Source organism: Mesorhizobium jarvisii, assembly GCF_003601985.1.
Lineage (GTDB): Bacteria > Pseudomonadota > Alphaproteobacteria > Rhizobiales > Rhizobiaceae > Mesorhizobium > Mesorhizobium jarvisii.
Window position 1 is genome coordinate 567,662 of sequence record NZ_QZXA01000001.1, and the last position, 56,438, is coordinate 624,099.

Genomic DNA, 56,438 nt, shown 5'->3' on the forward strand with positions numbered 1-56,438 from the left:
CAGGCCAAGGCGCCTGGCACGGTCGGAGCTCGGCGCCGCGCCGGAAAATCCACGCCTTCCCGTGAAGCAGTAGAGAAGATGAAGCCCAGACCAGGGCTGCGGCGGTCGGCCCACTATCGTCGTTGGTTCAAAGTGAGGGGCTTGGACCGGGGCGCAATGGCTGTTGATGTCAATGTCTGCTTTTTGAAGGGACAAAAATCGTCGCCTAAGGGGGCGAAAGTTCATGGAGATGCAGCAGGTCCGCTACTTTCTGGCCCTGTCCAGCACGTTAAGTTTCACGAGAGCGGCCGAGGAATGCAACGTCACGCAGCCTGCATTGACGCGTGCGATCAAGACGCTCGAAGAGGGGTTGGGGGCGAACGCCTCCGACGCCAGCGCCAGCATTCGCACCTGACCGAACTCGGCCGGCGCATGCTGCCCCTGATACAGCAATGTTATGATGCCGCGACTTCCGCCAAGTCGCTCGCCAAGGCTGTGCAAAGCAGCGACGTGGCGCCTCTGAACGTCGGCGAATGGAACGACATGGACAGCCTCGCGGCGGCGCGACCGCAAATGATCGGCCTCCTGGATACGATGCGTGACATGCTGGAGGATCTCGGCGGCGACCTCGGCGTGACCGATCCCGTTTCGGGGACGGTCGTTGCCGAGATCGGGACCTGAACGGCCGAGCTGCGGGTTTTGCGTGCACACTGCTCGACCGGGGCGGCGAGTCAAAAAAGGTTGGCGGTCAAGTCGGCCGGAATGACAAGCAGTGCCAAGCAGACCCGCCTTTTGTGCACGCGTTCTACGCTGTAGCCCTCTCCCTTTTTGAAAGATCTTTACATAGGGGGCGTGGCGCAGATCAGACTTTCAGCGGAAGTGAGATACGGGCACGAGAACACTTTTGATAGCGACAGTCGTCACCGAAACTACGCTAACGCCGCCGTTTCCATCCGTTACTCCCCACTCGATTGTTCCAACTCAGCTAGGTTATTGATCTAGCTGGGTTTTCTCTTTCTTGCCGCACCGAAAGTCGACGCATGGTCCGCCAAAAAGTTACGCTTTTTGATTTTAAAGGGCAAATCGCCATGAACGATATTCTGAGATTTCAGCATCAGTCGCAGTCAATCGCGCTTTTCGGTCGACTTCAGGTGCCGATATGTCCTCGCCGCCAGAAACTGAAAAGTACCGTTACGTGTCTTTCCTGGAGTATCCATCCACTGCCCCGCTTGCCGCCGCCGATCTCCGACTGACCTACCTTTGGCCGCTCGGCCGCTTTGCGCCAGTCCTGTCGCCACGACTGCAATGTCCACACAGTGAATTGCAGCACCAGTCAGAACCCTGAAGGCGATGCACCATCAATGCGATCAGTTAGATGATTGCTTTATCATTGCCTGATGAACATCCCCGTGTAGGTCTGGCCGGCAAGCGTATAGGTTCCGGCCAGGGTGTCATCCGACAGCATCACAAGACTGACGTCCGCGCCGTTCGGTAGGCGCCCAAGTTTCAATGTCCTGCCTATGATTTTTCCGACGCCGGCGGCCTCTCCTGGATTGTTGTCGCCCAGATTCCCCCATGCAAAGGTGACCGTCACTTCGCCATTTGGAGAAATCGTCTGCACCGCGACTTTGGCTTCATACGTCCCCTCCAATCGTCCAGCCCACATACCCGAAAATGCGGCGTACTTTGTCGGAATGCCCTTTGCAGGGGGAGTGATTGTCACGGATTGATCCATGATTGCCGAGCGAGGAGGAACCACGCCGGGATCCAAGACGGGTTGAGGAGGGACGGTAGCAGGCTCTGACGCAGGCTCGAGAGCGGTGTGGTGGGGCACTGGAGGAGGCGATTGGCACGCAGCCAGGGCAACTGCCACGAAACCCAGCATGGTGTTTCGCATAGAATTCTCCCCGTCATCAAGCGTCGTTGGGCAGTGGACGCGCCTAATTCCACGTCATTCTAGACCGCGGCCCGATGTCATGTTTATCGCGCTTTACATCCGCGCACGACTGCGTTTCAGATCAATCAGCCTGTGTAGTATGCCCGAAGCCGAGAGTCACCTAGTGGCAGCGCCGTGCGCTGCCTGGAAAGACTTTTCGTGCTTGGAGATGCAGCTCGACCCACGACGACCAAACGGGTGGTGGCGTCGGCCAACCGCCGGCTTGGCCAAGAGAGGAGCGGCCAGCCGCTGCTCGACGCTCATGTTGAGGCCGCCGCCGGTGGTGACGTTGATGACCGCTCGGTCGCCTGCTTGATGCGCGGCAGGAACTGCATGAACACCGCCGGGTCCGGCGTTGGACGGCCGTCCTTCGGATCGCGTGCGTGCAGATGCAGGATCGAGGCACCTGCCTCGGCCGCTTCGATCGACTGGCGGGCAATGTCGTCCGGCGTGAAAGGCAGCGCATCCGACATGGTCGGCGTGTGGATGCCGCCGGTGACGGCACAGGTGATGATGACTTTCTTCGACAGGTCGGCCCCGGGCTGGTCCTTTCCTTGCACGGGAAGCGACGATTGTTCTACTGGTCCTGAAAGGCCACGCGCCGGCGTGTGGGCACCAGCGAGAGGCCGGTATTCGACGCGGTGTTTCATCACCTTTGTTCCCGCTTTGGAGAGACACTTCGAGCGAGGAGGTCGCCAGCAGGCTTGGTGACAGCTTGTCTAACAAGGGCCAGAATTTCGAAGCCATTGCACGGATAGTTTTTGCTTGTGCATGCGCAGGCGGATTATAGCTTGCCCTTGTGTCGTTCGGCAGGGGTAGCTCGCGAGGTGACCGCCAGCATGTTTCCCAAGGACCAATCATGCATCTGAAAGCAGCGGCCCACATCGAGGCCATGTCTGCGTTCGCACTGGCGAATTTCGGCGGCTACGATCGGACGACCCTTGCACAGAACGAAAGCGCCTTTCCGCCCAGCCCCAGAGCGATTGCTGCCGGCAGAGACGCGATGACCCGCAGCCATCTCTATCCTGATCCGGACTGGACGGAATTACGCAAGGCGATTGCGCAGGCCTATGGTGCCGAGCCGGATTTGACCTTGTGCGGTGCCGGTTCGATGGATCTGATAAGCTGCACCATCGCAGCCTTTTCGGGACCGGGCAGCCAGGTTCTGGGCACCTCTTACGCTTATAATTTCGTGGCCTCCGCCGTTGCGCGCGTCGATGCGATCTATCTTAAGGCCCCTGAACGGGATTTCGCCGTTTCGGTTGACAACATTCTCACGACCCTCACGCCGGCAACGCGGATCGTCTTCGTCTGCAATCCCGGAAATCCGACCGGCACTGTAATCCCGAACGCCGAACTGCTGCGCTTGCGCGCCGGCTTGCCAAGGGATGTACTGCTGGTTGTCGACCAAGCCTATGGCGAGTTCGACGATCAGGATCCAAAACCTGTCTTTGCACTTGTCGCGCGTGGCGATACCGTCGTGTTGCGCACGCTTTCCAAGGCCTATGGCCTGGCTGGCGCGCGCGTCGGATGGGGATTGTTTCCGCCTGCGGTCGCGGCGCAAGTGCGCAAAATGCAGAATTCGAACCAGGTCACGACGTCAAGCCTCGCCATGGCCGTGGCGGCCATGGCGGATCAGGCCTATATGCGCGAAACGGTGGCCCGGACGGCCGGAATTCGCGATCAGTTTGCGCACGATCTGCGGTCCGCCGGCTACCATGTTCCCGAAAGCCGAACGAACTTCGTGCTGATTGGCTTCTCCAGCGCAGCCGTCGCGGAGGCAGCAGAGAAGGCATTGCGCGGCGCCGGGATCATCGTCCGCAGCTTGGGCGGTTACGGCCTCAGGGACTGTCTGCGCGCGACGGTCGGTCCGCAAGAGATGATGGACCGGGCCCTGCACATACTCATCGACATGCGCGGTGAATAGATCCAGCGACTGCATGTCTTGCGACTGCATCCTGAGGAGATTTGAGAATGCCGTATTTGCCCGTCCGTGATTTCATCGGCTATGGCGACAAGCCTCCGGCCGCTGAGTGGCCGGGCGGCGCCAAGCTGGCACTCAACATCGTCGTCAACTATGAGGAAGGCGCCGAATACAGCATCGGCGAAGGCGACGGTGTCTCCGAGGCGATCCTGTCGGACCTTGCCGTGTCTCCGGCGGTGCCGGGCCTGCGCAACCGCAACATGGAATCGCTATACGAATACGGCTCACGCGTCGGCGTCTGGCGATTGGCCTCGCTGTTTCGGGAAAAGAACATCATTCCGACCTTCTACGTTGTCGGACGAGCGCTGCAACTCAATCCGGCGGCCGGCAAGGCAATCGCGACCCTTGGCAGCGACATCGTCTGCCATGGCTGGCGCTGGATCGATTACGCGCCGCTGAGCGAAGCCGAGGAGCGCAATCACATCGCGCTGACGGTGGACACCGTCCAGCGCCTGACCGGCATTCGCCCGCTCGGCTGGTACACCGGCCGGCCCAGTCTCAACACGCGGCGGCTGGTGGTGGAGCACGGCGGTTTCCTGTTCGACTGCGACGACTACAATGACGACCTGCCCTATTTTGTCGACGTCGATGCCAAGCGGCATCTGGTCGTGCCGCACAGCTTCGACAACAATGACAGCCGGTTCTCGCGCGGCTCCGGCCTGGAGACAGGCAGCCAGTTCTTCGAATATGTCAGCGATGGGGTGGACTGGCTGCTGGCCGAAGCCGGGCGCACGCCACGCATGATGACCGTCTCGCTGCACTGCAGGCTGGCGGCCCGGCCCGGCCGGATGATCGGGCTCGCCCGCTTCCTCGACAAAGTCAGGGCCAATCCAGACATCTGGATCTGCCGCCGCTCCGACCTTGCCCAACATTGGCTGGATCGATTCGGTGGCTGACACGATGTCCGGCTGCATTGTTTTGACGCACTTCCGGACGGAAAACCGCTTCACAATTTTCCTGGAATTGCTCTGGCCGCCGGCAACACGCTACTTGTTCGGAACCTCGTAGACCTTGCCGTGCCAGGGCGCTGCATCGATCTGGTCGAGCGCCATCACGTAGAGCACCTTCTCATCCGGTCCGAAGGCGAAGTTCGGCATGGATGGTGACGGCACCGAAAGCATGCGAAGCAGCTTCGCGTCCTTGTCGACAACGATGATCTTGCCTGGCGCGTCGAGCGAGCGCGGGCTCTGACCGATATACATCTCGCCGGCCTTGTCCATCTTGATACCGTCAGGCCAGATATGTGGCTGGTTCGGGAACAGATCGTCGAGGCGCAGGAAGACACGGCGGTGCAACAGGCTGTGGTCGGGCTGGACGTCGAACTCGATGATCCTGTTGTCCTCGGTCTCGACCAGGTACAGGGTTTTCCCGTCGCTCGACATGACCAGACCATTGGCATTGTGCAGGTCGCCGGCGACCTTCCTCACGCTGCCGTCCTTGCCGATATAGTAGGCCGAGGCGTCGATCAGCGGTCCGCCCTTGCCGGACCCAGTGAAGTAGATGCCGCCATCCTTGTCGGGCGCAAAGTCATTCGGTCCGCTGAACGGATTGCCGTCCGTGTCCTTGTCGTAGGCCGGCAGCGTCTTGCCGTCGGCGGAGATGCGGCCGATCGAGTTGCTGTCGTAGCAGGTGACAAGAAACTCGCCGGTGCTCGTCGGCAGTACCGCCGAAGGGCCACAACCGTCCATCTTCCAGAATATTTCGTTCTTCTTGCCGTCCCACACGGTCACAGTGCCGCGGCCATATTCGACGTAGAAGAGCTTGTCCTGATACCAGATCGGACCTTCGGCGAACCATGCGTCTTCATTGATGACCTTGACGTCTCCCGCATGCGCGGAGGATGTGAGGGCCAGGGCAAACATGGTGCCCAGCAGATGCCGTTTGATCATGCGATTCCCCTTTGTTGGCAGGCGGTCGAAATCTTCCTCGTTCAGCTTCGCCGGCGTTTCCGGCCGGCTAACGGTTTCCGCTGTTGGTTCACCGGGCGAACGGATAGCCGAGGCTCTACGAGCGCAGCCGCTTGCCTTCGGGGTCGAATGGCGGATGCGGCAGCAGGATCGCCTCATGCGGCCTTCCCAGTATAGCGACCGAGACCTTGTCGCCGGCCCTGGCGGAGCCTGCCTTGACATAGCCGAGCGCCAGCGACTGCTCGACGAAATAACCGTAGGCGCCTGAGGAGACCTGGCCAATCGGCGTGCCGTCGGCGAGGAAGATCGGCTCGCCTCCGGTCGCGTCGGCATCTCGGGCGTCGATCGACAGCATGATCAGTTCGTCGCGTGCCGGCTTTCCGGCAATGGCGGCATAGGCATCGCGATTGAGGAACGCGCCCTTGTCCATTTTGACAAGGCGATCGAACTTGACCTCCTGCGGCCAATATTCGGGCGAGTATTCGCGGCTCCAGCTGCCATAACCTTTTTCGACGCGCAGCGACATCAGCGCGCGCGATCCGACCGGTCCGGCCCCGACTTCGTTGCCGGCCTTGAGCAGCGCGTCGTAAAGCTCGACCTGGTCGGCGGCCTTGCAATGCAGTTCCCAGCCAAGGTCGCCGGTGAAGGACACCCTGAGCGCCACCACATCGATGCCGGCGACGGTGATCCGGCGCGACTCCATGAAGGGGAATGCCTCGTTCGACAGATCCTCATTGGTCAAGCGCTGCAGCAGGTCACGCGAACTCGGTCCCGCCACGTTGAAGCCGCAAAGGTCCTCGGTGCGCGAGCGGAAGGTCGTGCCCTGCGGCAACGGGACGGCCTTGAAGAACCTTTGATGGAAGCGCTCGGCCATGCCGGAACCGATGACCATGAATTCGTCTTCCGCGAGCCTGGTCACGGTGAAGTCGCCGGCAATGCCGCCGCGCTTGCCGATCAGCGGTGTGAGGCAGGAACGGCCTAGCCTTGTCGGCATGCGGTTGGCGAACAGCGCATTGAGCCAGGACTCGGAGCCGGGACCCTTGACCTCGTATTTGGCGAAGTTGGAGATGTCGATGATGCCAGCGCGTTCGCGCAGCATGCGCGCCTCGCGACCCACCGGTCCCCACCAGTTCTGCCGGGTGAAGCCAATCGTCTCCTCGCGCGGCTCGCCCTCGGCGGCGAACCACAGCGGGTGCTCCCAGCCGAAATTGAGGCCGAAAACAGCGTTCATCGTTTTTTGCCTGTCGTAGGCAGGCCGGGTTCGCACGGGCCGTCCGGCGGTGCGTTCCTCGTTGGGGAAATGGATCTTGAAGCGATGGCTATACTGATCCTCGACGCGGGCCTTGGTGAAGGACTTCCCGGCCCACTGACCGAAGCGCGCCATGTCCCAGGCGAACATGTCGAGCGAAGGCTCACCCTCGATCATCCACTCGGCTGCCAGCTTGCCCATGCCGCCCGACTGCGAGAAGCCGGGAATGATGCCGTTGCAGCAGAAATAATTGTTGAGTTCGGGCACCGGTCCGAACAGGACAGCGCTGTCCGGCGACCAAATCATGGGTCCGTTGATCACCTTTTTGACGCCGGCAGTGCCGACCGCCGGGACGCGCGCGATCGCGCGCAGCATGTTCTCTTCGATACGGTCGAGATCGTCGGGAAACAGTTCGTGGCCGAAATCCAGTGGCGTTCCGTCCTCGGCCCAGAACTTCATCTTGCGCTCGTAGGCGCCGATGAGCAGTCCCAGCCCTTCCTGGCGCAGATAGTACTCGCCGTCGCGATCGGCGACCGAAGGCAAGCGGCGGCCCATGGCGGCGATTTCCGGGATGGTCTCGGTGACGAAATACTGGTGCTCTGTCGGGATCAGCGGCAGCTGCAGGCCAGCCATCGCGGCGACCTCCCTGCCCCACAGGCCGGCGGCATTGACCACCCATTGCGTGTGGATGTCGCCCTTCGGCGTGCGCACGATCCAGCTGCCGTCGGATTGCGCCTCAGTGGCGGTGACCGGCGTGAAGCGATGGATCTCGGCGCCGCGCTGGCGCGCGCCGGCGGCGTATGCAGCGGTGACGCCGGACGGATCGACATTGCCGCCTTCCGGCTCGTACATGATGCAGCGTATGCCGTCGAAATCCACCAGCGGGTGCAGGCGCTCCGCCTCGTCACGCGCGACTTCGTAGAAATTCATCTTGTAGCGCCGCGCCTTGGCTTCCTGCAGCCTTAGCTGGTGCTCGCGCGCTTCGGTCTGGGCGAGGTAGAGCGAGCCCGGCTGGAAGATGCCGCAGCCCTGGCCGGTCTCGGCTTCCAGTTCCTTGTAGAGCGCCATGGTGTAGTGCTGGAGGCGGCTGATGTTGGTGGAATCATGCAGGCCGTGAATGTTGGCCGCCGCGTGCCAGGTCGAGCCGGAGGTCAGTTCGCTGCGCTCCAGAAGGACGACATCCGTCCAGCCGAACTTGGCAAGGTGATAGAGGATCGAGCAGCCGATCAGACCACCGCCGATGACGACGGCTTGTGCATGAGTACGCATGTTTCTTCCCTTTGTTCGGCGACTTTATCTTGGCGTTTGATTTAGCTGATGGGTCAATCGCAGTCGCCCGGCGAGGTCAGGGGCGCAACATGCGCCCCTGAGATATTTGCTGTGACGGCCCGGCCTAGGCCTTGTCGAGCCAGACCTTATCCAGCTGCAGTTCGAATGTCTGATGCATGCCGAGATTTTTCACATAGGTCGCATGGTGCCGGTAGAGCGAACGCCAGAACGCCTGGATGAGGATGCCGGAATCCTGCAGAATTAACTCGACGTCCTTCATCAGTTCCTTGCGCTTGTCGACGTCCGCCACGGCGAGCGCCGCATTGAGCTTCTTGTCGAATTCCGGATTGGCGTAGCCCGACTCGTTCCAGGCCTCACCGCTGCGGTAGGCGATCGCCAGCACCTGGACGCCGAGCGGCCGCATGCCCCAGTCGGTGGTCGACCACGGGTATTTCGTCCAGTCGTTCCAGAAGGAGGCTCCCGGAATGACGGTGCGCTTGACCTTGAAACCGGCCTCGCGCATCTGCGCGGCGACGACGTCGGCAGGGTCTTTGACATAGTCCGAATCGTAGGAGATGAGCTCGAATTCATGATCCATCTGACCGGCCTCGGTCATCAGCGCCTTGGCCTTGGCAATGTCGCGCGGCACTTTGGGCAATTCATAATATTCCGGATGGATCGGGCAGACATGGTGGTTTTCCGCGACCTGTCCGAGGCCGCTGTAGCCGAGCTTCAGCACGGTTTCGTTGTCGACCGCGAGCTGGATGGCGTTGCGCACGCGTTTGTCGTCATAGGGCTTGTTGGTCACGTTGGTGCGCAGCACGATGGTGCCGGCGGTGACGACCGCCTCCTTGACCAGGCCCATGCTGTCGTAGAGATCGACGGTGCCGCCGACGGTCTGGTAGTTGCAGTCGATCTCGCCGGCCTCGAAGGCGCTAGCGATGGCGGGGTTGGAGGCGTCCGATCCGTAATCGGTCCAATCGACGCCGTCGAGATAAGGTTCGCCGCCGAACCAGGTGAAGTCCTTGCGCCGCCGCACCGAGGCCGACTCGCCGACCTTGTACGAGATCAGCTCATAGGGACCGGTGCCGGGCGTCTTGAGCATGTCCGCGCCGTTCTTGTCGAAGTCGCGATGGACGATGACAGCCGGATAGTCGGAAAAGCCTGGAATGATGGTGACGTCGGACTGATGGCATTTCAGTTTCACCGTGTGGTCGTCGACCTTGGTGATGGCGCCCGCGGCGGCTTTCTTGGTGGCGGGATCGATCAGGGAGCCCATGCGGCCGGCCATCGAATTGCCTTCGGCCGCCTTGTCGCACCAGCGCTCGATGTTGTGGACGATGTCGTCGGCGTTGAAGTCGTCGCCGTTCGACCACTTCACGCCCTTGCGCAGATGCAGCGTGTATTCCGTGGCGTCGTCGCTCACCTCCCAGCTCTCGACCAGATGGCCCTCGAAGGTGAAGTCGGTGGTGTAGCGGATCATGTAGTCGTTGCACTGGCGCATGACGTTGGCGATCTCTGACCAGTCCCAGGAGCGCGGATCCTTCATGTCCTTGATGATCATCTGCATCTTGAGGATGCCGCCCTTCTTGCCGGGCACGATCGCCGCGGCCTTGGCCGGGGCGATGCCGGCCATCGAATAGGCGAATGCCGTGGAGGCGCCCATCGCGCTTGCCATGGCCAGGAATTCGCGGCGATCCATCCTGCCGCTTTTGACTTCGGCTGCGTAGCTTTCGATGACCGCCGGGACGCGATCACCGTTGCTCTTGAACATTGTCATCGTTGTTCTCCGGTTCAGGGCTTTCCGCCCGTTACATTCCCCTTGCGACAGACATGTTAGGGGCGATGCAAAAATCCCGGAAGGGCTCAAGCCCCGAAGAACCGCCAAAACCCGGTTCTAAAGGCCTAAAAAAACGATGCCATTGGCGTGTCAATTTTTTGAGCGCGAGCTTGCCGGCCGCTCGCGGATGGCTTTCAGGCGCCGTCTTCGCGGGCTCGCGAGAGGATCCATTCGCGCACGATGCGCGCGATGTTGCCTTTCGAGAGCTGGCTCTCGGTGAGGTAGTAATTCCAGGGGCTCGGCGGCCGAACCGGAAAGGGTTCGACGAGCAGCCCGCGACGCAGATAGGCGTGGGCAAGCGACCGCTGGGTGGCCACCAGTCCGGCTCCCATGGCGGCGAGTTCGAGCGCGATGTTGGAGGCGTTCGTCGACAGGCCCTTGTCGTGGTCGTCCATGTCGAGGCCAAGCGCCGTGGTGACCACCTGCCAGTATTCCTGGCGGCCGTGCACGAAAATCCAGTCCACCTTGAGAATGTCGCGCGGCGTCTTCAGCGCGTCTTCGCCATCCAGCAGCGCCGGGGCGCACAGCAGCAACAACTCGTCGTTCCAAAGCGGTATGCCCGCGGGCGGGCGGTCGTCGAAACGCCGCGTTGAAATGGTGATGTCGGCGATCTGTTCGCTCATATCCTCCCAGATCGTACCGTGCAGCACGATCTCGATCTCGGGATGCTTCTTGCGAAACGCGGCCATGCAACCCGCCAGCCAGTTCTCCGCCAGGCTCATCGGGCAGGAGACGACCACGGTGCGGTTGCGCGAAGAGGTCACGATCGCCTCCGTCGCCTGATCGATCTGATCGAGGGCCTGGCGCAAGGTCGGCAGGAACGCCTCGCCCATTTCGGTGAGCTTGAGGCTGCGCGGATAGCGGATGAACAATTGCCGTCCGATGTAATGTTCGAGCGCGCGGACATGCGTGCTGACAGCGGCTTGCGTGTATCCGAGTTCGTTGGCGGCGGCGGTGAAGGAGAGATGCCGGGCCGAACTCTCAAAGGACCTGATATAGTTCAACGGGGGTGGCGGCTTCATCGCTAACTCCTGCAAGACGCAAGGGGATAGCTATCCCACAGACGGGCCGGCGTTCAATCGCGCCTGGTCGCAAGACGTGAATTTTTTTGGCCAATGCCGCCGAACTAATTGCGTGAAAGCACGATGAACCCAAATTAATGATGTCGTGACGCAGAGGGGAGTAATGCCAGTGGCTGTGCCGTCGCATCGGCGTGAAGGGCCTGACGCGTGTACCAGCGTTGCCGTTCGCCTGGCCGACTTCGTGTTGCGGCGGCCGGCAGATGTGTTCCCTGTCCTGGAACGGGCGCGATATCTTCTGCTCGACACGCTCGGAATCGCCATTGCGGCTGGTCCTATGGAAGCCGGGCGGATCGCCCGCGACACCGCCACCCTTCTCTACGGCTCGGCCGATCCGCTGCATTCGGCGCGCATGCTTTTCGACGGCCGCCGCGCCAGCATCGCCGGAGCCGCTTATGCGGCCGCAACGCAGATCGACAATCTCGACGGCCACGACGGCTACAGCCCGACCAAGGGGCATATCGGCGTCGCCGTCGTGCCGGCGCTGGCAGCGCTTGCCGAGGCGCTCCCCGACCTCAGCGGCCCGGAAGCGCTGGCCTCCCTGGTCGTCGGCTACGAAGTCGCCGGCCGGGCAGGTATCTCGCTGCATGCAACCGTGTCCGACTACCACACGTCGGGCGCCTGGAACGCGCTGGGCGTGGTTGCGATGGCGGCCAGGTTGCGGCGGCTCGGCGACGATCAGCTGCGCCAGGCGCTTGGCATCGCCGAATATCACGGCCCACGTAGCCAGATGATGCGCGAGATCGCGAACCCGACGATGCTGCATGACGGCTCGGGTATCGGCACTTTGATCGGCCTGTCCGCGGCCGTGCTCGCCGAACGCGGCTTTACCGGCGCCCCGGCGATCACGATCGAGGAGCCCGAAGTCGCGACGCATTGGCAGGATCTCGGCGCCTTTTGGCAGGTGCTGCACCAGTATGTGAAGCCGTACCCGATCTGCCGTTGGGCGCATGCCGCAATCGACGCGACGCGCGGGCTCTGCCATGCGCATCATCTCGGGCCCTCCGACATCAGCCACGTCGAGGTGAACAGCTTCCACTACGCCGCAACACTGTTCGACGGCATGCCGGACACGACCTCCAAGGCGCAGTACAGCCTGCGCTTCGCCGTCGCGACCTTTATTGTCCATGGCCGCATCGGACTGGAACATATTTCAGGCAGCGGGCTTGGGGATGCCGCCGTCGCCGACATGCTGGATCGTATCAGCGTATCGGAATCTGCGCGCCACAGCGCCCGCTTCCCGGCAGGCCGCTGGGCCGATGTGACGATCACGACCCGCGATGCGCGCGTGCTCGCTTCCGGCGACGTTCACGCGCGCGGTGGACCAGAGGCGCCTCTGACAGAGGCTGAAATCGAGGCCAAGTACATGGACTACGCGACGCCGGTGCTGGGACAGGGCCGCGCCAGCGCGATCCGGGACGCAGTCCTGTCTCTTGCGGATCATGAAAGCCGTTTTTCCGATCTTTCGGTATTGATCTACGATCCGCCATTGATCAGTACGCTTCTCCAGCGGCCAGCGTGGTAGGCTAGATGCCGCTCAGACTTTTGAAATACGGTCTCAGCAGGACCTATCCGGTCAGCGGCGACATCCCCGCGACGCCGGACCTCAAGCCATCCTACGATGTCGTCATCGTCGGCGGCGGCGGCCACGGATTGTCGTGCGCGCATCACCTGTCGAAATATCACGGCATAAGCAGCGTCGCCGTAATCGAGAAGGGTTACCTCGCGGGCGGCAACACCGCGCGCAACACGACCACCATCCGCTCGAACTACATCACGCCCGAGGGCATCGCCTTCTACAAGGAAGCCGTCGAACTTTTCGAGAATCTCTCGCAGGAACTCGACTTCAACGTCATGTTCTCGCAGCGCGGCCAGCTAACCCTTGCGCACACGGAAGCAACTCTTCGCAGCTTCCACGCACGCGCCGAGATGGGCAAGCATCTGGGCACACGGACCGAAGTGATCGACCAGAAGGCGGTTGAGGAACTCGTGCCGTCTCTCAACATGGACTATGGCGGCGCGCTCGAGATCCTTGGCGGACTCTGGCATGCCGACGGCGGCACCGCGCGGCACGACGCGGTGGCATGGGGCTATGCCGCCCAAGCGTCGCGACGCGGTGTCGAGATCCACCAGCGTACCGAAGTGGAAGGCTTCGAGGTTGTCGGCGATCAAGTCCGGGCCGTCAGGACCAACCGCGGCCGCATCGCCTGCGGTCAGGTGCTGATCGCGACCGGGGGGATGAATTACGACGTGGCGATGATGGCCGGCGTGGAGCTTCCGATCCGCTGCTATCCACTGCAGGCGATGGTGACGCAGCCGCTGAAGCCTTGGCTGCACACGCTGGTTTCCTCCGTATCCCTGCACACCTATCTGGTGCAGTCCTCGCGCGGCGAGGTCGTCATCGGGGGCGGCTCCGATCCCTACCAGCTCTATTCCACGCGATCGACGCTCGACATGAAGGAGCACCTCTCCGAAGGCGCCGTCCACCTCTTTCCGTTCCTGCAAGGTGTGCGGCTGCTCCGGCAATGGGCAGGGGTCACCGACATGACGCCTGACTACAGCCCGATCATGGGTGCCAGCCCACTCGAAAATCTATGGCTCGATTGCGGCTGGGGCACATGGGGCTTCAAGGCAACGCCGGTCGCCGGCAAGCGGATGGCGCAGGCCATCGCCACGGGCCGTGTGCCAGACATCCTGAAGCCATTCGCGCTTGAGCGCTTCGAGACATTCCGGCTGCTCAACGAAATGGGCGCTACGGCGGCCAGTCACTGACCATGAAACGCCACTGACCATGAAGATCCTGACCTGCCCGATGAACGGCCCGCGCAACATAGACGAGTTCCAATCTTTCGGACCCGTCCGCGCGGAGCCGGATCCGGATATGACCGCCGATGCCGACTGGTCGCGACACCTGTTCCGCGCCGAGAACCGCAGGGGTATGGTGGTTGAGTGGTGGCGGCATGTGCCGAGCAATTATTTTTTCCTGGCCGAGCGCGACCTCGTCACCAACGAGATCATCCGCACTTTCGACGCTTCCGAACGTCGGGCCCAATCATGAATCGGCTAGCTGAGCCCTGGGGGAGCAGAATCGACCGCAGCCGTCCGATCCCCTTTACTTTCGAGGGCAAGCATTTTGAAGGCTATGCCGGCGATAGCATCGCCAGCGCGCTCGCGGCCTCCGGACAATGGGTGCTGTCGCGTTCCTTCAAATACCACCGGCCGCGCGGCATCCTCTCAATGACCGGCGCGGACGCCAATACGCTGGTGCAACTGCCGTCCGAGCCGAACGTCGCCGCCGACCGCACGCCGATCAGCACGGGGCTGCGGGTCAGCGCCCAAAACGTCAACGGCTCGCTCGAACGCGACCGCGACGCGATCATTGACAGGTTGGGGCGCTTTCTGCCTGTTGGTTTCTACTACCGCACCTTCATGGGACCACGCCGTGACAGCTGGCTCAAATTCTGGGAGCCGATGATCCGCCGCAAGGCCGGGCTGGGCGTGGTCGACACCACGGCCCCGCACCGGCATTTCGACAAGACGCATCTGCATTGCGACATCCTCGTGGTCGGCGCGGGTCCGGCCGGACTGAACGCCGCGATCATCGCCGCCGAGGGTGGCGCGGATGTCGTGCTCTGCGACGAGAACCCGGAGATCGGCGGATCGCTGACCTATGGTCGGTATGATCCGGCCATGCTTGTTGACCTGTCCTCCAGACTTCGGGCGCTGCCAAATCTGCGTCTACTGATCGGGACGGTCTGCAACGGATGGTATGAGGACAACTGGCTGCCGCTGATTCAAGGTGACCGGCTCCATCGCACACGGGCGCGCGCGGTTATCCTGGCCACAGGCTCCATCGAGCAGCCCGCCATCTTTCGTAACAACGACCTGCCGGGAATTATGCTGGGCAGTGCCGCGCAGCGGCTGATCCGGCACTATGGCGTGCGCCCGGGACAAAAGGCTGTGGTGCTGGCCACCAGCGACGAAGGCTACTGCGTCGCGCTCGATCTGGTCGAGGCCGGCGTCTCGGTCATGCTAGTCGCTGATCCGAGATCCAGCAGCGAGACAGGTCCCTTCGAAGCCGAGTTGCACGGCAAGGGCGTGACGATCCAGAAGGCCGCGACGATCGACGCCGCCGAGGGGACGGCGGGAAATCGCCATCTTTCCCGGGTTCGTGTCGGTGGAAGCTGGATCGAATGCGATCTGCTCGCCGTCTCGGCCGGCCAGGTGCCTGCCTGGCAACTGCCTTGCCAGGCCGGAGCAAGGGTCGGCTATGACGCCGATAGCGGATCGATGACACTCACTCTCCCAAAAGCGCCGATCCACCTTGCCGGTGCCGTTTCCAGAGGCAGCGATCTGCAGGGCGCGATTGCCAGCGGTCGTCAGGCGGCGGCCGCCGCGCTTTCGCGGCTCGGCCAAGCGGTCGTAGAAGACAGAATCCCCAACAAGCCGACCATCACCAGCCGGCTCCATGTGGAGCCGATCGTCGCCAATCCAAAGGGGCGCGATTTCGTCGATTTCGACGAGGACTTGCAGGTCAAGGATCTGCTGAACGCGGTCAAGGAGGGCTATCGCGAGATCGAGCTCGTCAAGCGCTTCACCACCGTCGGCATGGGTCCGAGCCAGGGGCGCCATTCCGCGCTGGCAACTGCGAGGATCGTTGCCGAAGCGACCAACCGCACGGTCGCCGAAGTCGGCATCACCACTGCCCGCCCGCCGGTCGGACCGGAGACGCTGGGTGTGCTCGCCGGCCACCACGAGCCGCTCGAACGGCGCACTGCGCTGCATGCAAGACACCTCGCGCTCAACGCCGTGATGAAGCCGGTCGGCGCCTGGTGGCGGCCGTATTTCTATGGTGAGGCAAGCGAGGCGGAAAAGGCGATCCGCGGTGAGATCACGGCGGTGCGCGAAGGCGTGGGCCTGCTCGACGTCTCGACGCTCGGGAAGCTCGAACTGCGTGGGCCGGATGCCGGCGCCTTCCTCGACCGCCTCTACACCATGGCGCATGCCAACCAGCCAGTCGGGCGCGTCCGCTATTGCCTGATGCTCAACGAGATGGGCTCGGTGGTCGATGACGGCGTCGCCTACCGCATGGCGGAGGACCGGTTCTATGTGACGGCCACCACGGGTGCGGTCGCGCGTGTTTACGCCGACATGCTGTTCTGGAATGCGCAATGGCGTTTGCGGGTCGATGTCCTTAACCTCACCGGCGTGTTCTCCGGCTTGAATGTCACCGGACCCAAGGCCAGGTCCGTGCTTGAGGCGCTGGACAGCGACATCGATTTTGGACGCGAAGCATTCCCCTATCTGAGCGGCCGCGAAGGCGTTGTCGCCGGTGTGCCGGTGCGTGTCATGCGGATCGGCTTCACCGGCGAGCTGAGCTACGAACTGCACTGTCCGTCAAGCCTCGCACCCGCCCTTTGGGACGCGGTGATGACTGCCGGCAAACCGTACGGTTTGAAGCCTTACGGTCTCGAAGCCTCGCGCATCCTTCGCCTGGAGAAGGGGCACATCCTGATCGGCCAGGACACCGATGCCATCACCACGCCGGACGAGCTCGGCTTTGGCTGGGCAGTCTCGAAGAAGAAACCGTTCTTCGTCGGCAAGCGGTCGATCGAAATGCGCGCAAGGCTGGGCCAGGCGCGCAAGCTCGTCAGCCTGCGATTTCCGGCCGATGCCAGGGATACTCCCGGCGAAAGCTGCCTCGTGCTTCGCGGCAATGCTCCCGTCGGACAGATCACCTCGGTCGGCTTCTCCCCGACGCTCGGCTGTACCATAGCGCTCGCCTACGTCCATGTTACCGACGCCACGGAAGGGAGCCGAGTGACCGTAAAGTGCCGGAACGGGCAATTGGTCGAAGCACCGGTGGTCGGTCATGCTTTCTTCGATCCCGCGAATGCACGGCAGGAGATGTAAATGCCAGCATCCCCTGTGTTTCCGTTCATGCCGGGTGGCGCCGCGGACGGCGCGAGTCTGCCTTCGGGAGCGGTGATGCTGACCGATCTTACGGGCAGTCTCCGCTTCGGCCTTAAGGGCGGCGGCAGCGCCGGCTGGCTCGCGTCGCGAGGCGTGCCCTTGCCTGCTGTCAATCGCATCGAGAGCTGGCGCGGTGCACGTGTGCTGCGCCTTGGCAACGACGATATCCTGTTGCTGGCCGAAGACGCCGACAACGCGCTCGCCGAGCTTGCAGGCAACTGGCATGGCGCAATCGAGCCAAAGGGCTATTCGTCATGGCGCGAGGAAGGCTGGGCATGGCTACGCCTCTCGGGTCCGCGGGCGCCGAGCGCCATGGAGCGGCTATGCGCGCTTGATCTCAGAGCGGACAGATTCGGCACCGAGGACATTGCGCAGACGCGCGTTGGCCACATCGAGGCCGTCACGTTCCGTTCCCAGGCGGGCTTCGACGTATTGTTCGACATCACCGCGTCGGCGTACTTCGCCAGGATGGTAACGGCGGCAGCCAGGCACTGCACAGATTTGCCGATCGATACGGAAGGACGCACATGACCCGCCCGCAAGGAACCATCGCACCGATCCTGACGCCGTTCGAAGACGGTGGCCGCATCGCGCGCGACCTCTGGATAGGCCACGCCAAATGGGTGCTGGGCCAGGGGGCACATTTCCTGTCTCCCTTCGGCACCACCGGTGAGGCGCTGTCGCTCTCGCTCGATGAACGCACCCAGGCGCTGGAGTGGCTGATCGAAGCCGGCATTTCACCAAGCCGGCTGATGCCCGGCACCGGCGTTACAGCGCTGCCCGAAACCGTCGAACTGTCGGCGCACGCGGTCGGGCTCGGCTGCGCCGGGGTGATGGTGCTGCCTTCGTTCTTTTACACCGCCGTCGGCGACGATGGCCAGAAACGCTACTACAGCGAACTGATCGAGCGGATCGCGAATCCTGCGATGAAGATGATCCTCTACCATATCCCGCAGAACTCCGGCGTGGCGGTGAGCCCTGGCTTGACGGCGCTTTTGAGCGAAACCTTTCCTGACACCGTTGTCGCCTACAAGGACAGCGCCGGCGACTGGAACAACACGGCGGCGGTGATTGCAGCGGCGCCCAAGGTTGCGGTGTTCCCCAGCTCTGAAGCGCAATTGACCAAGGGCCTGGCCCACGGCGCGGCAGGCTGCATCTCGGCCACCGTCAACCTCAACGCCGCGGCCATCCGCTCCCTCTATGATCGTACGCTGGCAGGCGAGGACGTCGCCGAGGCGGATGCCGCGATCAAGGCGTTCCGCAAGATCATCCAGGATGCCGGGCTGATCCCGGCGATGAAGGCCGTCCTGGCGGTGCGCTCGGGCGACAGGCGATGGCTGAACCTGCGCGCTCCACATGAGAACGCGACGCTCGAGAGCGGCGAGAAACTGCTCGCAGCGCTCGGTCCTTCGGCCGATCACATTGGCCGGAGCTGAGACCGGCATCATGTCCCCTCGCCCAACCGTCATTTTGCACACCGACAAGCCGGCCGGCGCGTTGGCCGTGCTCGTGGAGACGCACCCGGACCTGCCGGTGCATCCCTGCGAGAGCTACGCGGCGCTTCCCGAGTTGATCGAGCGCGTGGCGGCGGAAGTGGTCTATTCCATCCGCTTCGATGGGACGCCACGCTATCCACGCCAGGCCCTCGTCGAAAGCCCGACCGTAAAATGGGTGTCCATCGGCGGCTCCGGCACGGATCATCTGGGTCGCTGGGATCCGACGCGCGTTACGGTGACCAATTCCGCGGGCGTCGCCGCCGGCATGCTTGCGGAATATGTGTTGGGCGCCATGCTCTCCTTTTCGCTCGACTTGCGCGGCTTCGAACGCCGCCAGCAGGCTCGCCAGTGGGGAGGCGGCCGTGTCGAGCCGATCGAGGGCAAGACCGTACTCATCATTGGCCTCGGCAAGACCGGTGAGGCCGTCGCCAAGCGGGCACAGGCAATGGGCATGCACACGCTCGGCATTCGGGCACGCCCCAAGCCGATGCCTTGCGTCGAAGAGGTGCATGGTCCGGACGCGCTCCTGCCGCTGATTGGCCGCGCCGATTTCATCGTCTGCTGCGTGCCGTTGCTGTCCAGCACGCGCGGCCTGGTCGGTGAGGCGGCCTTCGCCGCGATGAAGCCGTCAGCCGTGCTCATCGACATTTCGCGCGGCGGCGTCGTCGAGGAGGCAGCACTCTCGGCCGCGCTCGACGCCAAACGGATCAAGGGCGCGGCGCTGGATGTCTTTGCGACCGAGCCACTGCCCCCAGAGCATCCGCTTTGGGGTTACGACAACGTCGCCATCACGCCGCATCGCGCGGCGGTCTATGACGGCTGGGACATCAAGTCGGTTCGCATGTTCGCCGACAATCTGAAGCGCTATCGCAACGGCGAGCCGCTGGAGAACGTGGTCAGTCCGGAACGCGGCTATTGACGGCCGGGAAGGAATAAATCCGATGTCACAGGACAGGCGCGGCGGCGGCCGCAGATCGAAGCTGGGACGCAGCGGCGGCGGTATCGCGCAACTGCCCTGGCAGCATGTGGAGAACCCCTACCCGCCGATGCAGTTGCTCGACGAAGAGCGGATGGAGCGGCTTCACGACACCTCGATGCGTATACTGTCTGAACTCGGCATCCGCGTCATGAGCGAGCGGGTGATGGACCTGTTCGCTTCCGCCGGCGCCATCGTCGACCGCGAGGAAAAGACCATCCGCATCGACGAGAGCCTGGTGAACGAGGCGCTGCGGGCGGTGCCGTCCTCCTTCACGCTGACCAGCCGCAATCCTGAGAAGCAGGTGCATCTCGGCGGCAATTCGCTGGTCTTCGGCCTGGTGGCGGGTCCGCCGAATGTGCACGACCGCATCCACGGCCGCCGTCAGGGCAATCTTGCCGACTACCAGAACTTCATCAAGCTGGCGCACCACTTCAATGCCATCCACATCATCGGCAACCAGGTGGTGGCGCCGATGGAGCTGCCGGCCAATTCCCGCCATCTCGACACCTACCATGCCAATCTGACGCTGAGCGATCTCTCCTTCCACTGCACGGCGATCGGTCGCGCGAGGGCGATGGACGGGATCAACATGATGGCGATCGCGCGCGGCATCTCCGTCGAGGAGATGCGCGCCTCGCCCGGCGTGACCACGATCATCTCGATCAACTCACCGCGCCTGTTCGACGATGCGATGGCGGAAGGGTTGATCGCAATGGCCGAACATGGCCAGCCGGTGACCGTCACGCCTTTCACCTTGATGGGGGCAATGACGCCGGTGACGCTTGCCGCAGCGCTTTGCCAGCAGAATGCCGAGGCGCTGTTCGGCGTGGTGCTGACCCAGCTCGTCAATCCCGGCACGCCGGTGATGTACGGCGCCTTCACCTCCAATGTCGACATGAAGTCGGGAGCGCCGGCCTTCGGCACACCGGAGAATGCCAAGGCCAACATCATCGCCGGCCAATTGGCGCGGCGTTATCATCTGCCCTACCGCACCTCCAATGCCAACGCCTCCAACGTGGTCGACCTGCAGGCCGCCTATGAGACGGAAATGGCGACCTGGGGCGCGGTGCTCGGCGGCGCCAATCTGATTTATCACGCCGCCGGCTGGCTGGAGGGCGGGCTCACCGCCTCCTATGAAAAGCTCGTGCTCGACGTCGAGATCCTGCAGAACATGATGGAGTTCCTGCGGCCGCTGCCGTTCCAGGAGGACGATCTCGGTTTCGAGGCCATCAAATCGGTGCCGGCCGGCGGCCATTTCTTCGGCGCCGAGCACACAATGTCGCGCTACACCACCGCCTTCTACCAGCCCATGCTCTCCAACTGGCAGAACCATGGCGCCTGGGAGGAAGCCGGCGGCAAGGATGCGCTGGAGCGGGCTACGGAGCTCTGGCAGCAGGCGCTGCACGACTACGAAGAACCGGCGATGGACCCCGCGATCCGCGAGGAGCTCGACGCCTATGTCGCGCGCCGCCGCGAGGAGATCGCCGCCAATCCTGAAGGTTAGGACCTCTGCCCGATGCCCTATGATCTCGTCATCCGCAACGCGACGCTGATCGCCGGCGACGGCTCGAAACCTTTCAAGGCCGACATCGCCATCACCGGCGACAGGATCGCCGCCATCGGTCGGCTGGACGACGCGACTGGCATCGAGGAAATCCATGCCAGGGGCAAGGTGGTGGCGCCCGGCTTCATCGACGTGCACACCCATGACGATGGCGCGCTGCTGGCTCCGCGCGGCATGGACCCGAAGATCAGCCAGGGCGTGACGACGGTGATCGCCGGCAATTGCGGCGTCAGCCTGGCGCCGCTGCTTTTCGACAAGACGCCGCCACCGCCCTTCACGCTGGTCGGCGGCCGCGAGAATTTCCGTTTCGACCGTTTTGCCGACTATGTCGCTGAGTTGAAAAAGTGTGGCATCGCCACCAACGCAGCCTTGTTGGTCGGCCACACCACGTTGCGCCAGCGCTGCATGCCGGTGACCGACCGTCCGGCCAACGAAGCCGAGACGGCGGCGATGCAGGAGGCGGTCGCCGAGGCGATGGCCGAAGGTGCGTTCGGGCTCAGCACCGGCCTCGACTATCCGCCGGCGGTCAACTCCTCGACCGAAGAGGTCAAGGCGCTCGCTGCCACGGCGGCAAGCCTCGGCGGCCCTTATGTCACCCACACGCGCAACTATTTCGAGACGATGGACGAGGCCATCGAGGAAGCCATCGACATCGCCGACCATGCCGGTGGCAAGCTCTTCATCTCGCACCATCAATGCACCGGCCGCGCCAATTTCGGCAAAAGCACCCCTTCCCTGCAACGGATCGACCAGGCGCGCAAAACGATGGACATCGGCATGGATGTCTACCCCTATGCCGCGAGCTCTACGGTGCTTCGGCTCGAGCGCTGCGACACCGGCCTGAGGATCCTCATCACCTGGTCGGATCCGCATCCGGAGATGGCCAGGCGCGAGATCGCCGACATCGGGCGGGAATGGAAATGCAGCGAGCGCGAGGCGGGCGAACTCCTGCTGCCGGCAGGTGCCGTCTATTTCCAGCTCGACGAGACGGATGTGCGCAACATCATCGCGCATCCGCGCACGATGATCGGCTCGGACGGCCTTCCGCACGACATCCATCCGCATCCGCGCCTATGGGGCACCTTTCCGCGTGTGCTCGGTCACTATGCCAGGGATGTTGGCCTGTTCAGCCTGGAGGAGGCTGTGTTCCGCATGACCGGCCTGCCCGCACGGGAATTCGGCATCGCGCAGCGCGGGCTTCTGGCGGAAGGCAATTTCGCCGACCTCGTCATCTTCGATCCGGAAACGATCATCGACACCGCTACCTTCGAGGAGCCGCGTCGGCCCGCTACCGGCATCGAGAATGTCTTCGTCAATGGCATATCCGTCTGGCGCGGCGGCAGGGCGACCGGAGCATTGCCGGGCGCGGTTCTCAAGCCCTCGGCTTCAAAAGTTGTCGGAGGCGCATGCGGTTGCGGCGTCGATCACAGCGCCTCGTAAATCCGGTCGAGCGTCTCTAACGTGTAGACGAATTCCACCGGCCGCGTGCAGCGCCAGCCGTCGAAGGGCTGGCCGGCGAGCGCCTTCTGTGCCTCGGGCAGGCGCAATATGCCGCCGCCATAGAGCCGGTTGGCCATGTCGAGCATGCCGGTGCGGTGCATGGCCTCGCTCATGCTGCCGCAGGCATCCTTGACCAGCCAGACCCTGAACCCCTGATAGACCGCGTCGAACACGCTCTCGGTCACGCAGCTGTCGGTCAGGACGCCGGTCACGATCAGGTTCTCGACCTTGAAGTCGGCGAGCCGTTTTGAAAGATCAGTGCGGCGAAAGGCGCTCGGCCAGTGCTTTTGGATAATGATATCGCCGGGCAGCGCCGCCACCTCGGGGCAGATCGCAGCACCTTCGCTGCCGGCCACGGCGGAGCGGAATTCCTCGGTCAGGATTTCTTCCTGCCGCGCATAGCCGTCGCGTTCCTCCGGCTTCACCCAGGCCTGGGCATGGATGACCGGCACGCCCGCCGCACGAGCGGCTTCGATCAGCGTGGCGGTGTTGGCGAGCACCGCGTCATAGCCGATCACCGGCCAGGCGGCACCGGGGCGGTATTCGTTCTGCAGGTCGATGACGAGCAGGGCGGTCGCGGCAAGGTTCATGGCTGTCCCAGGGGATTGTCGAAGTCGGTGACGAAACGAAGAAGCAGGCGGATCGCCTGATCGAGATCGGCGATCTCCATCGCTTCATGCGGGTTGTGGCTGCCGTTCTCATTGCGCACGAAGATCATGGCGGTCGCAATGTCGGCGCCGGCAAAGGTGGCCGCGTCATGCCCCGCCCCGCTCGGCACATGCGGCGACCGGATCTGCAGCTCTGTGGCAGCGCGGTCCAACCTCGTAATCAGCGCCCGCGACATGGTCGCCGGCTCCCAGGTGAAGCGTGGCCCGGCCTCGAAGCTGACACCACGCTTCGTGCTGACTTCGGCGAAGATCGCGTGCAGCCTCGCCGCGATCCGTTCCAGGACAGCGGCCTCGGCGCTGCGCACATCGAGCGTGAAGCGAAGCTCGCCCAGGACGCGGCTGCCGCCATGCTGGCTCGGATCGGATTCCACCCGGCCGAAGGTGATGGTGGCTTCGTGGCCTTCGCGCTCGAGCGCGTCCCATTCCGCTTCAAGGCCGGCGACCAGATCGGCAAAGCCAAGCACACTGTCATGCCGGGCAAAGCGCGGCTCGGCGCCGGAATGGCCATAGGCGCCGAAGCATTTTGCCTCGACATAGCGGAAGCCGCCGGCAATGCCGGTGACGATACCGACCGGCGCGCCGGACGCGACAAGGCGCGGTCCCTGCTCGATATGCACTTCGATGAAAGCCGCGATCCGGCCGGCATCGATGCTAGGCACGCCGCGCCGCACGGCATCGGGGTCGAAACCCTCTTCCAACATGTGCTCGGCCAGCGTGCGTCCGCTGTCCGACCGCTTTGCGTCTAGCGCGGCCGGCTGCAGCAGGCCAAGTGCGGCCTGGCTGCCGGGATAGGACAGGGGAAACCAGACAGCCTCTTCGGCGCGGGTCGCCAGCACGATCAGGTCGCGCGGCAACTGGATGCCTCGCCCAACCAGTTCGGCCATCACCGCCAGCCCCGCCACGACACCAGCGGCGCCGTCGAAATTGCCGCCATGCGGCACACTGTCGAGATGCGAGCCGATGACAATCGCCGGCAAATCCGGATTGCGGCCCTTCAGCGTTAGATAGAGATTACCGGCGGGATCGACACGCGCCGTGGCACCGAGCTTTTCCGCTTCGTCGCGCACGAGACCATGCGCAAAACGCTCGCCGGCTCCGTAGGCGACGCGCGTGATCCCTGGCGCGTCAGTGGTGGCCTGCGCCAGCCTCTCCAGCAGATGCCCGGCCAACGTGCCGCCGGCTGTGAGGGCGGCGTTGCTCATGAAGCAACCTGCCTGGTTTGAGACTCGCCGCCGCGCAGCCGGTGTGGCGTGAGGTCGTCCAACGACACACCCTGCCTTGCGACCTCGTCTGGAAAGCCCTTGCCCGCGATCAGGCTGGCGCAGACGCGCGACAGCGCCGGCGAGGTCTTGATGCCGTAACCGCCCTGCCCGACCAGCCAGACGAAATCCGGGACCTCGTCATCCGGTCCGACCACCGGCGAGCCATCGGCGACGAAGGTCCGCAAGCCCGCCCATGAGCGCGATACGCGCTGCACTTCGATCGTGGTGGCCCGTTCAAGACGCTCGGCGCCGATCGCGACGTCGATGTCCTCCGCATAGGCATCCATCGGTGGAGAAAGCGTCGCATCGGCAGGCGAGACGAACAACTGCCCGGCATCAGGCTTGAAATAGAATTCGGCGCCGACATCGTTGACCAGCGGCCACTCTGATATGTCGACACCCGCGGGTGCTGGAATGTTGAAGGCGGTGCGGCGCTTCGGTTGCAATCCGACCGGACGCACGCCCGCCATCAAAGCGATCTCGTCGCCCCAGGCACCGGCGGCATTGACGAGCGTTGGCGCAAGGAATGTTCCCGCCGGGGTTTCGACCCGCCACTGGCCGCCTCGGCGGTCGATGGCGTTAACGCCGGCATTGGTGACGATGCGCGCGCCACGCGCGCGGGCGCCGCGCAGATAGCCTTGATGCAGGCCGTTGACATCGATGTCCATCGAATGCGGCTCGATATAGGCGCCGGCGAGATAATCCGCGCGCAGCACCGGCACGCGCGCAATCGCCTCGGCCGGTGTCATGACGACGATCGAGGGCACCAGCGCCTGCGCGGCCTCTAGATCCTGCGCCAAGAGGTCGAGCTGATCGGCGCGCGCCACGGTGATCATGCCGCGCTTGCCGAGCAGCGGATAATCGCTGAAGCCGGCTGGCGGCTCGCTCAGGAAAGCCCGGCTTGCCAGCACGATGCGGCGGATGATGCCGTTGCCGTAGTTCTCGGTAAAGCTCGCCGCCGAGCGGCCGGTGGTGTGGTAGCCGCAATGGCTTTCCCGCTCGAGCACGACCACCTTGGAAGTGCGGGAAATCTCGAAGGCGGCGCCTGCGCCGGCAATGCCGCCGCCAATGATGATGACTTCGGTTTCCTCGGCGGCACTCATATCAGCCCATCCTTCAACACGATTGCACGGTCCTGCTTTTGCGCGGCGCGGCAGGAGGCTCACCCAGGCGACCGCGGTGAGCGCGGTCGCGGGCACCGCGACCCTCGGCTAGGTTCTCCGCCAGCGAATTCTGCAGGGCGCAATCTCCAAGTGCGAGGTCGGTGACAAACGGCACCGGCTTGCCGGCGATCGCCATGCCTTTCAGCCGCGCCCAGACAGCGCGCCGCTTGCGCACCTGGTGCGACTGCAATTCGCTGATCTCGGCAATGCCGGTCTCGCGCTTGATCTCCAGCGCGCCGGTTTCGACGGCCGCGTCGAACAGTTCAAGGCCGCGCCTTGTGCGCACGATGATGCCGTTGAGCGCCTCGTCCTCGACCGCCGGCCCACCATTCAGCCAAGCATCCGAAACGGCAATGTCCGCCACCTGGCCGATCGCGTCGGGACAGATCTTGCAGCGCGGCTGGATCATCCATTTGTCCTCGTCTTCCCACAGCTGCCGATAGCTAAGCTCGAAGGCGCGGCCGTCCCTGGTTTCGATCCGGTTGAGGCCGGGATTGCCGTGGCCGCGATGGCGGAACAGCGCGAGCTCGTCCTCGGCGAGGCCGAAACGCTGCAGCACCTGTTCCGATTTCGAAAGGTCCGATGCGCCGCCGCAGACGAAGGCCAAGGCATAGCGCATGTACTCGTCGACGCGCGGATCGAGCCGCGCCAGGTTGCGCACGGCGGTGATGTCGCAAGGCTTGGCAATCAGCGCGAAGGGTTCGCCGCGATCAAGGATATCGCCGAAATCCACCAGGGTCGCAGCCGGGCCATAGCGCGAGCCCGCGCCCTCGAGCATCGAAGCGGCATCGAAACTCAGCCGCGTTTCGCTGCGCATCGGCTGGGAATGTGACGCCGCGACATGCAGCACGAATTTGACACGCCCGGAGCTCAGCAGGAACTGGCCGAGCGCCGTCAGCACCCCGCCGCCGGAACCGATAAACCGCACGCTCGGATCTCCGGCGCGGCCGAGCACAAGCCTCTCGACCGGTCCCCAGACCGTGTCCATCAACGTGGTTTCGCCTGATCGGGCTGGCGGCGGACCTGCGATGCGCGTTCCCGGACAGACGGCATTGATCCGCATCAGCGTCGGCCTGTCCAGCGCCTGTCTCGCCACCGGCCGCTCGCGGCCCTCCGGCGTCATCACCATTTCGATGGCATCGGGCGTGGCTATCGAACGGCAGAGGCCGCAGCCGATACAGAGTCCATTCTCGACGATCTCGCCGAGTGACAGCGGATGGGCCGCGCGCGGCATCGTGTCCTGATTGGCTTCGAGGAGGCCCATCACGCTCGATCTCAGACCGGTTCCGAAATGCGCCGGTACTGGTCGGGGCGGCGATAGAGCGCGAAGTTGAAATTCACCTTCCGGCAGGTCTCGATCAGATCGAGATCGGCGCGATGGACGATTATCTCGTCGTCGAGCGACATCGCCTGCGCGGCGATCTCTCCGGTCGGCGCGATGATGCAGGATCCGCCGATCAGTGCCTGGCCGTCTTCGAGGCCAGCCTTGGCGGCCGCCGCCACCCACAGCGTGTTCTGGTAGGCGCCGGCCTGCATCGGCAGATGGTTGTGGAACATTCTCAGATGCGCCAGTCCCGGCGCTTCGTCGAGAAGCAGCGGCGTGTTGTAGCCGAGCAGCACGACCTCGGCGCCATTCAGGCACAGCATGCGGTAAGTCTCCGGCCAACGGCGGTCGTTGCAGATCGCCATGCCGACACGGACGCCGCGATAGTCGAAGACGGGAAAGCCGAGATTGCCGGGTTCGAAGTAGCGGCGTTCGAGATGGGTGGTGGTGCCTTGCTCCGGCTCGCTCGACCCCGGCACATGCATCTTGCGGTAGCGCCCGATGAAGCGCCCGTCCGGGCCGACAAGGTCCATCGTGTTGAAATGGCGCGTGTGGCCGTCTTCCCTGGCGATCTCGCAATAGCCGACCGCGAAGCCGACCTTGAGGCGCGCGGCGGCATCGTAGAGGCGCTGCGTTTCGGGGCCTGGCATCGACTGTTCGAAGAAGGCGTCGATCTCCGCCTGGTCGTCAATGCGCCAGCGCGGAAAAAAGGTGGTCAGCGCCATCTCGGGAAATACAGCAATCTCCGCACCTGCGACGGCGGCCTGTTCCAGCAGAAGGACAAGGCGATCGACTGTTTCGGCACGCGAGGCGCTGCGCTGTATGGGTCCGGTCTGGGCAACCGCAATAGTCAGGCATCGAGCCATGGCGTCGTCTCCTCGACTGGTTTTCGCGAAAGAGCCGGATCGGCGGCGGTGCGCGCTACGAATTGTCCGAACCCCGGCCGCACCTGGAGCTTGCCGTCCACGACCACCGGCACGCCGCGCACCAGCACGGTGGTCGGCTTGCCGGTTACGCTCCTGCCCTCGTAGGGCGTGAAGTCGACGCGCGAATGCAGCGCCTGATGCCCGAGCGTCCAGGTCGCGGTCGGATCCCACAGCGCCAGATCGGCATCGAGGCCGACCGCTATCCGCCCCTTGGCATGGGCCAGACCATAGATCGCGGCGGCATTGCGGGAGGTGAGATCGAGATAGCGGTCCAGCGTCAGCCGGCCGGTGAGCAGCCCTTCCGAGAAGAGCAACGGCAGACGAGTCTCGATGCCGGGAATGCCGCTCAGCGTGGTGGTGAAGGCGGGCGTCTGCGATCTCGCGATCTTGTCGGCGAAGAAATAGGGCGAATGGTCGGAGGACCAGAGATCGATGCCGCCATCGATCAGCGCCTGCCACAGATGCCGATGGCTGCGCGGCGAACGCGGCGGCGGCGAAAAGACAAAACGCGCCGCATCGATGGCCGGGCGGTCGAGGTCGGCTGCGCCGATGAACAGATATTGCGGGCAGGTCTCGGCGATAGCGCCGACGCCGCGCGTCCTCGCTCGCGCCACCTCCTCGGCCGACTGCCAGGACGAGACGTGGACAATGGTCATGCGCGCGCCTGTCATCTCGGCGAAGGCCAGCGCACGATGCGTGGCCTCGCGCTCCATCGTCTCGCTGTGGGCAACGGCATGGTAGCGGATATCGGTGCGGCCGAGATCGATCAGCCGCTGGCGTGTGCGCCTTATCGCGGCATCGTTCTCGGCATGGACCATGACGATCCAGCCAAGCCTGTGGGCAGTATCGAGCACCCTGAAGAACAGGTCGTCGTCGACGGCAAAACCCTGATAGGTCATGAACAGCTTGATCGAGGCGATGCCGCGACCGGCAAGTTGCGAAAGCTGTTGCTCTACATCCGGGCCGGTGCCCATGGTCACCACGGCGTGCAGCCCGTAGTCGATCACCGCGCGGCCTGTGGCGCGATCGAGCGCTCGATCAATGGCGCCGACAGTGCTCATCTCCGGCCCCGGCATTCCGAACGGGACGATGCATGTCGTGCCGCCGAAAGCCGCCGAGATGGTGCCGGACTCGAAATCGTCCGCATTGCCGGCCCCGCCCCAGACCGGCTGGTCGAGATGGCAATGGGCATCGATGCCGCCGGGCATGACCCAACGACCGCCGGCGCCGATCACGGATTTACCGGCCAGGCTGGTGCCAATAGCGGCGATGCGGCCGTCGTCGACGGCGATCTCGCATTCGGCCCACCCGTCGTCGAGCGCAACGCGTCCGCCTTTGATCACCAGCTCATGCATTCGGTTTTCCCACCCCAAACGGCGTCAGCCGACCGCGGCCGTGACCATGATCTCGACGCGATACTGGTCGCCGGCAAGCCGCGCCTCCACCGTCGCGCGCACCGGCATGGCGCTGCGATCGATCCAGGCATCCCATGCAGCATTCATCATCTCGAAGTCGGCGATGTCGCGCAGCCAGATCTGGGCGCTGAGAAGTTTCGACTTGTCGCTGCCGGCCTTGGCCAGAAGGGTATCGATCTTGCCGAGGATCTGCCTGGTCTGTGCGGTGGTGTCGCCGGAAAGGTCGTCCGCCGTCAGGCCGGCGACATAGACGGTACCGTTATAGCGCAGCACCCGGCAGAAGCGTTGGCCATTCTCAAGGCGTTCAATCGTCATCTCCTGGTCTCCTCTCGATCTTCGGCAGGCGACCTATCGTAGGGAGCGTGCAAAAGGACTGTAAAGGCTGTCGCACGGCACAACCCTGTTTTCCGCAACTGGGATGGCCAAAAAAAATGACGCCATAGCCGTGTCAATCTTCGCTTGTGGCATGCATGGCGAGGTGTAGCTTCCCTCAGGGAGAGCAGCCGCCGGCCAGCGTGACTGCCAAGGGGAGCCGTCGCAATGCGTAAAAGTCCGGCGTCGGTCAGTGATCCTGCTTGCGATCTCCGGCGCCCGTCCTAGCCGGCCGACGGCTGCATTCATGGGATCGATCGCTCAATCCGCGATGCGCTTGTGGCGGAATGCCGAGCGCTCCCGCGCCACGCTGCCGATCATGGCAAGCGTCTGCCTCGCCTGTATCGGCAGCGCCATGCTTACGACCGCTGTCTCGTTCCACCTCGGCAAACCCGGCGTCGACCCCGACATCGTGCAGATCGTGCTGACCGCCTATCCGGTCGGCTTCCTGATCGGATGCCTGATGACGCGTCCATTGGTCGCCCGCTACGGCCATGAGCGGACCTTCCTGCTGATCCTGACGACAGCGCTGCTGTCGGCTCTGGGCTTCGTCTTCACCGACTTCATGCCGGGCTGGTTCTGCTTCCGGCTGCTCGGCGGCATGTCGATGGCGTCGATGTTTGTCGTCTGCGAGAGCTGGATCAATCTCTATGCCGAACAGCACAATCGCGGCGCGATGTTCTCGATCTACATGCTGACGACGGCGATTGCCGTGCTGCTCGGCCAGATCCTGGTCGCGCTGGTCGGTCCACAATCTCCGCATCTGTTCCTGGTCGCGACCGCGACGGTCCTTCTGGCCTTCACGCCCAACTTCGCGGGGCTGCGCTGGCCGACGCTGCCTCCTGTGCCGGCCGAGCCGGCGCCCGCGCCCGGGGCGAAGACGGACAGGCGGCTCGGACCGCTGGCGCTTTTCAGGCTGGCGCCGGTGACGGTCGTCGCCATTTTCCAGGCTGGCATCACCAACATGAACATCTTCGTGCTGACGCCTCTCTACGGCACGCAGATCGGACTGTCGGCGGCGGCCACGGTTTGGCTGGTGACCACGATAAGCATCGCCGGCATGCTGGCGCAGACCCCGGTCGGCTGGCTGTCGGACCGGTTCGACCGCCGCCTGATGCTGCTGGCGCAAGGGCTGGTGTCGGTGACGGCCTGCGCCGCGATCGCATGGGTCGGCACCCTGTCGGTGCCGCTGCTTTTCGTGCTGTTCTTCCTCTATGGCGCCACGGCGCTGACGATCTATCCTGTGGCGATGGCCTTCGGCGCGTCTCAGCTTCATAGCCGGCACATGGTCGCCGCCTCCGGCACGCTGCTTCTGCTCTACTCGATCGGCAATGTGGCAACGCCGGGTGTCGCCGCGGGGTTGATGGCGCATCTTGGGCCTCCCGCCATGTTCCTGCTGCTCGGCGGCGGCGCTGCCCTGGTCACGCTCGCGGCCTGCTACAATCTTCTGCGCCGGCCGGTCACGGCACCGGTCATGCAAAGCGCCGAGGAACGGGTTTGAGGTCGCCGCGATGAACCGACTGCAAGGCAGCGTTGTCCTGATTGCGGGCGCCGCAAGCGGCATTGGCGCCGCCATTGCCCGACGCTGTGTTTCGGAAGGCGCCAGCGTCGTCTGTGCCGACCATGATCTTCTGCCGGCGACACAGCTTGCCGGTATACTTGGTCCTTCGGCTGCCGCCTGCCAATGTGACGTGACCGACATCGGTTCCGCCCGGGACGCCGTCGAATTCGCGAGACAAAAATTCGGCCGGCTCGACGGGTTGGTGCACAACGCTGCCGCGCCGTCGACGAACGCCACCGTCGTCGATCTCGACGAACAGTCCTGGCGCCGCGAGCTCGACGTCAGCCTGACCGGCGCGTTCCTGATAAGCAAGTACGCGGTGCCGTTGATGGCCGCGGGTGGCGGCGGGTCGGTGGTGTTCATCGGATCGCAGTTCGGACGGGTCGCGACGACCAGGGCCGTCGCCTATTGCGCCGCCAAGGCGGGACTGATCCATCTTGCCAAGGCGATGGCGGTCGACCATGCGCCGGATAAGGTGCGCGTCAACAGCCTGTCGCCGGGCGCGGTGGCGACGACGCGCCTGTTGCGCAGATTTCCGGACTTCGAGGCGGCCAATGCAGGTCTCGGACCCGCGCATCTGCTCGGCCGCATCGCGGAGCCGGATGAGATCGCCGCGGCGGCTGCCTTCCTTTTGTCATCGGATGCATCCTTCGTCACCGGATCCGACATGCTCGTGGACGGCGGCTATGCGACGCGCTGACCCTCATCGTTCAACCACCAAGGAGTTCGCATGACGCTACTCGTCACTGGAGGCACCGGCTTTGTCATGAGCGTGGTCGCGCGCGCCTGGCTCGACCGCGATCCGCAAGCCCGGGCCGTGATCCTCGACCGGTCCGGCCTCGACACGGCGGCCGAAAAGCATTTCGCCCCGGTACGCGACCGGCTCACGGTGATCGCTGCCGATGTGCTCGACCCGAAGGCCTGGTCCGCGACACTCGACAAGCATGGCATCACGGCAATCGTGCATGGCGCGACGATCACGCCGATCTCGCGCGGCAGCGCCTCCGAGGCAAAACGCCAGCCAGAGGCGGAAGACCCTGCCCGCATCGTCGACGTCAATCTGATGGGCACCGTGCGAGTGCTGGACTGGGCGCGCACGAGGCCGGAGGTAAAGCGCTTCGTCTATGTCAGTTCCGGCTCCGTCTACCGTCACAATGGACCCGACTGGGGCGGCGAGCCGCTGCCGGAAGACGGCTATGTCGCGCCGCTGACGCTCTACGGCATCTCGAAATTCGCCTCCGAGATGGTGACCAACCGCTATGCCGACCTGTTCGGCCTGTCGGCTGTCTCGGTGCGGCTTGCTTCGGTCTACGGCCCGATGGACCGCGCGACCGAGAGCCGCAACTTTCGCCATGTTCCCAACCGCGTCGCGCATATGGCTCTGGCCGGCGAGACGATCAGGCCGAACAGCCTGGAGCCTGTCGGCGACTATGTCGCCTCGACCGACGTTGCCGACGCGATCCTCGCGCTGATCGATGCGCCGCGCCTCAACTACCGCCACTACAACATCGGCTCCGGCTCGAGCCAGACCATCGGCGAGATCATCGGCTGGGCAAGGGAACGCGTGCCCGGACTGAAGGCCGAAGTGACATCCGGAGAAAACGCCAACATCGTCCAGGATGTGAGACTGAAAGGCGGCATGTGGGGCGCGTATGACATCGCCCGCATCCTACGCGACACCACATGGCGGCCGCGCCCCGGCAAGGAAGCCTTCCACGCCTACATGGACTGGATAGAAGCCAACGAAACGAGCTGAGAGGAACTTGCCATGACGCCGAGCGCTGCCTCGCAACCGACCCAGCCGAGGGATTTCGTTGGCTATGGTCCGCGCCCGCCCTTCATGACCTGGCCCGGCGGCGTCAAGCTCGCCATCAACCTCGTGCTCAATTACGAGGAAGGCTCGGAGTACTCCTGGCTGGAGGACGGCCGAAACGACAATTGGGGCGAATACAATCTCACCTCCAGCCCGCCGGTGCGCGATCTCGGCACCGAGACGCATTTCGAATATGGCAGCCGCGCCGGTGTCTGGCGGCTGGCACGACTCTTCGATCGCTACGACATCCCGATCACCATCTCCGCTTGCGCGGTAGCGCTGGACCGGAACCCGCCCTTCGTCGAATGGATGAAGACGCGGCGGCACGATCTGCTCGGCCACGGCCTGCGCTGGATCGACTACACGACCATGGAGCGCAGCGAGGAAAAGCGCCACCTGCATGAAGCGATCGCGCTTTACCAGAAGCTGCTGGGCAGGCGCCCCCTCGGCTGGAACTGCCGCTCGCTGCCCAGCATCAACACGCGCGATTTGCTCGTCGAGGAAGGCGGCTTCCTCTACCACTCCGATCCCTGCAACGACGACCTGCCCTATTTCCTCGATCATCGGGGGACCGAGATCCTGGTCGTGCCCTATTCCAAGACGCTCAACGACAGCCGCTATCTGGTGGCGCCCGGCTACAGCAATCCGCGCGACTTCGCCGAGGATTGCCGCTCGGCGATCGATTACATGCTCGACGAGGCGGACGAAACCGGCGGCCGCATGCTGACGATCGGCATCCACGCGCGCTGGATGGGCCAGCCCAACCGGGCGTCCGGGCTGCGCGAGGTGATCGAGCATGTGAAGCAGAACCCGACCGCTGCCTTTATGCGGCGCGAAGACATTGCCCGGTTCTGGCTGGACAATCATGCCGGCTTCGAGCGGCGCGGCTGACAAGAGCAACGAGAACGGCGACATGTTCGAAACGCTGATCCGGGGAGCCACCATCGTCAACGCCGAAGGGTTCGAGCGGCGCGACGTGGGCATCACCGACGGCCGCATCGTGGCAAGGATCGCGCCCGGCGAGACGGCTTCGGCCAGGACCGTTGTCGATGCGGCCGGTGCCTATCTGCTACCCGGCCTGGTCGACGCGCATGCGCATCTGCGCGAGCCCGGACTGACGCACAAGGAGGACTTTTCCTCCGGCACGCATGCCGCGGCCCTTGGCGGTGTGACGACGGTGCTCGACATGCCGACCGACGAGCCGTGGACGGCCACGGCCGAACAGCTTGCCGACAAGATGGCGATGACCGATGGCCGCATCCATGTCGATGTCGGCTTCCAGGCCGTGGTCAGCAGCGACCTGTCGCACGTCTCAGGCCTGCTCGATCTCGCGCCGGTCTCATTCGAACTGTTCACAGCCGATGTGCCCGATGACTTCCTGTTCGCGACGCTCGACGCCGTGGCCGAAGCGTTGAGAGCTTTCGTCGGCAGCGACACTTTGATCGGCATCTCGCCGGGCGATCAATCGATCCTGACCGGCAGCACACTGCGTGACCGTTCCGGCACCATCGCCGCCTTTCAGGCCAGCCGGCCGCCGCTGGCGGAGGCCAACGGCATTGCCCGCGCGCTTGCCGCCGCCGCCTCGGCCGAGACCAGAATTCACGTCCGCCAGGTCAATTCCGAACTCGGCGTCGAGGCGTGGAGCCGGCTGCGCGGCATGGCCGACGCCAGCGTCGAAACCACGCCGCAGAACCTGTTCTTCACAGCGCAGGATTACGAAACACAAGGCGCCAATCTGAAGGCCTCTCCGCCCCTGCGTTCGCCGCATGATGTCGACGCGCTGCGCGCGGCGCTGAGCGCCGGCCTGATCGACATCATCGCCACCGACCACGCGCCGCATGCACCGGCCGAAAAGGCCGCGCGCTATGCTGCTTTCGCCGACATTCCGGGCGGCATGCCTGGGCTGCAGACGCTGCTTCCAACCGTGCTGAGGTTGGTCGAGGAAGGGCTGATAGCGCTGCCGGATGTGGTACGCATGTGTGCCAGCAATCCAGCCGAGCGCTTCGGCCTCGGCCGGCGCAAGGGACGGATCGCCACCGGCCACGATGCCGATATCCTCATCCTCGATCCCCGCCAGTCGAGCACGATCGCCAATGCCGATCAGGTGTCGCGAGCGGGCTATACACCATTCGATGGCTGGACGGTCCAGGCACGGCTGACAAGCGTCCTCCTGCGTGGTCGTGAGATCGTGCGCGAGGGAAAACTGATTGGCCCGAGCGTTGGAAATATTGTCACCCGGGAAAGCTGAGGACCATGCCCCTGCTCACAGACAAGACCGCCATCGTCACCGGAGGCAGTTCCGGCATCGGCCGCGCGATCGCGCTGAAATTCGCGGCCGAGGGCGCGAACGTCGTCATCGCCGACACGGTCGAGCAGCCGATCGAGGGCGGTGAGAGCACCGTGGAGTTGATCCGCTCGGCCGGCGGAGCTGCCGTTTACATCCGGACCGACATCTCCGACTGGAGCGCCGTCGATGGGCTGGTCGGTGCGACGGTCACGCAGTTCGGACGGCTCGACGTGATGGTCAACAACGCCGCGATCTACACCAGCACCAATCTGATCGACACCACGCCGGAACAATGGCAGCGCGTCATCGGCGTCAACCTGACCGGATTCTTCTACTGCTCGAAACGGGCGGTGATACAGATGCTCGCCCAGGCGCCGGTCAACGACGTGCGCGGCCGTATCATCAACCTCTCCTCGCAGCATGGCATGGTGGCCTGCCCGGGCGACTTCCCCTATTCGGTGAGCAAGGGCGGCATCGTGCAGATGACACGGCAGATCGCCGTTGACCACGCCGACGACCTGATCGTCTGCAATGCCATCGCACCCGGCAAGATCATCACCGGCAAGCCAGGCGTTGCCAACGACCCTGGCGCGCTCGACTATTCACACCGCCGCACGCCTTGGCCGCGGCTCGGGCATCCGAATGACGTGGCAGGTGCCGCACTGTTCCTTGCCAGCGACATGGCAAGCTACGTCACCGGCATCAACCTGATGGTCGACGGCGGCTGGATGGCGGGCTGACCGAGGAGAACTACATCCGCCCGTGCCATAAGACGCGTTCGCTGTGCTTTCCCCAGGACTGGTTCCACAGTGCCGTCCGCTCGCCGAGGCTTGTGCATCGCTAGCTATTCCCCGCGACAGAAACGGTGGATGCGGTTTATCGAGATGCCTCCTCGCGGCCTCGCTTCAGCGCCACCCCTCCGCTACCAGAGCAAGACAAAAGACTTAGAGCAGTTCGCCTTTTCCGTGAGACGGTGAACTGATCCAGCGTCCATTCTTCAGGTCATCGGCGGGCGCTCAAGAGGTCGGTGCAGCGGCCGCAACCAATCCGGCTTGCTTGAGATCAGCCCATAGCTCCGACGGAATATCCTCCCGCAGATAGGCCAGATTCTGCTTCAATTCCTCGGCAGAGCGGGCGCCCGGGATGACACTCGACACCAGGGGATGGCCGAGCGGGAACTGCAGCGCCGCCGCCGGCAGCGAAACCTTGTGGCTGGCGCACACCGCCTCGATGCGGCGGACGCGTTCGAGCACCGGCTCGGGAGCCGGCCTGGTGTTGAAGGTCGCGCCCTTGACCGCGCCCGTCGCCAGGATGCCGGAATTGTAGGGGCCGCCGATAATGATCCTCGTGCCGCGCTGTTCACAGAGCGGCAGCAGGGTCGCCAGTGGCTCCTGTTCGAGCAACGTGTAGCGGCCGGCGAGCAGGAAATAATCGAAGGCGCCGGCAACGACGAAATCGGACAGCATCTGCCATTGGTTGATGCCGACGCCGACCGCCTTGATGACGCCTTGCGAGCGCAGTTCGTCGAGCGCTGGATAGGCGCCGTCCATGGCTTCCCGGAAGCGGCTCCGGGCATAGGGATCCTCGCCGGGGCCGAAATGAATGGCCTCGTCGGGATCGTGGATCGAGACCATGTCGACATAGTCGGTGTCCAGCCGCTTCAGCGTGCCCTCGAGCGAACGCATCACCGCATCGCGCGAATAGTCGAATTCGGCGCGGAAGGAGCCGGGCTGGTCCCACAGCGCCGGCTTCAATTCTTCGGGCGGGATCGGCACGAGGTCGTAGCCGATCTTCGACGAGATGACGATGTCCGCGCGGGGCAGCGACTTGATGGCAAGGCCCAGACGCGTCTCGCTGACGCCAAAGCCATAGACAGGTGCGGTGTCGAAATAGCGGATGCCATTGTCATAGGCCGCCTGCACAGTCTTCACCGCCGCATCGGTGTCGACGGCGCGGTACATGTTGCCGAGCCCCGTGCCACCGAGCCCGATCGTCGTCACCTTCAGGCCGCCCTTGCTAACAGCCCTGAATTCGATTCCAGCCATTTTCTCTTCCTGTAATCCCTGATCGTCCATTTGTGCCGCCCAGAAGGCCGCCTTCGCGCCATTAGGCCGCAGAGGGCCGTCCTGAGCTCGGCGGCGAAAAAGCATTGACACAAAAGTTGTCATATAACAATGTAACCAGATGACAAATGTAGCGATGCCTACAAAGCGACAAGGGAGGAACGCATGGACGACGAGACGAAAGATCTGATGGAGATGGTGAATGCCGGCATCAGCCGGCGCAGTGCCTTCGCACTGGCCGGGAAGCTCGGCCTCGGTGCCGCAGGCCTCGCCAGCGGACTGGCAGGTGCAGGTCTGGCCGGCGGCATCAGTGCCGCACGAGCAGCCGATTCATCGCCCGGCCTGCCGAAGAAGCCCTACAAATTCCACTTCGTCTGCCACGTGACGCTCGACCAGTTCTTCACGCCAACGGTCTACGGCATCCAGGATGCCTGCGCGGCTTTCGGCTGCAGCTATCAGTGGACAGGTTCGCAGAAGAACGTCGTCTCCGAAATGGTCAGCGCCATGCAGACGGCGATCGCGCAGAAATCGGACGGCATCGCGGTGTGCCTGGTCGATCCGACGGCCTTCGACGCCGCCACCGACATGGCCGCGCAGGCGGGTATCCCGGTTGTCGCCTTCAACGCCGACGTGCCGGTCGGCAGCCCCAACAAGCGGCTCTCCTATGTCGGCCAGCCGCTCTATCAGTCCGGCTACAACTCGGCGCTGAAGTGGCTGAAGCTGATTCCCAAGGGCGGCCATGTCATGCTGTCGATCGGCGTGCCCGGCTCGCTGAACACGCAGCCGCGTCTCGACGGCTACATCCAGGCGATCAAGGACAGTAACAGCGGCGTCACCTACGATGTCGTCAACACCGGTCCGGATCCGGCAACCGAAATCTCGCGCGTCGAGAGCTATTATCTCAGCCACAAAAACGTCAACGGCCTGTTCGGCACCGGCGGTTCCGACACCTATGCCTGCGGTTTCGTGTCCAACAAATACGGCCTGGTGAAGGGAGGCGGCGCGGTGGCCGGCTTCGACCTGTTCCCGCAGACGCTGGACTTCATCAAGGCCGGCGACGTCAACTTCACCACCGACCAGCAGGCCTATCTGCAGGGCTTCCTGCCGGTGCAGCAGATGTACCTCTACAAGCTCTCCGGCGGTCTCGTCGGCCCGGCCAACAGCGACACCAGCCAGGCCTATGTGACGAAGGACAATGTCGACGCCTATGTCGGCAAATCGCGCTTCGAGGGCCGCAGCGACGTCGAGCCGACCTGACACGGTCAACCCTGTGAAACGCCTGCCCTCGCCGCGTCATTTCGCATGATGTGGCGGGGGCGGCGCCGGCTGCCGACCTGGCTGCTTTCGCCTCATCGCAAATCCTCTTCTTCGCCCAAAATTCGAAATCAAGAAGAAGTTCGAAATCAGGAAGACAAGAGTGCCGCCCACAGAAACCAAGCCCGCGAAGAAGACCGGCGTCAAGGTCCCGCACACGATGACGGAAAGGCTGCTGATCCTGCTTTCGCGCTATCGCGAGGCCAGCATCGCCGTCGTCGCCATCGTGCTGGTCATCTATTTCCAGTTCGGCAGCGATGGCGGCTTCCTGTCGCCGCAATTCATGAGCGTGGTGCTGCGCGACACCGGCCGGCTCGGCCTGATCGCCGCGGCGGAAGTCATGCTGATGATCACCGGCGAGATCGACCTGTCGCTCAGCGCCATCTTCTCGATCGCCCCCTATGTCATGGCTCTGCTGTCGGTCACCTATGGCGTGCCGCTCGCCGTGGGTGCGCTGATCGGCGTGCTGATCGGCATATTGGTCGGCGCCATCAACGGCATCATCACCGTGCGCTTCAAGGTGCCGTCGCTGATCACCACCGTCGGCATGCTGTTCTTCCTGCAAGGCATCGTCGTCTCAATCTACAACAGCCAGCCGATCGTGGCGCCGGTCGAGCAACCCTTCAACGCCATCTTCGGACAGAGCCTCTACCAGCCATCGGATGCGCTCTTGTCCTGGCATGGCATCACCGCCTTCACGCCCTTCCTGTGGGCGGCGGTGCTGGTGCTGGTGCTGGCGCTGGTTCTGAACCGCACCACCTTCGGTCTGCACACCATCGCGACGGGCTCCAACATCATCGGCGCGCGTGAGATCGGCGTGCGCACCGACCGCATGAAGATCTACAATTTCATGATCGCCGGCGGCTTCGCCGCCTTCGCCGGCATCATCAACACCGCGCAGTTCACCTCGGCTGATCCGCAGGCCGGCAGCCCGTTCCTCACCCCGCAGGCGATCGCCGCGGCGGTCATCGGCGGCACCTCGCTGCTGGGCGGCTCCGGCACGGTCATCGGTGCGCTGATCGGCGCCTTTGTCGTCGCCTCGCTCAACAACGGCCTGGTGATGATCGGCGCGCAGGCCACCGTATCCGACATCTATCTCGGCGCCGCCATCATCGCCGCCATGATCCTCTCAATCCAGGTCGACCGCCTGCGCACACGGAGGCGCGTATGAACACGCAAGATATTCCACCCCTCAGCAAGGATTCGCCCGTCGTGCTGGAGATGTCCAACATCTCCAAGAGTTTCGGCGCGGTCACCGCCCTCGTCGACGTCTCGATAAAATTGCGCCAGGGTGAAGTCCTGGCGCTGGTCGGCGACAATGGCGCCGGTAAATCGACGCTGATCAAGATCCTGTCCGGCTTCCACCAGCCCGATACCGGCACGATCGTCTCGCAAGGTAAGGAGGTGCGTTTCGCCTCGCCGCGCGATGCGCGCGCCCAAGGCATCGAAACCGTCTATCAGGACCTGGCTCTGATCGGCGACCTCAGCGTCTTCCACAATATGTTTCTGGGCCGCGAGTACCACAAGCGCTTCCTTGGCCTGAACCTGCTGGACAACAGGAAGATGCGCGAACAGGCGCAGCTCTATCTCGATACGCTCGGCATCTCGATCCCCAGCGTCAACAGCACAGTCGATCTCCTGTCGGGCGGGCAGCGCCAGTGCATCGCGGTCGCCCGCTCGATCTATTCGTCACCGAAGATCCTGGTGCTTGACGAACCGCTGGCGGCACTGGGCGTGCGCGAGAGCGCGCATGTGCTGGGGCTTATCCAGAATTTGCGCCAGCAGCGCCAGGTCTCGGTGATCCTGATCGTCCATAACTACAACCAGATTTTCGAAGTCTGCGACCGCATCAACTTCCTGCATTCGGGCGAGGTCGCGCTGGACGCGTCCACCGCCGACACCAGCGAGGAGGAGCTGATCCGCATCGTCAAATCGGGCCTCGGCCGCAAGGCGATCGACGCCGCCGCGGCTGAAGTACGGCCGGGCCTCGTATGAACCTGCCTCGCGGCTGAACCAATCCCCGCCGGCCCGACCACCATCGGCCCGGCCCCTCGCACGGAGTATTCGTTTTGACATTCTCACCCACCGAACTGACCAGATCCCTTGGCCGCGGGCTGCTGTCCTTTCCGCTGACCTTCTTCGATGATGACGGCGGCTTCAACGAGGACGGCTACCGCGCCCATGTCGCCAGCCAAGGCGCTGCCGGCGCCAGCGGGCTTTTCGCCGCCGGCGGTACCGGCGAATTCTTTTCGCTGACGCTCGAGGAATACAAGCGTGTTGTGCGGGCGGCATCGGACGAAGTGCCCGATACGATGCCGCTGCTGGCCGGTGTCGGTTACGGCACGCATATGGCGGTGGAGTTTGCCAAGGCCGCCGAGGCCAATGGCGCCGACGGGTTGCTGGTGCTGCCCCCCTATCTGGTCAAGTCGGAGCAGGAGGGCCTGCGCCGGCACCTGACCGCCATCTGCCGCTCGGTCGGCATCGGCGTGATCGCCTATAACAGGGACAATGCCATTCTGACACCCGAGACGCTCGAGCGTGTGGCTCAGGATTGCCCTAATTTGATCGGCTTCAAGGACGGCGTCGGCGACATCGAGTTACTCACCGCCACGCGCTACCGAATGGGCGACCGGCTGGTCTTTATCGGCGGCATGCCGACGGCCGAGGTCCATGCGAGTGCGGCGGCCGCCATCGGCATGACGACCTATTCGTCGGCCATCTACAATTTCGCGCCCGCGATAGCGCTGCGCTTCTTCAATGCGCTGCGCGCCGGCCACAAGACGGAAGTCGACGACCTCATCCGCTCGTTCTTCCTGCCCTACCTCGCCATCCGCAACCGACGCGCCGGCTATGCCGTGTCGATCGTCAAGGCCGGTGCGCGCATCGCCGGCATCGATTGCGGCCCGGTCAGGTCGCCGCTTCTCGACCTGACTGATGATGAGGAGCGGCAGCTCGCTGATCTCATGCAGTCCTGCGAGATGCCGGTCGCGGAGCTGGCGTAGGACGGGATGATTTGCTGGAGTGGATCGAAGACCCGAGTTGACGGCGCGCTACGATCGGGCCGAACCGTCGACCATGCGGCGATAGCGTTCCCGGCCAGCCTCCAGATGCTCGCGCAACGTGAAGCGGGCGGCTTCGACATTCTGCCGCTCGATGGCCTGATAGATGCGGCGGTGCTCCATCTGGACCTGTTCCAGATAGTGCCGCCGCTGCTCCGGCGTTTCGTCGCGCGGACGCATCAGCTGGCGTGGAATGACGACGGGGCCGAGAAAATGCATGAAGCGTTCGAAATAGGGATTGCCGGTGGCCGAGGCGATCGCCCGATGGAAGGCAAAATCCGGCTCGATGGCGCTCTCTCCCGCCGCGATCGAGGCATCGATGGCGTCGAGGCAGTCGCGCATGCGGGCAAGGTCGTCGTCGCTGCGTTTCTCGGCGGCGATTCCGGCGGCTTCCTGTTCCACCGCCAGCCGGAGCTGCAGCACGTTCTGGACTTCGGTCAGCGAGTGCAGCTCGTCGGAGACGATGCGAAACGTGGTGTTGGCCTGATGGTCGGCGACGAACACGCCAGAACCCTGGCGGCTGACGACGAGCCCTTCCGATCGAAGAGAAGCCATGGCTTCTCGGATCACCGTGCGGCTGACACCGAATTGCGCGATCAATTCCTGCTCGGTCGGCAGTTTCTCGCCGCTCGTCATATGGCCGGCACGTATTTCGCGCGCAAACCAGTCCGCAACCTGCGCCGTGCGGCTGATCTGCGGGGGAAGGCCAAAGGAACGTTTCATCGCCACCAAGCAATAAACGAACCGCCGTCCTTGGCAACCGATTATTTATACGGTGATATGATGACATTTGCGGAATGCTCGCCACGACCAGTCTTCATTCGCCCTGCCATATCAGCGCGAACATGTCCGCGGTCTCAGCGAAAGGACTGGATGTGATGCTGACCGACAAACCGGTCCTGGTGACCGGAGCCTCCGGCACGATCGGGCGCCTGCTCTCAGTCCGGCTGGCGGCGCTGAGCTGGACCTTGCGGCTCACCGATGTCGTGCCGTTACCGATCCCGCTGCCGCCAAACGCAAGCTTCACCATCGCCGATCTCGAGGATCAGCAGGCGGTGAACGATCTGGCGGAGGGTTGCGGCCTGATCCTGCATTTCGGTGGCATCTCCACCGAGCAATCCTTCGAGACCGTGCTTGGCCCCAATTTTCGCGGCAGCTTCCACATCTACGAGGCGGCACGCAGCCGGAAGGCGCGCGTGGTCTTCCCGTCTTCGGTCCATGCGGTCGGCCTCTACGAGCGGACGCAGATCCTCGATCAAGACTGCCTGCTCAGGCCCGACGGCTATTACGGCCTGTCGAAGGCCTATGGCGAGATGCTGGCGCGGCTCTACTTCGACAAGCATGCGGTGGAAAGCGTGCTGATCCGCATCGGCTCGGTGCTGCCCGAGGTGCCGGACGAACGCATCCTGTCGACCTGGATTTCGCATGACGATTTCGTGCGGCTGATCGAGCGTTGCGCAGCGGCGGAGCGGGTCGATTGCTCCGTCATCTGGGGCCAGTCCAATAACAGCCGCGGTTTCTGGCGGCATGATGCCAGGGACAAGATCGGCTGGATCCCGCTCGACAGTTCAGACGACCAGGCCGAACGCGTGCGCGGCAAGGTGACGGACAATCCCGTGGTCGAGCGCTACCAGGGTGGCAAGTTCATCGTGGCGGACTACAGCCGCACCGACTTTCCGCCGCGTGAGATGTTTGACGACTAGGCCGTCGCCGCAGGCAGAGGGCCGCGCCCGGCGATTAGATCCGCCGCCTTCTCGGCAATCATGATGACCGCGGCGTTGGTGTTGGACGACACAATGCTTGGCATCACCGAGCTGTCGCAGACACGCAGGCCTTGCAACCCGCGCACACGAAGCTCGGGATCGACGACGCTCCCGGCATCGCCGCCCATACGGCACGAGCCGACCGGATGATAGGCGCTGCGCCCATGTTCGCGGGCGAAGGCTTCGAGTGCGGCGCGTCCCTGCATGGCCGCGCCTGGAAGATGCTCGCGGCTGATGTATTTTGAAAAAGCCGGCTGCGACAGGATCTCGCGGCTGATCTCGATGCCGTCGATGGCGCGCTCGAGATCGTAGCGCTCGGCGAAGGGGTTGGGGTCGATGACCGGCGCATTGCGCAGGTCCGCCGAGCGCAGCGTGACGCTACCGCGCGAGCGGGGGCGCACATGGTAGGAATTCAGTGTGCAGCCATTGCCGCCGGGAACCGAGCCGATGCCTTCCTCGACGCCGGCGCCGGGCAGGAAATGGAACTGGATGTCGGGCGTTTTCTGCGCGCGGTCGCCCCACCAGAAACCGCCGGCTTCGACGATGTTGGAGGCCACCGGCCCCTTGCCGAACAGCGCATATTCGAGGCCCGCGACGGCCTGCCAGCGCTTCTTCTTGTAGCGATCGATGCCATGCGGTCCGTTGAGCTCGGCGACGACGTCGACATCCATGTGATCGTGCAGGTTCTGGCCAACGCCGGCGAGATCGCGGACAACCTTGATACCGTGCGCGCCGAGATGCGCGGCCGGGCCGATGCCGGACAGCATCAGCAGTTTCGGCGAGCCGATGGCGCCGGCGGTGACGATCACCTCACGCTCGGCGCGCAAGAGTTCGGTGCGGTCCTTGACGATGACCTCGACGCCGATGGCGCGGCCGTTCTCGACGACGATGCGGCTGACCGTGGCGTCGGTGCGCAGCGTCAAATTCCGACGGCCAAGTGCGGGCTTGAGATAGGCGACGGCGGTGCTTGAGCGTTTCCCCTGACGCGTCGTCGTCTGATAGAAGCCGGTGCCTGCCTGCTCGCCAGCATTGAAATCGGCCCTGAACGGAAGACCCGCCTGCTGCGCCGCCTTAACGAACACCCGGGTCAGCGGATGAGGGGCGCCGCTGGAAACGCCGAGCGGGCCATCGATGCCGTGCTCACGACCCGCGAAGGTGTCGTTGCCCTCGGAGCGGATGAAGTAGGGCAGCACCTCGGCGTAGCTCCATCCCGTACAGTCATCATCAGCCGCCCAGCCGTCGTAATCCTGCGGGCAACCGCGCGTGAACACCTGGGCATTGATCGAGGAGCCACCCCCCAGCACGCGCGCCTGCGGATAGACCATGGTGCGGCCGTCGATCGCCTTGCCGGGGGCGGTATCATAGCCCCAGATCAGCGGCCCCGACGTCATCTTGAAGAAGCCGACCGGCAGATGGATGTAGCGATCGGTGTCAGGCGGGCCGGCTTCGAGCAAGGTGACGGAAACGTCCGGATCCTCGCTCAGCCTGGCGGCCAGAATGCAGCCGGCCGAGCCACCGCCGACGATGATGTAGTCAGACATTCTCACTCCCTTGGCAGCGCGAAATCATCGCCCTGCTCTGCTCTGCGCAACGATCTCAAGTCGCTTGTGCCGCGTCAAGAGAAAGGGTATGGTTATCGTGTTGAAGGGTTGTCGTACAAGTGGAGGAGCTTGGCAATCCATCGATCGGAGGCCCGGCCGCGCTCCCCGCGCATGCCGCCGGGCGGGAAACAGATTTCAATCGGGAGGTTTGAATATGAAGGACAGGACAGATCTTACGCTTTCGGTCAGCCGCCGGACGCTGATGATGGGCGCCACCGCCGGCGTGGCGGCGCTCGCCATGCCGAGGGTCTTACGCGCCCAGGAAAAGCCGACGCTGGTGACGTCGATCCGCTCGCTCTCAAACCCCTATCACGCAGTGTGGAAGACCGGGGCCGAGGCCTACGCCAAATGGGCCGGGCTCGAACATGTCACGCTGGTCTCGGAAGGCAACAGCGAGAAAGGCATCGCCGACATCAAGGCGATGCTGGCAAAGACTGGCGGCAACATGGTGCTCAATTCCGATCCCAACGACACGCCGGATGCGCGCCCTATCGTCGAAGCCTGCGCCAAGGCCGGCGCCTATGTCGTGACGCAGTGGAACAAGCCGGCGGATCTGCATCCGAAGGACTTCAACCCGAACTATGTCTCGCACATCGAGTTCGACGGCATCGCAAGCGGCAAGACCATTGCCGAGATCCTGTTCAAGACCATCGGCGGCAAGGGCGGCATCGTCGCGCTCGGCGGCCTGATCTCGACCACGGCGGCGATCGAACGCAAGAAGGGCCTCGACGCGGCGCTGGCCGCCAATCCTGACATCAAGCTGCTCGACTTCCAGGTCGCCAACTGGAAATCGACCGAGGCCTTCGACCTGATGGGCAACCTGCTCACCCGCTTCGGCGACGACATCAAGGGCATCTGGGCCGCCAATGACGACATGGGCTCCGGCGCGCTCGAAGCGCTGCGCGCCGAAAACCTCGCTGGCAAGGTGCCGATCGTCGGCGTCGACGGCATCAAGACGGCGGTTGATGCGGTGCGCACCGGCGAATTCGCCTGCACCGTCACCTCCGATCCGTTCTGGCAAGGCGGCATGGGTCTCGCCATCGGCTACAACGCAAAGATCGGCAAGTTCGATCCGACCAAGGAACCGCCGGAACACCGTGAATTCTACGGCAAGGCGGTGCTGATCTCGCACGACAATGTCGAGGAATATTACAAGACCAATGTCGACGCCAAACCGGAGATCGACTGGAACGATCTGTGGGGCCGGGTGACCGGAGCCATCCGCACCTGACCGCCGGGCGGGCCGCTGCTCCCTGGCGGCCCGCTCCCCTTTTCAGCAGACGGGAAGCGGTTTCTTGACAATCCATACAGAACCCCTGAAGTCCGTTTCGGACATCGAGCGGACAACGCTTATGACATTGATCCCCGGCCGTATCGCCGCTGTGTTCGGTGGCAGGCGCTGGCGCAGCCTGGCGCCGCTGGCGGTACTGATCGTGCTCTGCGTACTGATCGCCATCGCCAATCCCAACTTCATCGAACTGCGCAATCTGGTGCGGCTTGCCAACTCGGCCGCCGTGCCGCTGACGCTGGCGATGGGGCTGACCTTCATCATCCTGATGGGCAGCATCGACCTCTCGGTCGAGGGCACCCTGTCGGTGTCGGCCATGGTTGTGGTGCTGCTCGCCGCCAATGACGCGAACGGCAACGATTATGGCTGGTGGGCGGTGGTCGCCGCCGTGGTCGCCGGCACCGCAATGGGTTTCGTCAGCGGGCTCATCCAGACCATGCTGCGCATCCCCTCCTTCATGGCGACGCTCGGTATGTGGTTCATCGGCCTTGGCCTGTCGGTCTATATGCTGAGCGGCTCGGCGATCCGGCTCAACGACGCCTCGATCCGCGACCTGGCATTGCACCGTTTCCTTGGCTTGCCAGTGGCGGTCTGGGTCGCGTTCGGGGCTTTCCTGCTCGCCGCAATCATCCAGTATCACACCAAGCTCGGCCGCCACATATTGGCGATCGGCGGTGACGAGGATGTGGCCAAGCTCTCCGGAGTGAACGTGACCCGCGTGCGCATCACCGCCTTTGCGCTCGCCGGTTTCTTCTTCGGCGTATCAGGCGTACTTGCCGCCGCGCAGCTTGGCCAATCGCATGCGGTCATCGGCGACGGCAGGCTGTTTGCTGCGGTCACAGCCGTCGTCGTCGGCGGTACGGCGCTGACCGGCGGCGAAGGCGGCGTCGTCAACACGCTGATCGGCGTCTTGATCGTCACCGTGCTTGCCAACGGCATGATCCTGCTCGGCATCTCGCCCTATATCCAGCAGACGGTACAGGGGCTGATGATCATCGCCGCGGTAGCGCTGTCGCTCGACCGTGTGCGCCTCAGGATCGTCAAGTGAGCGCCATGCTGAACGCGTCCGGCATCATCAAGAACTTTCCCGGCGTCCAGGCGCTGCGCAATGTCTCGATCGAAGTGCGGCCCAACGAAGTGGTCGGCCTGATCGGCGAGAACGGCGCCGGCAAATCGACGCTGATGCGCGTGCTGGCCGGCAGCTACCGGCCTGACGGCGGCAGCCTGACGCTGGACGGCGAACAGCTTCGCATGCGCAGCCCACGCGACGCGGCCAGGCATGGCATCGGCATGGTGTTCCAGGAACAGTCGCTGGTGCTCAATCTGACGGTCGCCGAAAACATCTATCTCGGCGAGGAAGACCGCTTCACTCGCTTCGGCCTCGTCAACTGGCGCGCCATGAACGCGGCGGCGCGCCGCCAGTTGGCCAAGATCGGCATCGACATCGATGTCACGGCGCGCACCTCCGAACTCACCTTCGCGGCGCGCCAGATGGTCGAGCTGGCCAAGGCGCTAACCTTGGAGGAAGTGGTCGAACGGCAGTTGCTCATCCTGCTCGACGAACCGACCTCGGTGCTCAACGCCGCCGATATCGAGGTGCTGTTCGCGCGCGTGCGTTCGCTCAAATCGCGCGCCAGCTTCGTCTTCGTCTCGCACCGTCTTGACGAGGTGCTGGCGATTTCCGACCGCGTCTACACGATGAAGGACGGCGCGGTCGTTGCCAAACACCGCGCGGCCGAGGTCACGGCGCCGGAGCTGCACGAGATCATGGTCGGGCGCGGCCTGCAGGCGGAATATTACCGCGAGGCCCGCCAGCTTGCGCCGCGCGACACGGTCATGGTCGAGGCCAAGGGATTGGGCGCCAACGGCGCCTATCACGGCGTCGACCTCAATATCAGGGCCGGCGAGATCGTCGGCATTGCCGGCGTCGTCGGCTCCGGCCGCGAGGAGGTCACGCGCACCATAGGCGGCTTCCTGCAGCATGATGCCGGCGAGATGAAGATCGCCGGCGACATGGTGCGCTTCGCCTCACCGGAACCGGCGGTGCGCAAGGGTATCGGCTATGTGCCGCGCGAGCGCAGGCTCGAAGGGCTGGTGATGTTCTTGTCGATCGCGGAAAACATCTCGCTCGCCGATCTCTCCAGCGTCATGCGCCATGGCGCCATCGACTATGGCAAGGAGCGCCGGCTGGCCGCCGACTGGATCAAACGGCTGCGCATCAAGGCGCCCGGCCCCGATGCAGCCTGCCGCAAGCTCAGCGGCGGCAACCAGCAGAAGGTGGTGCTGGCGCGCTGGATGACGGCCGGCTCGCGCATCCTGGTGCTCGACCACCCGACGCGCGGCCTCGATGTCGGCGCCAAGGAGGAAGTCTACGAACTGGTGCGCGATCTCTCCGCGCAAGGCGTGGCGATCCTTTTGATCTCCGACACGCTGGAAGAGACGATCGGCCTGTCGCACCAGGTGCTGGTGATGCGCGACGGCGAGATCACCGCGCGCTTCGACGCCAGCCCGGGCAAGAAGCCGAACCAGGTCGATTTGCTGCGAGCAATGGTGTGAGCCGATGAACGAAACGTCCATCCGACAGATGTTCGAAGGCAAATGGACGCAAGGCGCCATTCCGCTGGTCCTGCTTGTCGCGCTTCTGCTGATCATCGAGATCGCCGCGCCCGGCTTCCTGACCGGCGAGACCGTGTCGCTGCTGTTTGCCAACACCGCCGTACTGTTCATCCTGGCGACCGGCGTCACCTTCGCCATCCTGCTCGGCGGCATCGACCTGTCGATCCAGGCCGTGGCCTCGCTGGCCAGCGTCATCCTGGCGCAATTGCTGCCCTCGCTCGGCCTTGCCGCCTTCCCGGTGGCGATCCTGTCGGGCCTTGCCTTCGGCACGCTGAGCGGCATCGTCCATGTCAAGCTGCGCGTCCCGTCCTTCGTGGCGACGCTCGCCACCGGCGGCGTGGTGACCGGCCTGGCGCTCTGGGTCTCCAACGGCCGCGCCATCACCATTGAGGAAGGTGGCCGAGAAAACACCGCCTGGATCAACGCCGCGGTTGCCGGCGTGCCCGTGGTGGTGCTGATTTCGGCGGTCATCGGCATCGCCGCCTTTCTGGCGCTCCGCTACACGCGTTTTGGCCGCCAGGCGATCGCGGTCGGCGCCGGCGAGCCGGCCGCATGGGCGGCAGGCATCAATGTCGACCGCACCAAGATCATCGCTTTCGCCGCTTCCGGCATGCTGGCCGCTGTCGCCGGCGTGGTGCTGGCAGCACGGCTGTCGAGCGGCTCGCCGGTGCTTGCCAACCAGCTTTTGCTGCCGGCCATCGCCGCCGTCATCGTCGGCGGCACCGCGATCACCGGCGGGCTGGGCGGTGTTGCCCGCACGGCAGTCGGCGCGCTGATCATCTCGATCGTGCGCATCGGCATGACCTTTGTCGGCGTCAACATCTTCCTGGAAAACATGGTGTTCGGCGCGGTGCTCATCGCCGCCGTCGCCATCACCATCGACCGCAGCAAGATCGCGGTCATCAAGTGACAGATCGATCCGCACCGCCTCCCAAGCCAGCGCGGACAGGACGGGGTCGCATCACAAGCCCGATGCGACCCCGCTTGCTCGGGTCACATCGTGTCGAGGCCGATCAACTCGATCTTGTAGCCGTCCGGGTCTTCGACGAAGGCGATGTGCGTGGTGCCGTGCTGCATCGGCCCGGGCTTGCGCGGGATCTTGGCGCCGCGCTTTTCGAGCTCGGCGCAGACGGCGTAGATGTCGTTGACGCCGAGCGCCAGGTGGCCGAAGCCGGTGCCGATCTCATAGGGCTCTTCCCTGCCCCAGTTCAAAGTCAGCTCGACGACGGCCTCCTTGTCTTCCGGCCCATAGCCGACAAAGGCGTTGGTGAACTTGCCGCCGGGATAGTCGTCACGGCGCAGCAAGGTCATGCCGAGAACCTCAGTGTAGAAGGCGATCGACTTGTCGAGGTCGAGCACCCTGATCATGGTGTGCATATAGCGAAAGCCCGGGGCGTCGCTCATTGGGAAAGTCCTCCGAATTCAGGGATTTGCTGGTCTGACCATCCACATCAAACAGCTGGTTGGAACATGACCTCGCTTGATGTTCTAAATCAGGGTTGTATGATAACACGACAAGAACGGTGGTTGTCCAGTCGTTTTCCCCAGGGGTGCAGAGTCAATTCATGAATGCCGTGCCGCCCTCCTCCGCATCGCTGATCGCAGCCCTTGCCGGCGTGCTGCCTGATGGCGGGCTGCTGACGGCGGACGAGGACCTGGCGCGCTACAGCCGCGACTGGTCCGGCGACCATTTCGGCCGGCCGCTGGCGGTGGCGCGGCCGTCCACGGTCGAGGAGATGTCGGCGCTGATGCGGTTCTGCCATGCCGAGCGCATTGCGGTCGTGCCGCAAGGCGGCCTGACCGGCCTCGTGGGTGCCGCGGTGGCTGCCGATGGCGGTGAGATCGTCATCTCATTGGAGCGCATGAACCGGATCCGCTCGATCAGCCCGATCGACTTCGCCATGGTGGTCGAGGCCGGCTGCATCCTCGAGGACGCCAAGCGCGCGGCGGAAGAGAACGACTGCCTGCTGCCGATCACCTTCGGCGCGCAAGGAAGCTGCCGCATCGGCGGCAACGTCGCCACCAATGCCGGCGGCTTCAACGTGCTGCGCTACGGCATGACGCGCGACCTGGTGCTCGGGCTCGAAGTGGTGCTGGCCGACGGCCGCATCTGGAACGGGCTGAAGGTGCTGCGCAAGGACAATCGCGGCTACGACCTCAAGCAGATCTTCATCGGCTCGGAAGGCACGCTCGGCATCGTCACCGCGGCCGCGCTGAAGCTGTTTCCCAAGCCGACGCAGATCGAGACCGCACTGGTCGGCCTGCGCTCCGTCGAGGACGCGATGGCGCTCTATGCCCGCGCCCGGCGCGATTGCAGCGACCTTCTTACCGCCTTCGAGCTGATCCTGCGCGGCGGCATCGAGATCACCATGCGCGAGGGCAAGGATTTTGCCGACCCGCTCGACAAGCCCTACCCGGCCTATGTGCTGATCGAGGTTTCCTCCGGCGGGCTGATCGACCTGTCCGCCATGCTGCTGGGGTTCCTCGACGGCGCCGCCGATATCGTCGAGGACGGCCTCGTCGCATCGACGCGGGCGCAAGGCGAGCGCCTGTGGCTCTACCGCGAGATCATGGTCGAGCGGCAGGGCCGCGGCGGCCGCTATCTGCGCACCGACGTTTCGGTGCCGATCTCGAAGCTCGCCGATTTCGTCACCGACGCGCTCTTCGAATTGCAGCGGGCGCGCCCGGACGCGCTGGCCGTCACCTACGGCCATGTCGGCGACGGCAACATCCATCTCAATGTGGTGCCACCGGAAGGCATGGGCGCGGACGCGATCGAGCATCTGTTCGAGGAGGCGGAAGCCGAGATCTTCGCCGTCGTCGACCGCTATGGCGGCTCGATCAGCGCCGAGCATGGCATCGGCCGGGTCAAGCAGAAGGCGTTCCTCGAACGCATCGATCCGGTGACGCTCGACCTTGCCGCGGGCATCAAGGACGCGTTCGATCCCAGCCATATCCTGAGCAATGGCCGCATTCTGGCGTCCACATCCGCCGTCGACTATAGGTGAGTGATGACGCTGAAACTCGACAAGGTCAATCGTGGTCCACACCTCTCCACTCTGGTGGCGAGTTCCATCTCGCGCGAGATCGCGCAGGGGCGGCTGAAGCCAGGCGACCAGTTGCCGACCGAGCAGGCGCTGGCGACCACCTTCGGGGTGAGCCGCAACGTGGTGCGCGAGGCGATCGCGCGGCTGCGCTCGGAGGGCCGCATCTGGTCGCAGCAGGGACGCGGCGCCTTCGTGGTGGAGAGCACCAACCCGACGGTGCTGACCATCGACTATGAGGCGCTGCAGCGCGCCGATTCCTTCCGCAACCTGTTCGAGCTGCGCGGCATCCTCGAAGTGCAGGCGGCGGCCCTTGCCGCCAAGCGGCGCTCGGAGGCCGATCTCGCCGCGATGGGCGCCGCACTCGCCGGCATGCGCGCCGCCCCCTATGGCAGCGTCGCCTGGCTGCGCAGCGACCTCGAATTCCACCGCACCGTCGCCGAAGCGACGCGCAACAGCTATATGGGCCAGTTCCTGGTCTTCGTTTCCGAGCGCGTGCGCGAGAGCATCCTCGCCGCCGGCAACCAGCAGAAATCCGACGATATGGCCCGCATCACGCTCGGCGAACACGAGCGCATCCTGTCCGCCATCCGTGCCGGCGACGCCGAAGGCGCGCAAGCGGCCATGCGCGACCATCTGGCAGGCGCGGCGCTGCGGGTGGGATTGCATGATGGGGAGGCGGCGGAGCCGGTAGCGCCGGCGCAGGAGGTGCCGTCTCCGGTGCGGCATTCACGATTGAGGAAGGCTGTGCGCGGGCGGGCTGGGGGATAGCGGTTCGTCCTAGGCGCTATTTCGTCCGAATTTTTCGGCTAGTCGCCGGTTCGCTCTCACGGCAAAGTGTGGCCATGTGCAACCTCTATAACATCACCACATCTCAAGAGGCCATCCGCCAATGGACCCGGACTCTGCGGGACATCCTGGGCAACCTTGAGCCGTCCATCGACATCTATCCCAACCAGCCCGGCCCGGTGGTGCGCCATGAGCAAAATAGGAATGAGTTCCTCGCCAAGTCAATTCGCCCTTGACATTTATGTTCCCTTTTTGTTCACTGTGGCCATGCAGCGTTTGGAGTACTAGCCATGGACCGCATCGTGACACTGAACAGTCGCCAGGAGGCCGCTCTCCAGGCTCACGCCGAGGATTTCATCGCCGTCCACAAGGGCGATGTGATGAAGGCGCTCAAGGAAATGATCGTGCTCAACGGGCATCTTCAGGAACGGCTTGATGCACTCACCACCCCTCGCCGCGCGACACGCTAGGAGGGACCGCTATGGGCACGATGCACTTTGACGACGAAGCGAAAGCCGAGCTCCATTCGGAAGCCGTGAAGCTCATCGCGCGCTACGACAGTCCGCTTGAGACCGTGAAGGCGCTCATGGCCTATAATTGCGAGCTAGAGACCCAGATACTCGCCATCGCCCACCGGCATCCGGGGATAGTGTCAATCGGCTACGATCCTACTCCGCCCGTGCTGGGGTGATCGCTGGTAATTGGCTGCAATAATCGGCCCTGCCGTCATTCCGCCGGTGGCTCCACCAGCGACACCCCATTCAGCCCCGCGACAATATCCGACAGCGCCGGCACGAACTTTTCGCCGTGGCCGGTGGCGACCGCCGTCGCAAAACCGTTGCGCACCACGGCGCCCACCGGGTTCGCAACGCCCGCCGCCTGGGCGAACGACGCGAGATAGGTCATGTCCTTCAGCGCGTTGGCGATGGCGAAGCGTTGGGCGTTTTCGTTGCGGTTAAGGACGAAATCGAAGAAGGCCTGGTAGAAGCCGCAATCCATGCGGCTGCCTGATATGACGCTGTTGAAGACCTGTGGCGTCAGGCCAGCCTTGGCGCCCAGCGTCAGCGCTTCCGAATAGATCGCGGAATAGCCCATCGAGACGAAATTGTTGAGCAGCTTCATGGTGTGGCCGCTGCCGGTCGGGCCGGTGTGGATGATGCGCGCAGCGAAGGCTTCGAGCACCGGGCGGGCACGGGCGACGGCTTCGGCCGCGCCGCCGACCATGACGTCGAGCTTGCCTTCCGCCGCTTCCTTGGGCGTGCGCGCCAGCGGCGCGTCGATCAGCGTCACGCCAAGTGCTGCGAGTTCGGCGGCAAGTGCTGTCGTGGATGAGGGATTGGAGGTCGAGCAGTCGATGATGAGCAACGGTGTGCCGGCCGCGGCAAGGCCATTGGGGCCTTTGACCAGCATTTCCACCTCGCGCGAGCCGGTGACGCACAGAATGACGATGTCGCAGGCGGCGGCAAGGTCGCGCGGGCTTACCGCCTCGGTGGCGCCGGCAGCGATCAAGCGTTCGGCGGCGGTGCGGCTGCGGTGCACGCAAACGGTCAGCGGCCAGCCCTTGCGCAGCAGATTGTCGGCCATGCCGGCGCCCATCGCGCCCAGGCCGATGAAGCCAATGCGTTCTTTCATGCGAAACCTCCTGTACCCGCGCCGGCGGGCTCAACTTTCGTCACCTTGCGGCGGGCACCTGTCGATGCAATCTTCCGAAGCAGAATCGGCCTTTGCCGAAGAACCGGACCGGAGCCCGCGCGATGGCGGAGACCACGCTTTTCGATGCCATACCGCAGGCGCCCAACCTGCGGACCGGGCTCGTCAACACGCTGATCGCACAGATCGAGTCCGGCGACCTGGCGCCCGGCCAGAGGCTGCCGACCGAGCAGGAGATCGTCGCCGCCACCGGCGTCAGCCGCACCGTGGTGCGCGAAGCTCTCGCAGCGTTGCGCGCCCGGGGGCTGATCACCACGCGTCAGGGCCTCGGCGCCTTCGTCGCCAAGGATCCGCTGCCACGGACCTTTTCCATCCTGCCCGACGATCTCGAATCGATCGACGAGGTGCTGCGCGTGCTGGAATTGCGCATGGGCATCGAGGTCGAGGCGACCGGCCTTGCCGCCGAGCGGCGCAGCGAGGCGGCGCTGGCGCAGATGGGCTCGCGGCTGGACGCGCTGGAGGCGGCGGTGCGTGCCGGCGGATCGGGCTCGGAAGAGGATTTCGGCTTCCACCGCGCCATTCTGGCGGCGACCCAGAACCCCAATTTCACCCGGCTGTTCGACACGTTCGGCAGCGCCATGATCCCGCGCCAGTGGACGCGGCTCGACCGGATGACGGAGGCCGACCGGGAAAAATATCTCGAGCGCATGCAGCGCGAGCATCGCGCCATCCTCGCGGCGATCGAAGCCCGGGACGTCAACGCGGCGCGGCGCGCCATGCGCAGCCATCTGGCCAAGAGCTACGCCCGGTTCGAGGATCTGCGCGACAAGGCCCGCCACGACTGAGTGCTCGCTCATGCGGGTGCCCCTGCCACACCGCCGAGATAGAGTTCGCGCATCAGCGACATGTCGCGCAATTCGGCAATCGGGCCGGAGACGACGATGCGGCCGTTCTGCATGAGATAGCCGCGCGAGGCGACGGCGAGCGCCAGGCCGGCATTCTGCTCGACCAGCAGCACCGAGGCGCCGAAGCGCGCGCCGATATCCAGAATGATCGCCTTGATCTCCTTGACCAGCAGCGGCGACAGGCCGAGCGACGGTTCATCGAGCAGAAGCACGCGCGGCCGCGTCATCAGCCCCCGTGCGATCGCCAGCATCTGCTGCTGGCCGCCGCTCAGCGAGCCGCCCCGGTCGCGGCGCTTGGTGGCGAGGATCGGAAAGAAGGCAAGCATGGTCTGGAAGTCGGCCTCGACGGCCGCCTCGTCGCGGCGCGCATAGGCGCCGAGGCGCAAATTCTCCTCGACCGTCATGTCGACGAAGATTTTTCTGCCCTCCGGCACCAGCACGACGCCGCGCCTGGCCATCACATCGGCGGCGGACCCGGTGACGTCGGCGCCGTCGAAAGCGATGTTGCCGGCGCGGGGTTTGATCAGTCCGGCGATGGCCTTGAGCAAGGTCGATTTGCCGGCGCCGTTGGGCCCGAGAATGGTGACGATTTCGCCTTCGGCCAATGTCAGCGAGACGCCGCGGTTGACGATGGTCGGCCCATAGCCGGTGACGACATCGGAGACGGCGAGCAGGTTCACAGATCGCCTCCGAGGTAGACGTCCAGCACCTTGGGATCGGCAAGCACCTTTTCGGTCGGCCCGTCGGCGATCTTGGAGCCGAAGTCGAGCACGGCAAGGCGCCGGCACAGCATCTGCATC

At 64.2% G+C, this 56,438-nt stretch carries 54 protein-coding genes and 1 pseudogene (2 of these 55 running past the window's edge); 35 read left to right on the top strand and 20 right to left on the bottom strand.

The window, feature by feature from the left end:
- The 3 genes from D3242_RS02770 to D3242_RS34345 form a co-directional block, all read left to right on the top strand.
- On the top strand, window positions 1-73 hold the 3' end of the coding sequence (locus tag D3242_RS02770) for a mandelate racemase/muconate lactonizing enzyme family protein (RefSeq protein WP_027046557.1). Its footprint begins 1,070 nt before the window's first position; the window shows 73 of its 1,143 coding nt (coding positions 1,071-1,143); the start codon falls outside the window, past its left edge; it ends in the stop codon at window positions 71-73.
- Window positions 74-223: 150 nt separating this feature from the next.
- A complete protein-coding gene (locus D3242_RS34340) occupies window positions 224-394 on the top strand; it encodes a LysR family transcriptional regulator (RefSeq protein ID WP_317452341.1) in 171 nt (56 codons plus the stop codon).
- A 17-nt stretch (window positions 395-411) separates the two neighbouring features.
- Entirely contained in the window at window positions 412-660 is a 249-nt protein-coding gene (locus tag D3242_RS34345) for a hypothetical protein (RefSeq protein WP_317452342.1), read from the top strand.
- A 706-nt stretch (window positions 661-1,366) separates the two neighbouring features.
- Here D3242_RS34345 and D3242_RS02785 read toward each other — a convergent pair.
- Together D3242_RS02785 and D3242_RS02790 are read right to left on the bottom strand one after the other, a co-directional pair.
- Complete coding sequence (locus tag D3242_RS02785; RefSeq protein WP_223217776.1) at window positions 1,367-1,702, bottom strand: hypothetical protein; 336 nt, start codon at window positions 1,700-1,702, stop codon at window positions 1,367-1,369.
- Window positions 1,703-2,134: 432 nt separating this feature from the next.
- A pseudogene (locus D3242_RS02790) lies at window positions 2,135-2,388 on the bottom strand (3-keto-5-aminohexanoate cleavage protein); the annotation flags it as partial.
- Window positions 2,389-2,774: 386 nt separating this feature from the next.
- On the opposite strand from D3242_RS02790, the gene D3242_RS02795 reads away from it, so the two are divergent.
- On the top strand, window positions 2,775-3,842 hold the full coding sequence (locus tag D3242_RS02795) for a pyridoxal phosphate-dependent aminotransferase (RefSeq protein ID WP_064983412.1): 1,068 nt from the start codon (window positions 2,775-2,777) through the stop codon (window positions 3,840-3,842).
- A 47-nt stretch (window positions 3,843-3,889) separates the two neighbouring features.
- Window positions 3,890-4,795 (top strand): allantoinase PuuE, encoded by a 906-nt coding sequence (locus D3242_RS02800; protein ID WP_019856653.1) that lies wholly within the window; start codon window positions 3,890-3,892, stop codon window positions 4,793-4,795.
- Between the two features lie 90 nt (window positions 4,796-4,885).
- Here D3242_RS02800 and D3242_RS02805 read toward each other — a convergent pair whose 3' ends face one another.
- The 4 genes from D3242_RS02805 to D3242_RS02820 form a co-directional block, all read right to left on the bottom strand.
- Window positions 4,886-5,788 carry an SMP-30/gluconolactonase/LRE family protein gene (locus D3242_RS02805; protein ID WP_064983414.1) on the bottom strand — a complete coding sequence of 301 codons (903 nt, stop codon included), beginning with the start codon at window positions 5,786-5,788 and terminating at the stop codon, window positions 4,886-4,888.
- Window positions 5,789-5,903: 115 nt separating this feature from the next.
- On the bottom strand, window positions 5,904-8,324 hold the full coding sequence (locus D3242_RS02810; RefSeq protein WP_064983416.1) for a GcvT family protein: 2,421 nt from the start codon (window positions 8,322-8,324) through the stop codon (window positions 5,904-5,906).
- A 124-nt stretch (window positions 8,325-8,448) separates the two neighbouring features.
- Window positions 8,449-10,104 carry an ABC transporter substrate-binding protein gene (locus D3242_RS02815; protein ID WP_019856650.1) on the bottom strand — a complete coding sequence of 552 codons (1,656 nt, stop codon included), beginning with the start codon at window positions 10,102-10,104 and terminating at the stop codon, window positions 8,449-8,451.
- A 194-nt stretch (window positions 10,105-10,298) separates the two neighbouring features.
- Entirely contained in the window at window positions 10,299-11,186 is an 888-nt protein-coding gene (locus D3242_RS02820; RefSeq protein WP_019856649.1) for a LysR substrate-binding domain-containing protein, read from the bottom strand.
- Between the two features lie 169 nt (window positions 11,187-11,355).
- Here D3242_RS02820 and D3242_RS02825 point away from each other — a divergent pair, with 169 nt between their 5' ends.
- From D3242_RS02825 to D3242_RS02865, 9 genes are all read left to right on the top strand, one after another.
- Window positions 11,356-12,768, top strand: coding sequence for an MmgE/PrpD family protein (locus tag D3242_RS02825; RefSeq protein WP_223217777.1), 1,413 nt, complete (start codon window positions 11,356-11,358; stop codon window positions 12,766-12,768).
- Between the two features lie 5 nt (window positions 12,769-12,773).
- Window positions 12,774-14,015 carry an FAD-dependent oxidoreductase gene (locus D3242_RS02830; RefSeq protein ID WP_019856647.1) on the top strand — a complete coding sequence of 414 codons (1,242 nt, stop codon included), beginning with the start codon at window positions 12,774-12,776 and terminating at the stop codon, window positions 14,013-14,015.
- 19 nt (window positions 14,016-14,034) lie between these two features.
- A complete protein-coding gene (locus tag D3242_RS02835) occupies window positions 14,035-14,301 on the top strand; it encodes a sarcosine oxidase subunit delta (RefSeq protein ID WP_019856646.1) in 267 nt (88 codons plus the stop codon).
- Window positions 14,298-17,156: a 2Fe-2S iron-sulfur cluster-binding protein gene (locus tag D3242_RS02840; RefSeq protein WP_064983418.1), complete on the top strand. Its 2,859-nt coding sequence runs from the start codon at window positions 14,298-14,300 to the stop codon at window positions 17,154-17,156. The genes D3242_RS02835 and D3242_RS02840 overlap by 4 nt, the downstream gene beginning before the upstream one ends.
- A gap of 75 nt (window positions 17,157-17,231) precedes the next feature.
- Entirely contained in the window at window positions 17,232-17,747 is a 516-nt protein-coding gene (locus D3242_RS02845; protein WP_167470407.1) for an aminomethyltransferase family protein, read from the top strand.
- Entirely contained in the window at window positions 17,744-18,652 is a 909-nt protein-coding gene (locus D3242_RS02850; RefSeq protein WP_064983421.1) for a dihydrodipicolinate synthase family protein, read from the top strand. Before D3242_RS02845 ends, D3242_RS02850 begins: the two co-directional genes overlap by 4 nt.
- A 10-nt stretch (window positions 18,653-18,662) precedes the next feature.
- A complete protein-coding gene (locus tag D3242_RS02855; protein ID WP_064983603.1) occupies window positions 18,663-19,631 on the top strand; it encodes a D-2-hydroxyacid dehydrogenase in 969 nt (322 codons plus the stop codon).
- Window positions 19,632-19,653: 22 nt separating this feature from the next.
- Window positions 19,654-21,195 carry a trimethylamine methyltransferase family protein gene (locus D3242_RS02860; protein ID WP_019856641.1) on the top strand — a complete coding sequence of 514 codons (1,542 nt, stop codon included), beginning with the start codon at window positions 19,654-19,656 and terminating at the stop codon, window positions 21,193-21,195.
- Window positions 21,196-21,207: 12 nt separating this feature from the next.
- Entirely contained in the window at window positions 21,208-22,695 is a 1,488-nt protein-coding gene (locus tag D3242_RS02865; RefSeq protein WP_064983423.1) for an N-acyl-D-amino-acid deacylase family protein, read from the top strand.
- On the opposite strand, the gene D3242_RS02870 is transcribed toward D3242_RS02865, so the two are convergent.
- From D3242_RS02870 to D3242_RS02900, 7 genes are read right to left on the bottom strand one after another with little or no spacing between them, the layout of a single operon-like run.
- Entirely contained in the window at window positions 22,680-23,345 is a 666-nt protein-coding gene (locus tag D3242_RS02870) for a cysteine hydrolase family protein (protein WP_064983425.1), read from the bottom strand. The two genes, D3242_RS02865 and D3242_RS02870, sit on opposite strands and share 16 nt — an antisense overlap.
- The gene (locus D3242_RS02875; RefSeq protein ID WP_064983427.1) at window positions 23,342-24,625 is read right to left on the bottom strand and encodes a Zn-dependent hydrolase; all 1,284 of its coding nucleotides are present in this window, start codon (window positions 24,623-24,625) and stop codon (window positions 23,342-23,344) included. Before D3242_RS02875 ends, D3242_RS02870 begins: the two co-directional genes overlap by 4 nt.
- Window positions 24,622-25,788, bottom strand: coding sequence for an NAD(P)/FAD-dependent oxidoreductase (locus tag D3242_RS02880; protein WP_064983429.1), 1,167 nt, complete (start codon window positions 25,786-25,788; stop codon window positions 24,622-24,624). Before D3242_RS02880 ends, D3242_RS02875 begins: the two co-directional genes overlap by 4 nt.
- Window positions 25,789-25,801: 13 nt before the next feature.
- A complete protein-coding gene (locus D3242_RS02885) occupies window positions 25,802-27,112 on the bottom strand; it encodes a Coenzyme F420 hydrogenase/dehydrogenase, beta subunit C-terminal domain (protein ID WP_064983432.1) in 1,311 nt (436 codons plus the stop codon).
- Between the two features lie 11 nt (window positions 27,113-27,123).
- Window positions 27,124-28,038: a nitrilase-related carbon-nitrogen hydrolase gene (locus D3242_RS02890; protein WP_064983434.1), complete on the bottom strand. Its 915-nt coding sequence runs from the start codon at window positions 28,036-28,038 to the stop codon at window positions 27,124-27,126.
- On the bottom strand, window positions 28,023-29,453 hold the full coding sequence (hydA, locus tag D3242_RS02895; protein WP_019856634.1) for a dihydropyrimidinase: 1,431 nt from the start codon (window positions 29,451-29,453) through the stop codon (window positions 28,023-28,025). Before hydA ends, D3242_RS02890 begins: the two co-directional genes overlap by 16 nt.
- 24 nt (window positions 29,454-29,477) lie before the next feature.
- Window positions 29,478-29,828, bottom strand: a complete 351-nt coding sequence (locus D3242_RS02900) for a RidA family protein (RefSeq protein WP_019856633.1) — start codon at window positions 29,826-29,828, stop codon at window positions 29,478-29,480.
- A 304-nt stretch (window positions 29,829-30,132) separates the two neighbouring features.
- On the opposite strand from D3242_RS02900, the gene D3242_RS02905 reads away from it, so the two are divergent.
- From D3242_RS02905 to D3242_RS02930, 6 genes are read left to right on the top strand one after another with little or no spacing between them, the layout of a single operon-like run.
- A complete protein-coding gene (locus D3242_RS02905) occupies window positions 30,133-31,386 on the top strand; it encodes an MFS transporter (protein WP_038645014.1) in 1,254 nt (417 codons plus the stop codon).
- A gap of 10 nt (window positions 31,387-31,396) precedes the next feature.
- Window positions 31,397-32,146 carry an SDR family NAD(P)-dependent oxidoreductase gene (locus D3242_RS02910; protein ID WP_064983436.1) on the top strand — a complete coding sequence of 250 codons (750 nt, stop codon included), beginning with the start codon at window positions 31,397-31,399 and terminating at the stop codon, window positions 32,144-32,146.
- 30 nt (window positions 32,147-32,176) lie between these two features.
- Entirely contained in the window at window positions 32,177-33,202 is a 1,026-nt protein-coding gene (locus tag D3242_RS02915) for an NAD-dependent epimerase/dehydratase family protein (RefSeq protein ID WP_020628787.1), read from the top strand.
- A 12-nt stretch (window positions 33,203-33,214) separates the two neighbouring features.
- A complete protein-coding gene (locus D3242_RS02920; protein ID WP_064983438.1) occupies window positions 33,215-34,150 on the top strand; it encodes a polysaccharide deacetylase family protein in 936 nt (311 codons plus the stop codon).
- Window positions 34,125-35,507: a dihydroorotase gene (locus D3242_RS02925; RefSeq protein ID WP_223217778.1), complete on the top strand. Its 1,383-nt coding sequence runs from the start codon at window positions 34,125-34,127 to the stop codon at window positions 35,505-35,507. Before D3242_RS02920 ends, D3242_RS02925 begins: the two co-directional genes overlap by 26 nt.
- A gap of 5 nt (window positions 35,508-35,512) precedes the next feature.
- Complete coding sequence (locus D3242_RS02930) at window positions 35,513-36,286, top strand: SDR family NAD(P)-dependent oxidoreductase (protein WP_064983440.1); 774 nt, start codon at window positions 35,513-35,515, stop codon at window positions 36,284-36,286.
- Window positions 36,287-36,562: 276 nt separating this feature from the next.
- Here D3242_RS02930 and D3242_RS02935 read toward each other — a convergent pair whose 3' ends face one another.
- Window positions 36,563-37,591 (bottom strand): aldo/keto reductase, encoded by a 1,029-nt coding sequence (locus D3242_RS02935; RefSeq protein WP_064983442.1) that lies wholly within the window; start codon window positions 37,589-37,591, stop codon window positions 36,563-36,565.
- A 183-nt stretch (window positions 37,592-37,774) separates the two neighbouring features.
- Between D3242_RS02935 and D3242_RS02940 the strand changes: the two genes are divergently transcribed.
- From D3242_RS02940 to kdgD, 4 genes are all read left to right on the top strand, one after another.
- Window positions 37,775-38,866, top strand: coding sequence for a sugar ABC transporter substrate-binding protein (locus tag D3242_RS02940; protein WP_064983444.1), 1,092 nt, complete (start codon window positions 37,775-37,777; stop codon window positions 38,864-38,866).
- A 160-nt stretch (window positions 38,867-39,026) separates the two neighbouring features.
- Window positions 39,027-40,094, top strand: a complete 1,068-nt coding sequence (locus tag D3242_RS02945; protein ID WP_081296039.1) for an ABC transporter permease — start codon at window positions 39,027-39,029, stop codon at window positions 40,092-40,094.
- Complete coding sequence (locus tag D3242_RS02950) at window positions 40,091-40,918, top strand: ATP-binding cassette domain-containing protein (protein ID WP_019856623.1); 828 nt, start codon at window positions 40,091-40,093, stop codon at window positions 40,916-40,918. Before D3242_RS02945 ends, D3242_RS02950 begins: the two co-directional genes overlap by 4 nt.
- Before the next feature lie 74 nt (window positions 40,919-40,992).
- Window positions 40,993-41,925 carry a 5-dehydro-4-deoxyglucarate dehydratase gene (kdgD, locus tag D3242_RS02955; RefSeq protein WP_064983446.1) on the top strand — a complete coding sequence of 311 codons (933 nt, stop codon included), beginning with the start codon at window positions 40,993-40,995 and terminating at the stop codon, window positions 41,923-41,925.
- A 48-nt stretch (window positions 41,926-41,973) separates the two neighbouring features.
- Here kdgD and D3242_RS02960 read toward each other — a convergent pair whose 3' ends face one another.
- Window positions 41,974-42,705, bottom strand: a complete 732-nt coding sequence (locus D3242_RS02960) for a FadR/GntR family transcriptional regulator (protein ID WP_019856621.1) — start codon at window positions 42,703-42,705, stop codon at window positions 41,974-41,976.
- 155 nt (window positions 42,706-42,860) lie between these two features.
- Here D3242_RS02960 and D3242_RS02965 point away from each other — a divergent pair, with 155 nt between their 5' ends.
- Window positions 42,861-43,685: an NAD-dependent epimerase/dehydratase family protein gene (locus tag D3242_RS02965; protein ID WP_223217779.1), complete on the top strand. Its 825-nt coding sequence runs from the start codon at window positions 42,861-42,863 to the stop codon at window positions 43,683-43,685.
- Here D3242_RS02965 and D3242_RS02970 read toward each other — a convergent pair.
- Entirely contained in the window at window positions 43,682-45,286 is a 1,605-nt protein-coding gene (locus tag D3242_RS02970) for a GMC family oxidoreductase (RefSeq protein ID WP_064983448.1), read from the bottom strand. The genes D3242_RS02965 and D3242_RS02970 overlap by 4 nt on opposite strands.
- 214 nt (window positions 45,287-45,500) lie before the next feature.
- Between D3242_RS02970 and D3242_RS02975 the strand changes: the two genes are divergently transcribed.
- The 4 genes from D3242_RS02975 to D3242_RS02990 all read left to right on the top strand — a co-directional run bounded on the left by D3242_RS02975 (window position 45,501) and on the right by D3242_RS02990 (window position 50,160).
- Window positions 45,501-46,577, top strand: coding sequence for a sugar ABC transporter substrate-binding protein (locus tag D3242_RS02975; protein WP_019856618.1), 1,077 nt, complete (start codon window positions 45,501-45,503; stop codon window positions 46,575-46,577).
- Window positions 46,578-46,698: 121 nt separating this feature from the next.
- Window positions 46,699-47,682: an ABC transporter permease gene (locus tag D3242_RS02980; protein WP_064983450.1), complete on the top strand. Its 984-nt coding sequence runs from the start codon at window positions 46,699-46,701 to the stop codon at window positions 47,680-47,682.
- Window positions 47,683-47,687: 5 nt separating this feature from the next.
- Window positions 47,688-49,190: a sugar ABC transporter ATP-binding protein gene (locus tag D3242_RS02985; protein ID WP_064983452.1), complete on the top strand. Its 1,503-nt coding sequence runs from the start codon at window positions 47,688-47,690 to the stop codon at window positions 49,188-49,190.
- Window positions 49,191-49,194: 4 nt separating this feature from the next.
- Window positions 49,195-50,160, top strand: a complete 966-nt coding sequence (locus D3242_RS02990; RefSeq protein ID WP_064983454.1) for an ABC transporter permease — start codon at window positions 49,195-49,197, stop codon at window positions 50,158-50,160.
- Between the two features lie 83 nt (window positions 50,161-50,243).
- Here the strand turns inward: D3242_RS02990 and gloA are convergent, their stop codons facing one another.
- Window positions 50,244-50,654 (bottom strand): lactoylglutathione lyase, encoded by a 411-nt coding sequence (gene gloA, locus D3242_RS02995; RefSeq protein ID WP_019856614.1) that lies wholly within the window; start codon window positions 50,652-50,654, stop codon window positions 50,244-50,246.
- A gap of 161 nt (window positions 50,655-50,815) precedes the next feature.
- Between gloA and D3242_RS03000 the strand changes: the two genes are divergently transcribed.
- The 5 genes from D3242_RS03000 to D3242_RS03020 all read left to right on the top strand — a co-directional run bounded on the left by D3242_RS03000 (window position 50,816) and on the right by D3242_RS03020 (window position 53,774).
- Window positions 50,816-52,258: an FAD-binding oxidoreductase gene (locus D3242_RS03000; RefSeq protein ID WP_019856613.1), complete on the top strand. Its 1,443-nt coding sequence runs from the start codon at window positions 50,816-50,818 to the stop codon at window positions 52,256-52,258.
- Between the two features lie 3 nt (window positions 52,259-52,261).
- Window positions 52,262-53,065, top strand: coding sequence for a FadR/GntR family transcriptional regulator (locus tag D3242_RS03005; protein ID WP_019856612.1), 804 nt, complete (start codon window positions 52,262-52,264; stop codon window positions 53,063-53,065).
- Window positions 53,066-53,139: 74 nt separating this feature from the next.
- Window positions 53,140-53,319: an SOS response-associated peptidase family protein gene (locus D3242_RS03010; RefSeq protein ID WP_019856611.1), complete on the top strand. Its 180-nt coding sequence runs from the start codon at window positions 53,140-53,142 to the stop codon at window positions 53,317-53,319.
- Between the two features lie 54 nt (window positions 53,320-53,373).
- Entirely contained in the window at window positions 53,374-53,553 is a 180-nt protein-coding gene (locus tag D3242_RS03015) for a hypothetical protein (protein WP_019856610.1), read from the top strand.
- Window positions 53,554-53,564: 11 nt separating this feature from the next.
- Window positions 53,565-53,774 (top strand): hypothetical protein, encoded by a 210-nt coding sequence (locus D3242_RS03020; protein ID WP_020628784.1) that lies wholly within the window; start codon window positions 53,565-53,567, stop codon window positions 53,772-53,774.
- Window positions 53,775-53,809: 35 nt separating this feature from the next.
- Here D3242_RS03020 and D3242_RS03025 read toward each other — a convergent pair whose 3' ends face one another.
- Window positions 53,810-54,715 carry an NAD(P)-dependent oxidoreductase gene (locus D3242_RS03025; RefSeq protein ID WP_064983456.1) on the bottom strand — a complete coding sequence of 302 codons (906 nt, stop codon included), beginning with the start codon at window positions 54,713-54,715 and terminating at the stop codon, window positions 53,810-53,812.
- 122 nt (window positions 54,716-54,837) lie between these two features.
- Between D3242_RS03025 and D3242_RS03030 the strand changes: the two genes are divergently transcribed.
- Window positions 54,838-55,578, top strand: a complete 741-nt coding sequence (locus D3242_RS03030) for a FadR/GntR family transcriptional regulator (RefSeq protein WP_019856607.1) — start codon at window positions 54,838-54,840, stop codon at window positions 55,576-55,578.
- A gap of 8 nt (window positions 55,579-55,586) precedes the next feature.
- On the opposite strand, the gene D3242_RS03035 is transcribed toward D3242_RS03030, so the two are convergent.
- Window positions 55,587-56,318 (bottom strand): ABC transporter ATP-binding protein, encoded by a 732-nt coding sequence (locus D3242_RS03035; RefSeq protein ID WP_019856606.1) that lies wholly within the window; start codon window positions 56,316-56,318, stop codon window positions 55,587-55,589.
- On the bottom strand, window positions 56,315-56,438 hold the final stretch of the coding sequence (locus D3242_RS03040; RefSeq protein ID WP_019856605.1) for an ABC transporter ATP-binding protein. 599 nt of this gene lie beyond the right edge of the window; only the last 124 of its 723 coding nucleotides appear in the window; its start codon lies beyond the right edge, outside the window; it ends in the stop codon at window positions 56,315-56,317. Before D3242_RS03040 ends, D3242_RS03035 begins: the two co-directional genes overlap by 4 nt.

Bases quoted from the DNA above. Each gene is read 5' to 3' on its own strand.
- D3242_RS02850 (WP_064983421.1), top strand. From the start codon at position 17,744: ATGACCCGCCCGCAAGGAACCATCGCACCGATCCTGACGCCGTTCGAA.
- D3242_RS02835 (WP_019856646.1), top strand. From the start codon at position 14,035: ATGAAGATCCTGACCTGCCCGATGAACGGCCCGCGCAACATAGACGAG.
- D3242_RS02830 (WP_019856647.1), top strand. From the start codon at position 12,774: ATGCCGCTCAGACTTTTGAAATACGGTCTCAGCAGGACCTATCCGGTC.
- D3242_RS02845 (WP_167470407.1), top strand. From the start codon at position 17,232: ATGCTGACCGATCTTACGGGCAGTCTCCGCTTCGGCCTTAAGGGCGGC.
- D3242_RS02925 (WP_223217778.1), top strand. From the start codon at position 34,125: ATGCCGGCTTCGAGCGGCGCGGCTGACAAGAGCAACGAGAACGGCGAC.
- D3242_RS02880 (WP_064983429.1), bottom strand. From the start codon at position 25,788: ATGAGTGCCGCCGAGGAAACCGAAGTCATCATCATTGGCGGCGGCATT.
- D3242_RS02800 (WP_019856653.1), top strand. From the start codon at position 3,890: ATGCCGTATTTGCCCGTCCGTGATTTCATCGGCTATGGCGACAAGCCT.
- D3242_RS02840 (WP_064983418.1), top strand. From the start codon at position 14,298: ATGAATCGGCTAGCTGAGCCCTGGGGGAGCAGAATCGACCGCAGCCGT.
- D3242_RS02890 (WP_064983434.1), bottom strand. From the start codon at position 28,038: ATGGCTCGATGCCTGACTATTGCGGTTGCCCAGACCGGACCCATACAG.
- D3242_RS34340 (WP_317452341.1), top strand. From the start codon at position 224: ATGGAGATGCAGCAGGTCCGCTACTTTCTGGCCCTGTCCAGCACGTTA.
- hydA (WP_019856634.1), bottom strand. From the start codon at position 29,453: ATGCATGAGCTGGTGATCAAAGGCGGACGCGTTGCGCTCGACGACGGG.
- D3242_RS02970 (WP_064983448.1), bottom strand. From the start codon at position 45,286: ATGTCTGACTACATCATCGTCGGCGGTGGCTCGGCCGGCTGCATTCTG.
- D3242_RS02910 (WP_064983436.1), top strand. From the start codon at position 31,397: ATGAACCGACTGCAAGGCAGCGTTGTCCTGATTGCGGGCGCCGCAAGC.
- D3242_RS02820 (WP_019856649.1), bottom strand. From the start codon at position 11,186: ATGAAGCCGCCACCCCCGTTGAACTATATCAGGTCCTTTGAGAGTTCG.
- D3242_RS03025 (WP_064983456.1), bottom strand. From the start codon at position 54,715: ATGAAAGAACGCATTGGCTTCATCGGCCTGGGCGCGATGGGCGCCGGC.
- D3242_RS03005 (WP_019856612.1), top strand. From the start codon at position 52,262: ATGACGCTGAAACTCGACAAGGTCAATCGTGGTCCACACCTCTCCACT.
- D3242_RS03030 (WP_019856607.1), top strand. From the start codon at position 54,838: ATGGCGGAGACCACGCTTTTCGATGCCATACCGCAGGCGCCCAACCTG.
- D3242_RS02855 (WP_064983603.1), top strand. From the start codon at position 18,663: ATGTCCCCTCGCCCAACCGTCATTTTGCACACCGACAAGCCGGCCGGC.
- D3242_RS02810 (WP_064983416.1), bottom strand. From the start codon at position 8,324: ATGCGTACTCATGCACAAGCCGTCGTCATCGGCGGTGGTCTGATCGGC.
- D3242_RS02980 (WP_064983450.1), top strand. From the start codon at position 46,699: ATGACATTGATCCCCGGCCGTATCGCCGCTGTGTTCGGTGGCAGGCGC.
- D3242_RS02805 (WP_064983414.1), bottom strand. From the start codon at position 5,788: ATGATCAAACGGCATCTGCTGGGCACCATGTTTGCCCTGGCCCTCACA.
- D3242_RS34345 (WP_317452342.1), top strand. From the start codon at position 412: ATGCTGCCCCTGATACAGCAATGTTATGATGCCGCGACTTCCGCCAAG.
- D3242_RS02795 (WP_064983412.1), top strand. From the start codon at position 2,775: ATGCATCTGAAAGCAGCGGCCCACATCGAGGCCATGTCTGCGTTCGCA.
- D3242_RS02875 (WP_064983427.1), bottom strand. From the start codon at position 24,625: ATGAGCAACGCCGCCCTCACAGCCGGCGGCACGTTGGCCGGGCATCTG.
- D3242_RS02930 (WP_064983440.1), top strand. From the start codon at position 35,513: ATGCCCCTGCTCACAGACAAGACCGCCATCGTCACCGGAGGCAGTTCC.
- D3242_RS02860 (WP_019856641.1), top strand. From the start codon at position 19,654: ATGTCACAGGACAGGCGCGGCGGCGGCCGCAGATCGAAGCTGGGACGC.
- D3242_RS03015 (WP_019856610.1), top strand. From the start codon at position 53,374: ATGGACCGCATCGTGACACTGAACAGTCGCCAGGAGGCCGCTCTCCAG.
- D3242_RS02915 (WP_020628787.1), top strand. From the start codon at position 32,177: ATGACGCTACTCGTCACTGGAGGCACCGGCTTTGTCATGAGCGTGGTC.
- D3242_RS03000 (WP_019856613.1), top strand. From the start codon at position 50,816: ATGAATGCCGTGCCGCCCTCCTCCGCATCGCTGATCGCAGCCCTTGCC.
- D3242_RS02920 (WP_064983438.1), top strand. From the start codon at position 33,215: ATGACGCCGAGCGCTGCCTCGCAACCGACCCAGCCGAGGGATTTCGTT.
- D3242_RS02975 (WP_019856618.1), top strand. From the start codon at position 45,501: ATGAAGGACAGGACAGATCTTACGCTTTCGGTCAGCCGCCGGACGCTG.
- D3242_RS03010 (WP_019856611.1), top strand. From the start codon at position 53,140: ATGTGCAACCTCTATAACATCACCACATCTCAAGAGGCCATCCGCCAA.
- D3242_RS02885 (WP_064983432.1), bottom strand. From the start codon at position 27,112: ATGGGCCTCCTCGAAGCCAATCAGGACACGATGCCGCGCGCGGCCCAT.
- D3242_RS02935 (WP_064983442.1), bottom strand. From the start codon at position 37,591: ATGGCTGGAATCGAATTCAGGGCTGTTAGCAAGGGCGGCCTGAAGGTG.
- D3242_RS02985 (WP_064983452.1), top strand. From the start codon at position 47,688: ATGCTGAACGCGTCCGGCATCATCAAGAACTTTCCCGGCGTCCAGGCG.
- gloA (WP_019856614.1), bottom strand. From the start codon at position 50,654: ATGAGCGACGCCCCGGGCTTTCGCTATATGCACACCATGATCAGGGTG.
- D3242_RS02950 (WP_019856623.1), top strand. From the start codon at position 40,091: ATGAACACGCAAGATATTCCACCCCTCAGCAAGGATTCGCCCGTCGTG.
- D3242_RS02870 (WP_064983425.1), bottom strand. From the start codon at position 23,345: ATGAACCTTGCCGCGACCGCCCTGCTCGTCATCGACCTGCAGAACGAA.
- D3242_RS02900 (WP_019856633.1), bottom strand. From the start codon at position 29,828: ATGACGATTGAACGCCTTGAGAATGGCCAACGCTTCTGCCGGGTGCTG.
- D3242_RS02905 (WP_038645014.1), top strand. From the start codon at position 30,133: ATGGGATCGATCGCTCAATCCGCGATGCGCTTGTGGCGGAATGCCGAG.
- D3242_RS02965 (WP_223217779.1), top strand. From the start codon at position 42,861: ATGCTGACCGACAAACCGGTCCTGGTGACCGGAGCCTCCGGCACGATC.
- D3242_RS02940 (WP_064983444.1), top strand. From the start codon at position 37,775: ATGGACGACGAGACGAAAGATCTGATGGAGATGGTGAATGCCGGCATC.
- D3242_RS02960 (WP_019856621.1), bottom strand. From the start codon at position 42,705: ATGAAACGTTCCTTTGGCCTTCCCCCGCAGATCAGCCGCACGGCGCAG.
- D3242_RS02990 (WP_064983454.1), top strand. From the start codon at position 49,195: ATGAACGAAACGTCCATCCGACAGATGTTCGAAGGCAAATGGACGCAA.
- D3242_RS03020 (WP_020628784.1), top strand. From the start codon at position 53,565: ATGGGCACGATGCACTTTGACGACGAAGCGAAAGCCGAGCTCCATTCG.
- D3242_RS02865 (WP_064983423.1), top strand. From the start codon at position 21,208: ATGCCCTATGATCTCGTCATCCGCAACGCGACGCTGATCGCCGGCGAC.
- D3242_RS02815 (WP_019856650.1), bottom strand. From the start codon at position 10,104: ATGACAATGTTCAAGAGCAACGGTGATCGCGTCCCGGCGGTCATCGAA.